At 46.9% G+C, this 57671-nt stretch carries 53 protein-coding genes (1 of these 53 cut by a window edge); 31 read left to right on the top strand and 22 right to left on the bottom strand.

Features of this window, described 5'->3' with window-relative positions; translation table 11 throughout:
- On the bottom strand, window positions 1–672 hold the start of the coding sequence (locus LQ901_RS05650) for a cation-transporting P-type ATPase (RefSeq protein WP_064978476.1). It extends 2013 nt beyond the left edge of the window; the window shows 672 of its 2685 coding nt (coding positions 1–672); it begins with the start codon at window positions 670–672; the stop codon falls past the left edge of the window.
- Window positions 673–1336: 664 nt separating this feature from the next.
- Here LQ901_RS05650 and LQ901_RS05645 point away from each other — a divergent pair.
- From LQ901_RS05645 to arcA, 3 genes are all read left to right on the top strand, one after another.
- Window positions 1337–2302, top strand: coding sequence for a GGDEF domain-containing protein (locus tag LQ901_RS05645; RefSeq protein WP_082935518.1), 966 nt, complete (start codon window positions 1337–1339; stop codon window positions 2300–2302).
- A gap of 292 nt (window positions 2303–2594) precedes the next feature.
- Window positions 2595–4142 carry a Na+/H+ antiporter NhaC gene (gene nhaC, locus LQ901_RS05640; RefSeq protein WP_082935519.1) on the top strand — a complete coding sequence of 516 codons (1548 nt, stop codon included), beginning with the start codon at window positions 2595–2597 and terminating at the stop codon, window positions 4140–4142.
- A 137-nt stretch (window positions 4143–4279) separates the two neighbouring features.
- Window positions 4280–5554 (top strand): arginine deiminase, encoded by a 1275-nt coding sequence (arcA, locus tag LQ901_RS05635; protein WP_064977793.1) that lies wholly within the window; start codon window positions 4280–4282, stop codon window positions 5552–5554.
- A 217-nt stretch (window positions 5555–5771) separates the two neighbouring features.
- Here arcA and traT read toward each other — a convergent pair whose 3' ends face one another.
- From traT to LQ901_RS05620, 3 genes are all read right to left on the bottom strand, one after another.
- Window positions 5772–6509, bottom strand: coding sequence for a complement resistance protein TraT (traT, locus tag LQ901_RS05630; protein ID WP_106910705.1), 738 nt, complete (start codon window positions 6507–6509; stop codon window positions 5772–5774).
- 232 nt (window positions 6510–6741) lie between these two features.
- The gene (locus tag LQ901_RS05625; protein WP_233672033.1) at window positions 6742–7851 is read right to left on the bottom strand and encodes a YeeE/YedE thiosulfate transporter family protein; all 1110 of its coding nucleotides are present in this window, start codon (window positions 7849–7851) and stop codon (window positions 6742–6744) included.
- A 261-nt stretch (window positions 7852–8112) separates the two neighbouring features.
- Window positions 8113–9021 carry a cation diffusion facilitator family transporter gene (locus LQ901_RS05620; RefSeq protein ID WP_178088371.1) on the bottom strand — a complete coding sequence of 303 codons (909 nt, stop codon included), beginning with the start codon at window positions 9019–9021 and terminating at the stop codon, window positions 8113–8115.
- Between the two features lie 205 nt (window positions 9022–9226).
- On the opposite strand from LQ901_RS05620, the gene LQ901_RS05615 reads away from it, so the two are divergent.
- From LQ901_RS05615 to LQ901_RS05590, 6 genes are all read left to right on the top strand, one after another.
- Window positions 9227–9655: a VOC family protein gene (locus LQ901_RS05615; RefSeq protein WP_064977795.1), complete on the top strand. Its 429-nt coding sequence runs from the start codon at window positions 9227–9229 to the stop codon at window positions 9653–9655.
- Window positions 9656–9970: 315 nt separating this feature from the next.
- Entirely contained in the window at window positions 9971–10174 is a 204-nt protein-coding gene (ydfZ, locus tag LQ901_RS05610) for a putative selenium delivery protein YdfZ (RefSeq protein ID WP_010863733.1), read from the top strand.
- Window positions 10175–10505: 331 nt separating this feature from the next.
- Complete coding sequence (locus tag LQ901_RS05605) at window positions 10506–10832, top strand: DUF5684 domain-containing protein (RefSeq protein ID WP_064977796.1); 327 nt, start codon at window positions 10506–10508, stop codon at window positions 10830–10832.
- A gap of 470 nt (window positions 10833–11302) precedes the next feature.
- Complete coding sequence (locus LQ901_RS05600; RefSeq protein WP_233672032.1) at window positions 11303–11944, top strand: ElyC/SanA/YdcF family protein; 642 nt, start codon at window positions 11303–11305, stop codon at window positions 11942–11944.
- Window positions 11945–12137: 193 nt separating this feature from the next.
- Window positions 12138–12743, top strand: a complete 606-nt coding sequence (locus tag LQ901_RS05595; RefSeq protein ID WP_233672031.1) for a hypothetical protein — start codon at window positions 12138–12140, stop codon at window positions 12741–12743.
- 143 nt (window positions 12744–12886) lie between these two features.
- A complete protein-coding gene (locus LQ901_RS05590; protein ID WP_233672030.1) occupies window positions 12887–13516 on the top strand; it encodes a DUF1349 domain-containing protein in 630 nt (209 codons plus the stop codon).
- 163 nt (window positions 13517–13679) lie between these two features.
- Here LQ901_RS05590 and LQ901_RS05585 read toward each other — a convergent pair whose 3' ends face one another.
- On the bottom strand, window positions 13680–14093 hold the full coding sequence (locus LQ901_RS05585) for a DNA breaking-rejoining protein (protein WP_233672029.1): 414 nt from the start codon (window positions 14091–14093) through the stop codon (window positions 13680–13682).
- 283 nt (window positions 14094–14376) lie between these two features.
- Between LQ901_RS05585 and LQ901_RS05580 the strand changes: the two genes are divergently transcribed.
- Both LQ901_RS05580 and yidZ read left to right on the top strand, forming a co-directional pair.
- The gene (locus tag LQ901_RS05580; protein ID WP_233672028.1) at window positions 14377–15558 is read left to right on the top strand and encodes an MdtL family multidrug efflux MFS transporter; all 1182 of its coding nucleotides are present in this window, start codon (window positions 14377–14379) and stop codon (window positions 15556–15558) included.
- A gap of 3 nt (window positions 15559–15561) precedes the next feature.
- Complete coding sequence (gene yidZ, locus LQ901_RS05575) at window positions 15562–16530, top strand: HTH-type transcriptional regulator YidZ (RefSeq protein ID WP_370635617.1); 969 nt, start codon at window positions 15562–15564, stop codon at window positions 16528–16530.
- Window positions 16531–16832: 302 nt separating this feature from the next.
- On the opposite strand, the gene LQ901_RS05570 is transcribed toward yidZ, so the two are convergent.
- The 5 genes from LQ901_RS05570 to LQ901_RS05555 all read right to left on the bottom strand — a co-directional run bounded on the left by LQ901_RS05570 (window position 16833) and on the right by LQ901_RS05555 (window position 20464).
- The gene (locus tag LQ901_RS05570; RefSeq protein ID WP_152114555.1) at window positions 16833–17105 is read right to left on the bottom strand and encodes a hypothetical protein; all 273 of its coding nucleotides are present in this window, start codon (window positions 17103–17105) and stop codon (window positions 16833–16835) included.
- Window positions 17106–17855, bottom strand: a complete 750-nt coding sequence (locus LQ901_RS05565) for a methyl-accepting chemotaxis protein (RefSeq protein WP_233672026.1) — start codon at window positions 17853–17855, stop codon at window positions 17106–17108.
- Between the two features lie 14 nt (window positions 17856–17869).
- A complete protein-coding gene (locus tag LQ901_RS16885; RefSeq protein ID WP_370635679.1) occupies window positions 17870–18217 on the bottom strand; it encodes an MCP four helix bundle domain-containing protein in 348 nt (115 codons plus the stop codon).
- Window positions 18218–18525: 308 nt separating this feature from the next.
- Window positions 18526–20136: a methyl-accepting chemotaxis protein gene (locus LQ901_RS05560; RefSeq protein ID WP_064977804.1), complete on the bottom strand. Its 1611-nt coding sequence runs from the start codon at window positions 20134–20136 to the stop codon at window positions 18526–18528.
- A 1-nt stretch (window position 20137) separates the two neighbouring features.
- Window positions 20138–20464 (bottom strand): hypothetical protein, encoded by a 327-nt coding sequence (locus tag LQ901_RS05555; RefSeq protein ID WP_064977805.1) that lies wholly within the window; start codon window positions 20462–20464, stop codon window positions 20138–20140.
- A gap of 484 nt (window positions 20465–20948) precedes the next feature.
- Between LQ901_RS05555 and LQ901_RS05550 the strand changes: the two genes are divergently transcribed.
- From LQ901_RS05550 to LQ901_RS05540, 3 genes are all read left to right on the top strand, one after another.
- Entirely contained in the window at window positions 20949–21752 is an 804-nt protein-coding gene (locus LQ901_RS05550) for a helix-turn-helix transcriptional regulator (protein ID WP_167550134.1), read from the top strand.
- Between the two features lie 611 nt (window positions 21753–22363).
- Window positions 22364–23014 (top strand): class I SAM-dependent methyltransferase, encoded by a 651-nt coding sequence (locus tag LQ901_RS05545; protein ID WP_064977807.1) that lies wholly within the window; start codon window positions 22364–22366, stop codon window positions 23012–23014.
- A 404-nt stretch (window positions 23015–23418) separates the two neighbouring features.
- Window positions 23419–24558: a phage integrase Arm DNA-binding domain-containing protein gene (locus LQ901_RS05540; RefSeq protein WP_064977809.1), complete on the top strand. Its 1140-nt coding sequence runs from the start codon at window positions 23419–23421 to the stop codon at window positions 24556–24558.
- Window positions 24559–24707: 149 nt separating this feature from the next.
- On the opposite strand, the gene icd is transcribed toward LQ901_RS05540, so the two are convergent.
- On the bottom strand, window positions 24708–25961 hold the full coding sequence (gene icd, locus LQ901_RS05535) for an NADP-dependent isocitrate dehydrogenase (RefSeq protein ID WP_010863767.1): 1254 nt from the start codon (window positions 25959–25961) through the stop codon (window positions 24708–24710).
- Window positions 25962–26098: 137 nt separating this feature from the next.
- Here icd and rluE point away from each other — a divergent pair, with 137 nt between their 5' ends.
- The 9 genes from rluE to LQ901_RS05490 all read left to right on the top strand — a co-directional run bounded on the left by rluE (window position 26099) and on the right by LQ901_RS05490 (window position 35012).
- Window positions 26099–26770 carry a 23S rRNA pseudouridine(2457) synthase RluE gene (rluE, locus tag LQ901_RS05530; protein WP_010863768.1) on the top strand — a complete coding sequence of 224 codons (672 nt, stop codon included), beginning with the start codon at window positions 26099–26101 and terminating at the stop codon, window positions 26768–26770.
- Complete coding sequence (locus tag LQ901_RS05525; RefSeq protein ID WP_233672025.1) at window positions 26760–27206, top strand: NUDIX hydrolase; 447 nt, start codon at window positions 26760–26762, stop codon at window positions 27204–27206. The genes rluE and LQ901_RS05525 overlap by 11 nt, the downstream gene beginning before the upstream one ends.
- Window positions 27207–27398: 192 nt before the next feature.
- Window positions 27399–28502, top strand: a complete 1104-nt coding sequence (mnmA, locus tag LQ901_RS05520; protein WP_064977811.1) for a tRNA 2-thiouridine(34) synthase MnmA — start codon at window positions 27399–27401, stop codon at window positions 28500–28502.
- Between the two features lie 4 nt (window positions 28503–28506).
- The gene (gene hflD, locus LQ901_RS05515; protein ID WP_010863771.1) at window positions 28507–29133 is read left to right on the top strand and encodes a high frequency lysogenization protein HflD; all 627 of its coding nucleotides are present in this window, start codon (window positions 28507–28509) and stop codon (window positions 29131–29133) included.
- A 27-nt stretch (window positions 29134–29160) separates the two neighbouring features.
- Window positions 29161–30528 (top strand): adenylosuccinate lyase, encoded by a 1368-nt coding sequence (gene purB, locus LQ901_RS05510; protein WP_064977812.1) that lies wholly within the window; start codon window positions 29161–29163, stop codon window positions 30526–30528.
- 290 nt (window positions 30529–30818) lie between these two features.
- The gene (gene phoP, locus LQ901_RS05505) at window positions 30819–31496 is read left to right on the top strand and encodes a two-component system response regulator PhoP (RefSeq protein WP_039044791.1); all 678 of its coding nucleotides are present in this window, start codon (window positions 30819–30821) and stop codon (window positions 31494–31496) included.
- Window positions 31493–32974: a two-component system sensor histidine kinase PhoQ gene (phoQ, locus tag LQ901_RS05500; RefSeq protein ID WP_039044792.1), complete on the top strand. Its 1482-nt coding sequence runs from the start codon at window positions 31493–31495 to the stop codon at window positions 32972–32974. Before phoP ends, phoQ begins: the two co-directional genes overlap by 4 nt.
- A 23-nt stretch (window positions 32975–32997) precedes the next feature.
- The gene (locus tag LQ901_RS05495) at window positions 32998–34134 is read left to right on the top strand and encodes a cupin domain-containing protein (RefSeq protein ID WP_064977813.1); all 1137 of its coding nucleotides are present in this window, start codon (window positions 32998–33000) and stop codon (window positions 34132–34134) included.
- Between the two features lie 299 nt (window positions 34135–34433).
- A complete protein-coding gene (locus LQ901_RS05490) occupies window positions 34434–35012 on the top strand; it encodes a phosphatase PAP2 family protein (RefSeq protein WP_064977814.1) in 579 nt (192 codons plus the stop codon).
- Between the two features lie 128 nt (window positions 35013–35140).
- On the opposite strand, the gene LQ901_RS05485 is transcribed toward LQ901_RS05490, so the two are convergent.
- From LQ901_RS05485 to LQ901_RS05475, 3 genes are all read right to left on the bottom strand, one after another.
- Window positions 35141–36661: a cyclic di-GMP phosphodiesterase gene (locus LQ901_RS05485; protein WP_071849692.1), complete on the bottom strand. Its 1521-nt coding sequence runs from the start codon at window positions 36659–36661 to the stop codon at window positions 35141–35143.
- Between the two features lie 127 nt (window positions 36662–36788).
- Window positions 36789–37154, bottom strand: coding sequence for a YcgJ family protein (locus LQ901_RS05480; protein WP_010863778.1), 366 nt, complete (start codon window positions 37152–37154; stop codon window positions 36789–36791).
- 256 nt (window positions 37155–37410) lie between these two features.
- On the bottom strand, window positions 37411–37635 hold the full coding sequence (locus LQ901_RS05475) for a hypothetical protein (RefSeq protein ID WP_010863779.1): 225 nt from the start codon (window positions 37633–37635) through the stop codon (window positions 37411–37413).
- Between the two features lie 428 nt (window positions 37636–38063).
- Here LQ901_RS05475 and gloA point away from each other — a divergent pair, with 428 nt between their 5' ends.
- Window positions 38064–38468: a lactoylglutathione lyase gene (gene gloA, locus LQ901_RS05470; RefSeq protein ID WP_010863780.1), complete on the top strand. Its 405-nt coding sequence runs from the start codon at window positions 38064–38066 to the stop codon at window positions 38466–38468.
- 117 nt (window positions 38469–38585) lie between these two features.
- On the opposite strand, the gene LQ901_RS05465 is transcribed toward gloA, so the two are convergent.
- Window positions 38586–39458 carry an OmpA family protein gene (locus LQ901_RS05465; RefSeq protein ID WP_064977816.1) on the bottom strand — a complete coding sequence of 291 codons (873 nt, stop codon included), beginning with the start codon at window positions 39456–39458 and terminating at the stop codon, window positions 38586–38588.
- A 132-nt stretch (window positions 39459–39590) separates the two neighbouring features.
- On the opposite strand from LQ901_RS05465, the gene rnt reads away from it, so the two are divergent.
- Both rnt and LQ901_RS05455 read left to right on the top strand, forming a co-directional pair.
- Complete coding sequence (rnt, locus tag LQ901_RS05460; RefSeq protein WP_064977817.1) at window positions 39591–40271, top strand: ribonuclease T; 681 nt, start codon at window positions 39591–39593, stop codon at window positions 40269–40271.
- 226 nt (window positions 40272–40497) lie between these two features.
- Window positions 40498–41076, top strand: a complete 579-nt coding sequence (locus tag LQ901_RS05455; protein ID WP_064977818.1) for an alkylphosphonate utilization protein — start codon at window positions 40498–40500, stop codon at window positions 41074–41076.
- Window positions 41077–41629: 553 nt separating this feature from the next.
- On the opposite strand, the gene zntB is transcribed toward LQ901_RS05455, so the two are convergent.
- A complete protein-coding gene (gene zntB / locus LQ901_RS05450; RefSeq protein WP_082935522.1) occupies window positions 41630–42637 on the bottom strand; it encodes a zinc transporter ZntB in 1008 nt (335 codons plus the stop codon).
- Window positions 42638–42799: 162 nt separating this feature from the next.
- Between zntB and LQ901_RS05445 the strand changes: the two genes are divergently transcribed.
- On the top strand, window positions 42800–42976 hold the full coding sequence (locus LQ901_RS05445) for a hypothetical protein (RefSeq protein WP_156121062.1): 177 nt from the start codon (window positions 42800–42802) through the stop codon (window positions 42974–42976).
- A gap of 112 nt (window positions 42977–43088) precedes the next feature.
- Here the strand turns inward: LQ901_RS05445 and LQ901_RS05440 are convergent, their stop codons facing one another.
- Entirely contained in the window at window positions 43089–43526 is a 438-nt protein-coding gene (locus tag LQ901_RS05440) for a hotdog fold thioesterase (RefSeq protein WP_064977820.1), read from the bottom strand.
- 37 nt (window positions 43527–43563) lie between these two features.
- Window positions 43564–46629: an FAD-binding and (Fe-S)-binding domain-containing protein gene (locus tag LQ901_RS05435; RefSeq protein WP_064978480.1), complete on the bottom strand. Its 3066-nt coding sequence runs from the start codon at window positions 46627–46629 to the stop codon at window positions 43564–43566.
- Window positions 46630–47140: 511 nt separating this feature from the next.
- Between LQ901_RS05435 and gdhA the strand changes: the two genes are divergently transcribed.
- Complete coding sequence (gene gdhA, locus LQ901_RS05430; RefSeq protein ID WP_233672024.1) at window positions 47141–48490, top strand: NADP-specific glutamate dehydrogenase; 1350 nt, start codon at window positions 47141–47143, stop codon at window positions 48488–48490.
- Between the two features lie 17 nt (window positions 48491–48507).
- Here gdhA and LQ901_RS16880 read toward each other — a convergent pair whose 3' ends face one another.
- Together LQ901_RS16880 and ppsA are read right to left on the bottom strand one after the other, a co-directional pair.
- Complete coding sequence (locus LQ901_RS16880) at window positions 48508–48588, bottom strand: hypothetical protein (RefSeq protein ID WP_152115670.1); 81 nt, start codon at window positions 48586–48588, stop codon at window positions 48508–48510.
- 15 nt (window positions 48589–48603) lie between these two features.
- Window positions 48604–50985: a phosphoenolpyruvate synthase gene (gene ppsA / locus LQ901_RS05425; protein WP_152136220.1), complete on the bottom strand. Its 2382-nt coding sequence runs from the start codon at window positions 50983–50985 to the stop codon at window positions 48604–48606.
- Between the two features lie 293 nt (window positions 50986–51278).
- On the opposite strand from ppsA, the gene LQ901_RS05420 reads away from it, so the two are divergent.
- The 3 genes from LQ901_RS05420 (at window position 51279) to LQ901_RS05410 (ending at window position 53922) form a co-directional block, all read left to right on the top strand.
- Entirely contained in the window at window positions 51279–52112 is an 834-nt protein-coding gene (locus LQ901_RS05420; protein ID WP_152137052.1) for a pyruvate, water dikinase regulatory protein, read from the top strand.
- A 149-nt stretch (window positions 52113–52261) separates the two neighbouring features.
- Window positions 52262–53311: a 3-deoxy-7-phosphoheptulonate synthase gene (locus LQ901_RS05415; protein WP_047706930.1), complete on the top strand. Its 1050-nt coding sequence runs from the start codon at window positions 52262–52264 to the stop codon at window positions 53309–53311.
- A 176-nt stretch (window positions 53312–53487) separates the two neighbouring features.
- Entirely contained in the window at window positions 53488–53922 is a 435-nt protein-coding gene (locus tag LQ901_RS05410; protein ID WP_047706932.1) for a lecithin retinol acyltransferase family protein, read from the top strand.
- 102 nt (window positions 53923–54024) lie between these two features.
- On the opposite strand, the gene LQ901_RS05405 is transcribed toward LQ901_RS05410, so the two are convergent.
- The gene (locus tag LQ901_RS05405) at window positions 54025–55884 is read right to left on the bottom strand and encodes a U32 family peptidase (RefSeq protein ID WP_218572308.1); all 1860 of its coding nucleotides are present in this window, start codon (window positions 55882–55884) and stop codon (window positions 54025–54027) included.
- Between the two features lie 101 nt (window positions 55885–55985).
- Window positions 55986–56162: a hypothetical protein gene (locus LQ901_RS05400; RefSeq protein WP_156121064.1), complete on the bottom strand. Its 177-nt coding sequence runs from the start codon at window positions 56160–56162 to the stop codon at window positions 55986–55988.
- Between the last annotated feature and the right edge of the window lie 1509 nt (window positions 56163–57671).

The raw sequence follows: 57671 nt of genomic DNA, 5'->3' as shown, positions 1-57671 counted from the left end.
GATTTGTCCGATCTCAGTGTGAGCACCAGTGGCGGTGACCACCCCAATACCGCGCCCGGCTGACACAATCGAACCGGAATAGGCCATGCAATTACGATCCCCCAGTGGGGCGTCCGCCGCTAAAGCCTCAATATCTTTATCTGCTGGGACAGACTCACCGGTCAGTGCTGATTCTTCAATTCGCAGCCCGGTCGCTTCAAACAGACGCAGATCGGCTGGCACGCGGTCACCCGAGCGCAATCGGACAATATCGCCCACCACCAGCTCATCGGCATTGATTTCATCCCAGGCATTGTCGCGTAAAACTTGCGCTCGTGAAGAGAGCATTTTGCGAATACCAGCCAGCGCCGTTTCCGCTTTGCCCTCTTGCACAAAGCCGACAATCGCGTTCAGTACCACCACCCCGACAATGACCCAAGTATCAACCCAGTGGCCGAGAAATGCGGTAGCCGCTGCTGCGGCGAGCAGGATGTACACCAGCATATTCTTGAAGTGATTGATAAAACGAATGAAAACCGATTCTCGCTCCGGCTCAGGCAACCGGTTCGGCCCGTATTTACTGAGCCGCTGCTGAGCCTCAGTGCTGCTCAACCCCTGTTCCGTGGTTTCAAATGTTGTGAGAGCTTGAGAGACATCAAGGGAATGGGGGTGAGATAACTCTTTGTTATTCATCATTAGTTAACCTCAGACAGCCTATTTTTATCAGGATACGTGAACGGATTGCCCCTACAGGGGGGATATTTCAAACGCTTAATCCTCATGCAACAAAATGTAGCATAAGCCTGTGATTTTGCTGGTTCCTCAGGTTAACCTTGTGAATATCGTCACCTATGCAAATGCCAGCATAAAAGCTGGGTCACGAAATTCCTCTCTAGCATGCAATGCGCCCTTTCATCCATTTTTATCTGCGAATATTCTAATTAATTAAATGCTGAACAATATTGACTCAGCTATATCTACTTAGCTATATCCACTTAGTTATGCCGTCACCTCATCACAAATAACCGCTCGCGTTCGCCCTTGACTGCTGTAATTGGTTTCCTCGAGGTCACGATCACAATAAAACAATTTGTTACTTTATCGTATCGAAAAGAGGCGCTTTACTTTCAGAGAGATATACGTGGAATATTCGTTCAGCCACCCAATATCGAATAGTGGTTCAATGTCTCAAAATAGCCAGACTCGTATTTTATAACTGCAAAAAAAGTATAGTTCGCAACGGTTTGCTGCGTTATTCCCTCTTGCAATCTTGCTTATTTTATATACACTCCGCGCCTCATGATGCATAAGACATCAAGTAATAAAATTAACATTTACAGACAGAGTCTCGCTTGCCATGAATAACAATCCACTTTCCGCAGCCGAATACAGCCGCTTGCTTGATCACCGAATGCACAACAAAAAGCTGAAAACCATCGCCTTTCTAGAAAAACAAGAGAAGACCGTCAATACGGTGGCAGGATTTACGCTGATAGGCATCATCGGGATCTGTGATTTCCTGATGGGCTACGAAATTGCCTTTTCATTATTCTATGTTCTGCCTATCGCGTTTTTACTGTGGTTTACGGGGAAAAAAGCCGGTCTTATCGCTTCATTTGTCAGTGCGATTGTTTGGTTGCTGGCTGATAAAGCCTCTGGGCATGTCTATTCCTCTATGATTATTCCGCTGTGGAATACGGTGATTCGGTTATCTTTTTTTATTATTATTGTTTTACTGCTCTCTGCGCTGCGTAGTTCTATTCAACGTGAAAAGACATTGGCACGAATGGATAACTTAACTGGCGCGATTAATTCCCGCTATTTCTACCTTCTAGTCGAGCGCGAATTAGACCGATTCCATCGTTATGGTAATCCATTCAGTCTGGTTTATATTGATTTGGATAATTTCAAAGCGATTAATGATTGCTCCGGTCATGCCGGAGGAGATGAAACACTAAAAAGCGTGGTGGCATTTATCCAAACACATTTACGACGTACTGATATTGTGGCACGCCTAGGCGGCGATGAATTTGCCTTAATGCTACCGGAAACCAATCTCGACATGGCGCAAAGCGTTTGTACCAAACTCCAGAGCGGCTTATTGGCCGAAATGCAGCAGCACGGCTGGCCCGTTACTTTCAGCATGGGAGTCTTAACCTGTCAAGATTCTGCCAAACCACAAAGTGTCGATGAATTAGTGCAACGTGCCGATGAGTTGATGTACACGGTTAAGCATACAGGCAAAAACGGTATTTTATATGAGCGATATATGTGCGCGCCAAAATCCCCCACTTCGCACACCACCGATTCGGATACTGCGTAACCCGCTGCCATTTATGGCTGACTAAAAGCGAATAGCGATTGATGTATTGCGCTACCGCCAATGAACCACGCCCCATTAAGCGACTATTGGTCATCATTGCGTTATGGACAAGCACGCTATACTTAACGCGAATGTGGTAGCGCTCACTTATTTTGCAACGATACGAAATCGCATAATTTGCGTCGCGTCATCTGCACATAACACCGCCCGCTACTACACCCGCTACTACAGACAGATAGTTAGTGGTTAGTTCATCTATAAAGACAACTTGTCTTATAAATGTGGGGTGAATATGTCTGATTCAAATCAAAAACGTACAGTGAAAGCCCCCAGCTATGCGGATGCACTCATTCCTGTATTCACCCTGATCATCTTGGTTGGCACGTCAGTATCCCTGTTTGGCTTAAATGCCGTACAAGGCCCGTTACAAGTCGCGATTATTGTCAGTACCATGATCACGGCCCTCATCATCCTGAAAAATGGCTATACGTGGGATGATGTCGCCGAATCAAGCCGCAAAGGAATATCCTCGGTTTCTGGTGCCATCTTTATTTTATTCTCCGTAGGCGCACTGATCGGCACGTGGAATATGTCGGGCACCATTCCTACCATGGTGTACTACGGGATTATCATGATCTCACCGAATTGGTTCTATCCGATCGCCTTTTTAGTCTGTATTTGCGTCTCACTCAGTATTGGCAGTTCGTGGACCACCGCAGGCACCATTGGTGTCGGGTTGATTGGTTTAGCCACTATGCTTGGCTTATCACCGGAAATAACCGCTGGCGCCGTCATCTCCGGTGCCTACGTGGGCGACAAAGCCTCTCCGTTATCCGAAAGTACCGTGCTAGCCGCCCAGCTTAATGGCGTTGATCTGTACAAACATATTCGCAATCAACTCTGGTCTACCGTGCCTTCCGCGCTGATTGCGTTGATCGTTTTTATTGTTTTGGGGATCAGCCAACACAGCGGCTACGACAGCACCATTACCAACAATGAACTGACTCGTTTTGATGAGTTATTCAATATTACGCCGTGGAATTTGTTGCCGTTGGTCTTTTTGCTTGGCTTGTCGCTGTTTAAGGTGCCAGCTCCACTTGCCATTATTTGCTCAGCTATCTTAGCTGGTGTCATGACAGCGTTTATGCAGCCACAAGCCATTGCCCGTTTTATTACCGAATCTGATGCATCCTCCTTCCTATTAGCGATTAAAGCGACTTGGACTGCAATGGCATCGGGCTTCCAAGAAAACTCAGGGATGGGGCAAATAGATGCCTTGCTCTCGCGTGGCGGAATGGACAGCATGCTGCTCACCATTTGGCTGATTATTGGCGCATCAAGTTTTGGTACGATGGTTGACGATTTTGGCCTGCTAAATAAATTGGTCGAGCCATTATTATTGCGAGCAAAAAGCATTGGCAGTCTTTTTGCCTCGGTAGTTGCCACCGCGATAGGCCTGAACATTACCGCCGGCGATCAATATATCGCGCTATTACTGCCGACACGGATTTATCGCAATGAGTTTGCCAAACGCAATTTAGCGCCAGAAAACTTATCCCGTATCGTCTCCGATGCCGGTATTGTCACCTCGCCCCTGATCCCATGGAATTCATGTGGTGCCTATATGGCGGCAGTATTGGGGGTGTATACCATGTCGTATATGCCATTTGCGGTATTTAATATCGCCGCCCCCATCATCACGCTCTTATTGGGGATCACGGGCTTCAAAATTAGACGTCTGGTTGTAAATGCAGCCAATACCGAATCGTTAACTACAGAGTCGTTAAGCTCTGATAACTCAGATACCACGAAAAGTAAATCGGACAATCAATCGACCTAAACGCTAATCGGTCGGAAAAATACGCATGCATTCATATCGGCAATATAGCGATGTTAAATCGGTGATGAGAGCGATATGGGTGATGGCACGAGAATTAACACAGGCATTATGACCCTCTGACAAAGGCAGGTTCTATTATGTCAGCAAAGAAAAACACTCCGCGTAAATTTGGTGTGCATTCAGAAGTCGGCAAGCTGCACAAAGTCATGGTGTGCGCCCCGGGAAAGGCGCATAACCGCCTAACCCCCAGTAATTGTGACCAACTGCTGTTTGATGATGTCCTGTGGGTTGAAAGAGCCAAACGCGACCATTTCGATTTCATGACCAAAATGCGTGAGCAAGGGGTCGATGTTGTTGAAATGCATAATCTACTGGCAGAAACACTGGCATTACCCGAAGCAAAAAAATGGATTTTGGATCAACAAATCATTCCCAATGAAGTCTCTCTCGGGATTATTAATGAAACGCGCAGTTTTCTGGATGGTTTAGCCCCCAGAGCCTTAGCCGAAGTGTTGATTGGCGGCTTATCGACCAGTGAATTAGCGAACGAAGGCTATGCGGATCTGGAGGAGTTGAAATTAATCCGTGAAGCAGTCGGCATTACCGAGTACCTATTGCCGCCACTGCCCAACACCCTTTATACCCGTGACACCACCTGCTGGATTTATGGCGGGGTAACACTCAACCCGCTCTATTGGCCAGCGCGCCACGAAGAAACCGTATTGACCACAGCGATTTATAAATTCCATCCCGACTTTCCTAACGAAGAGATCAATTTCTGGTGGGGCGATCCGACCGTACATCACGGCACCGCGACGCTGGAAGGCGGTGATGTGATGCCGATTGGAAATAAAACCGTGCTGATAGGCATGAGTGAGCGCACCTCACATCAAGCCATCACGCAATTAGCCGCGGCGCTGTTTGCCAACAAAAACTCCGGCGTTGAACGCGTGATGATTGCCGCCATGCCCAAACTGCGTGCTGCCATGCATCTGGATACGGTATTTACCTTCTGCGATCGTGATGTCGTCACGCTGTACCCTGCTATCGTCAACCAAATTAAAACCTTCTCATTGCGTCCTTCTGATGGCCCCACCGGCATGAAGCTTAAGCGTGATAAAGGCACCTTTGTCGAGGCCGTCGCCGCGGCCTTGAATCTGAAAAAATTGCGTGTCGTTGAAACCGAAGGAAATGATTACGATACCGAACGCCAGCAATGGGACAGTGGTAACAATGTGGTCGCCCTCGCCCCTGGGGTCGTAATGGCTTACGATCGTAATACCAAAACCAATACTCAATTACGCAAACAAGGCGTTGAAGTGATTGAAATTGTCGGCAGTGAACTTGGTCGCGGTCGCGGCGGTGGTCACTGTATGACCTGCCCAATCATTCGTGATGCCGTTGATTATTAGCTTTGCGTTTAACTGTGTTGATCGCCTTGAGTGGCATAGTGATAGATAGTGATTGATAGTGATAACCACGACAGTGAATAGCCAACAGCACGCAAATAAAAGCAGCAAGCCCAGCAGGTGAATACCCACTGGGCTTGTTAATTTTAAACACTCACTTCAGAACTCGATTATTCAGACATTAACCGAGCGTTTTTCATCAGCATGAAAAGCAATGCCATTACAGGATATTGCTGATTGCATTCGCCAATTCTTTTTCTAAAACTGGCTTAGCTTCTTCAAACTTCAAATTCACCTTATTGGCATTGGAGATCACGCGTGTTTGGTATTTTTGCTTATGTTCTTCCTTTGCACTGGTTTGGACTTTGTAGCCAGAAGTCCCTTGTGTCAGCGCCGCGACATCATTGGTCATAACTTTACCATTAGTTCGCTCAGTGATCTGAACATCAGTGACCATGGTATAGTTAATATCTTCCACCAAGGTATCGGCCGCTAAACCAATAACACCGGCAGCCAAACCTACCCCTAACGTGGTACCCGCTGAATTAGAATTATAAGCGGCGATACTCGAGCCTAATGCTGCGCCAGTAATTGCGCCTTGATAACCTTGGCCTAACAGACCATTGGCTTCACGCAAGTCCATTTTATCAGCTTTCAATACGTTTGCTTGAATCCAATAATTCGCTTTTTCAGGATCCGCAACAACGGTATACCCTTTGGCACGAATATCTGTACTGATCAATTCTTGCAGGGAGCTCATATCTTTATTTGAGGTATTTTTTACCTGCAAATACACTGTCCGTTGCGAAGAAGGCTCCAGCCATATTGTCTCACTCATTTGAGTGTTTACTTCGAGATTACGTTTCTTTATTGCGGTATGCATTGCACCACAACCGGTCAAAGAAAATACGCACACTAACGCAGCAGCAAAAACTACTTTTTTATTAAAAATACTCATTTTAGTCACACCTGTACAACAAGATGGTTTTTAGATAATACTTATAATGAGCATTCATGATACAATAGAAAAATGATGTTTTCACGCAGAAACTTTCACATCACGTGATGTGCGCACCGCCTTATCTGTATATTTATTATTCAATCAAATTCAATTCAAGCTTCAACTTGACGCTGTCTATCCAAACAACAGCGCCATTATCCATCAATTTATGTATTCCTTAAGACATGAATTAAGCGTAAAAGAATTTACGTAGCTGGATCCCCAATACACTGCCAAACAGAGCCACCAGCATCCAGATCCAACCATGTAGACTGCCCGATGCGGTACCATCAAAGAAGCCGCCTAGGTTACATGCCGCATACATGGCGCCAATCCCCATTAATAAGCCACCGAGCACAGATGCAATCATCACCTTCAACGTCATTTGATTATCGTTTGGCTTATTCAAGATAGACTTCGATAGCGCTGCGCCCAGCACACCCGCCCAGAACATGCCTACCATCGGGTTACTGAATAAAGGGATCGCAAGCTTAGGGTTATCACTAAAAAAGCCGAACCAAGCGGCAAATCTTAGCGACATATCATAAATTGCACCGGTGATTGTCCATGCCGAACCATGTAAAGCCACAATGCTGGAGTTCAATAGCGCAATAATGATGCCACCGGTCAGTACGGTAAAACGGCCATCACGCCAAAACAAATTCTCACCGCGTAATAGCGGCTTAACTTGACCTGAACGTTTAAACTCAATGCCCGTAAATACAAGGAATAACAGCAGCACTAAGCCAAGATTCAGTAATGCCCCACTCCATAAACTGCCTGTAAAGTCTTTCATCAAGATCACTTGGCTATGAAACATCCCATTGACAGTGTGTTGATATGACTTACCTATTAATGTTCCGATACCATAAAATACTAACACCAGCCAAAAGCGCGGTCGCGCCTCACCACAGCAATACAGGGTTCCCGACGCACATACGCCAGCCAGCTGCATACCACAGCCAAACAGGAATGCTCCCACAATAAACGGGATCCCGACCGGCATAATATTACCGGTCATCTTGCCACCAAACAGTGCATGGCTAAAAGATAGACACAATGTAAAAAGGACTATCTCAATAAAGATGGTGATCAGGTGAGTTCTAACATAATAGCTGTTGCTTTTGCTGATCATCTCTCGCCAACCAAAGACAATCCCAAAGCCACTGAATGACAGAGTAAAACCGAGCAAAAGACCAATCAGCGCCATCAGTGACCATTTCAGACCAAACGCTTGTTCCAACCAAACAAGCAAGCCTGCGGCTAAGCAAGCAATAAGAGTTACGTATTTTTTATTCACGACTGCATCAGAGGTAGAAAAACAGGCGATAGATAATACAAAAAAGCAGGCAACCCGCCAATCAGACTATTTATTACAGTGAAGATTATTATGACGTCAGTTATTGCAAGCTAAAAAACACATACATCCATCACTAGCCTATCAACACGAAACAAACATTTCAGTAGCATTATGCATCACAATCAAAGCAATAAATTTACATTGCCAATGTACTCAATGCCGAAAATAGTATGCAATTAAAAGTGCTACCAGCACGCCATCTCACAGCCATTTTTCATTGCGATAAAACGAAATACTCATCCATAAATCCAAACCAGGTTCATTAATTTCTTTCGCAATATTATCGCGAATATTATCTAATTCACTGATCCCTACATACTCCATACTTTCTGGTAGCACTATGTAGATCTCGACAAATAACCCCCGCCCAATACGGGTTTCATAATGCGAATATTTAACAAAGCCATAGCGTAGTAACGCTTTTTGCATAATTTGATCGATTTTCTTTTCCAAGCTTTCGGAGGTAATCACCAGCACTTCTTTTATCGCATTAAACACAATTTTTGCCGGTACCGGTGTCACACAGAGTATCAACACAGCCAATATGCTGGAGTCTACATAAGGGACTAAAAATGCATATTGCGTTTCCTGTAAAAACCACGCCAGCACGAAGGCAAGAAATATCGCTGCACTAATGGCCGTTGAAATCATCCAACCACGCACATCAAGATCAATGATCGGTGACGCCATCCCCTTATTGGCCTGCTTTTGTTTTATGGTGATAATCACACAGGCCACGGTCACCACAAAAGCATAAGCCATAGCCCAGCCCAACTCGAAGTGACTGCCACCATCCAATAAGTTTTGGACAGCATTAGCAAAGGCATATAAGCATAGAAGAAGCAGCATGCTGCCATTTAGCACCAACACCAAAGGCTCCACATGCCAAAACCCGTATTGGAAACGGCGACTACTGGGATTTTTCCCCACTAATCGCAACACGAATAGCGCTAAGCCCGACAAGAAGGCATCAAGTACGGCGTACATTCCATCGAACAAAATAGACTGTGAACTGGTGATAAAACCAAAGGCGACACTAAGGCAAGCGATGCCTGTAGCCCCATAGATGGAGCGCTGCAATAGCGCCTGCTCACGTTGAGTATCTGGCACGAGCAATACCTCCGGAAAACAGCGTTCAATGCATATAGCGTGGCCTATACGTGTGTTGCCTATGAGTATAGTTGAGGCATATTGATTTACTCGCCAAGTGAGAGCCAAAGAATAGAACAGAAATCCAGCCAGAAATGCACTATGCTTAGACAAGCTTAGACAAGCTTAAACAAGCGTAATCACACGTTATTTCAAGGAATTAAGCATGATCGACCATACAGGGATTCAGGTGTCTAATATTGCGCTGAGCAAGGTTTTTTACGAAGCGGTTTTACATTGCTTAGGTTATAAAATCTGTCTGGACTTTGGACATGCGGTTGGCTTCGGTACGCCGATCAGTTGTGATACCGAAAACGCTGATGGCCGTGATCCGGGCGGTGATTTTTGGATTTCTGTAGGCACGCTCCATACTCCGCGTACACACATTGCGTTCCGAGCAGCAACACATGATGAAGTAAATGCTTTTTATCAAGCAGCGCTTCAGCATGGCGCTACGTGCAATGGCTCCCCAGGTTACCGAGCACAGTACCACCCCAATTATTACGCAGCTTTTGTGCTTGATCCCGATGGATACAATATCGAAGCGGTATGCCACAAAGCGCCAGAACTTACCGAGAAGAAGAAAGTGCCGTAAAATTAGAAAATATCACCGCCAAGATAATCATTCTAAATAATAATAACGGGTCTATGACTGGATCTAGTAAAGCACTCGAATCCAGCGTCGATTTCCTAAAGTGACGATTTATTGCCGATATTACGCAATAACAATAATCCAACATATTATAAAAATAAATTAAAAACAATAAAACCAACATTTAATGCATGACTATTTACACACCAACCACCCTCCTCAACAAACATCTATATTGATATAGCTCAATGAACTGGCTTTATTTTAGCGTTATCAAATGCCCACTATCTCATTGAACCAATGTGAACGGAGGAGACGATGAAAACTTATGATCGAAACCGTAACGCCATCACGATTGGCAGTTATGTTATGGTGGCTGAAAGTGGCGCTACAGGCGTGATAAAAAATATAGATGACCAAGGAAAATCAGAAGAACAGGTCAGACGCGCTAACTGCGTATCTATAGATGGCATTGATGGTGTGTTTTGCCCACTCGAACTTATTAGACTTAAGTTTAACTAATTATCGCGATTGGCATAATCCGATTCCACTGCCACTCACGTAATACACGAACATAACACAAGACGATAGAAATTCATCTGTACCTTATTAATCATGAAGCGCTCTATAGATGAGCGCTTCATCCATGCCCATACTAGCCCCCTTCCCACGTCAAATGCCCTATTGTGTAGTAATCGTCATTTTCGATTTTTTGTCATGCAAAACCTACATTTACAGCAATCATGATCTATCTTTAACACTAATGCGGGATGAGGATGCGTAGTAGTACTGCTTAGCTCTGGCTCTACCTCGCAGATTAATACTCAGCTAATACTCAACCAGGGAATAATATATGATCCTATTTTTCTTGGTTTTTATTATCATCATGACAGCCAGTACATGGTGCATTTTTGTCAAAGCAGGCTACCCCGGTTGGGCGGCTATCATCCCCTTTTATAGCACCATCATAATATTAAAAATTACTCACCGACCACTTTGGTGGATTTTCTTGCTAATCATGCCAATAATAGGATTTATTATCTCATTCATTGTTTTTATTGATCTAGCTAAAGCTTTTGGTAAAAGCGTTTACTTCGGTATCGGTTTAGCCCTATTTGGCTATATCTTTTTCCCGACATTAGGCTTTGGCAAGGCAAAATATACAGGAAAAAATATTTAACCATGTTACATTCAACATTTAAAACACAAACGAATTGGAGATAGTAAAGCCATTATCCGCTTGAATAGCTATCCTTTCGTCATCATAGGGAAGTATAATCATCTCCGCGGCATTTAAACTCAAAACGCTCTTATAGTTACAAACTATCACGCTTAACTTAAGTCAATAAAACATGCTCCGTTCATACACCAAACCTGATTAAATTTCGCGTGACAATGTCAACGCGCTAACCTATTCTAAAATGATTATTAGAACCCTAGATTAGATCACACAAATATAGCAAGCACCTTACAGACATATGCGCATTGATTCTGTAATATATCGTTTAACACTACTAACCAAGACATGACTAGCCAATTATTATACTTCCACAATCTGGATATTAGTGGATTATAGATAATCACTCTTAAAACTGGCAATGCGCTAATCACGCACAAAGGTCATAACTAACCATATATGGAATTATTGCTGTGCAGTTAACATCGAGATGGACTATTTATACAATAATTACACTAAGCGCCTTACTCATTACCGTTATAGCTTATGCAAATTTTAAAGTGATGCGTTTTGAGTCACTGACAACTAACAACACCAATGAGCTAAAAAATGGCAATGTCTGTCTAGTTCTAGGCACAGCAAAACTCCTTCGCAGTGGAAATGAAAATCAATTTTATAGCAATCGAATGCGCGCTGCATACTTGGCCTACGCCTCAGAGAAATGCGCTAAATTCATTGTGTCGGGCGACAATAGACACCATGACTATAACGAACCCGACATGATGAAAGACAGCCTATCAAAACTGGGCATTTCCACGGAGAATATTTACTGTGATTATGCCGGAGGAAGAACATTAGATTCGGTTATTCGATTTAAGATGGTTTTCGGCCAATCATCAGGCATTGTCATCTCGCAGCAATTTCATAACGCGAGAGCCATCTACATTGGGAAAAGTCACAATATTAGTTTAATCGGATTGAATGCAGAAGACCCAACAGCTTTCAGTAGTTTTAAAACTAAATTTCGCGAAGTATTTTCTAGAACCAGAGCATTTTTTGATGTTGAAGTCTTCAATTCCGAGCCTAGGCATTATGGTGATAAAGTGAACATTTAGAGTCTTTAACTCAGTGAGATATAAAATACCAGTAAAATTTTAATTCCAAAAAACACGAAAATATAGACATAACCAAAGAGATATCAAAGTGAACCACTCAAATAAATTAATTGTCATGCTATTACTTACTCTATCACCATCAATAGCCAGCGCAACAGATACATTTAACAATTGGGTCCCTAACGGATGGCGGATGTTTTCACAGACTACCGGCGATCTGAATAACGATGGCAAAGATGACGCTGTACTGATCATTGAAGAGAATAATCCGGATAAGATAATTAAAGATCCCACAGAGAAAGATAAAACGTACAACACTAATCCAAGAACATTAATAGTCTTATTTAGTCGTAATGAGCGATATGAAAAAGTCATTTCCCGTAGTGACCTACTACCTACGGAAGGAAATATTAACTATCCATGTCAAAAAGATCTTCTAGCTGGAGGTGGTGTTTCAATTAATAAAGGAAAGATCTTATTCACCCTGGCTAACGTATCAAATTGCGGGACAGGCCTAACCTCAACGGATACATTTACGTTCAGGCATGACCACAAGGATGACTTTGAGCTGATTGGTCGTGATAGTTTGTCATTTTCAAAAAAGACAGGAGCTGAGTTAAAAGTTAGCATAAATTACCTTACCCAAAAGGTAAAAGTAACCGCAGGCGGAAATATTTATACGCACAAACAAGGTAACGATAAATGGAGTAAGATAAGCCCTGTCGGCTTAAGTAAAATTTCAACATTCAAAATTCAATGTTTTGGCTCATCAACATTAGGTTGTGAATGGTCTATATGAGACTTTCCACATGAAAAATGTAATCAACAATAATTATATTATTAACACATGCAAGCACCTAAATAAAGTATCTTCAGCTTCGAATTGTTTTTTATTTAGGTGGGTTTGTGTGACATAACATCTATATAGCGATAAGGGTTTTAATGATGGATTTTACTGTCGGAAAATGGATTTATAAGCCAAAAACCAGCGAAGTTACATCTGAGTTCGTATCGATAACTACGGAGCCAAAAACAGATTTTTGGCAACGCTCATACTATGGTTTTCGTAATGATAATGCCCCAGCATTATTAATTGAAGTTGAGCAAAATTTCACATTTACCGTGAAGGTAAGCTTTGATTACCAAGCACTGTTCGACCAATGTGGCATCATCATATACCTCGATAATGAAAATTGGGTTAAAGCCTCTATAGAGTATGAAAACCCAACATTTTCTAGACTCGGAAGCGTGGTGACCAACTTAGGCTATTCAGACTGGGCAACATCGGATATACCTCTTCCCAAAGAAATTTGGTACCGCTTAAATCGTCGAGGGCCTGATTTTCTCATCGAATCATCACTTGATGGCCAAGCGTTCAAGCAAATGCGGATATTTCACTTGCATAAGCTGGGAGAGACTACGCCAGAAATGGGCAAATGTAATCCGCCGCTAGCAGCGCAAAATTCGGTGCAATTTGGCGTTTATGCATGCAGCCCTTCAGAGTCATCGTTTATTGCCAAGTTTACCGAAATGAATCTAGAGCCTTGTAAGTGGTTAGCTCACGTGGCTTAAAGACTCGCCGATTGCGCATAATTCGGCGGATTAAAAGCATACAAGCCTGAGTTGCGCGTGTAGGCGCAACTCGGCATGATGGGCATAAATGAGCCGATAATTATTGCCCTCACCAGTCATTCAAAGCTAAGACGCCGACCATGACATGAGGTTGCCGAAGCACTTAATAGATCCGAACTTTCAAAACAAATGGTGTGGTTTTATTGTCATCTTTTACCCCACCCATCTGGTAGACCCGAATAGTATACTTACCAGACTCAGGCAGAATACTGTCGTAGTTACCCTCTGACATGGAGCCATTAAATAACGCCTCCCCACTGCTATTTGGCCCCATGACGTTATAGTAAGTCGTCAACCTCTTATTCTTTAGATACACCTGCATGCGCTGGCCTTTCTTTGCCACCAAGGTGAAATCACTGACATCGCCGCCAGTAATTTTCCCTTTAATCTCCGCACCAGATGTACCTTTTTGAAACTGAACGGCTTGTGAGGTGTCAGCCGCCAACACGAATGGGCTCGCCATCAATAACATTGCACCTAAAAGGCCAGCACTCGCCGACCGCAAACAACGCTTCATCAGTTACTCCATTCAAAATGATTTTAAGAGCCATTATGCAATTTATCACTCACTCCGAGCGTCGGTAAAACGCAGCATTGTGTGAATCCATTTCAGCCAATGCTGTTTTCTCATTAGTACCGCACATGCTCTTGATGTTTCCTGATTGGAAAGTTTCGATGGCCAGATGTTCACTAGGTATAACCCGAGCATCATCATATAGTTACCACCAAAATGGGTTCGACTAAAAACGCTAATGCCGCCTCTTCTAAGAGGTAGCAAGGCCTGTCTGTGTGGGGATCTGATGCGAATTTTTTTATTATGTTGTTTCTGGATGATTATCCTTTACCCGGTAGGCATAGATCTCTACCTCGTAGCCGTACCGCATATTGCGGATAGCTTGCATGCCGATGATGCACAGATCCATACCGCCTTCTCAATCTATCTGTTTGGTATGGCCGCTACAGTATTAATCGGAGGCGTGATTGCTGACCGTTATGGTCGGAGAAGAGTGGTTCTCACCGGCGCATTGCTCTTCGTTATCGCCTCGTTGGTGGCCGCAACTGCCACTCACATCTACGGTTTCTATGTCGGCCGTTTCTGGCAAGGTGCAGGGGCCGGCGCGCTCTACATTATGTCATTCACGATTCTTCGTGATGTTTTAAGCCCAGAACGGCTTGCCTCCGCACTTGCCATGATCAATGGCGTTATTTGCGTAATACCGGTTTTAGCCCCTGTACTCGGCTACATTATTTTGTCTCATTCCAGCTGGCGTGGCATTTTCATCACGATGGCTAGCATTGCCATATGCTGTGGCCTCATCAATCTCGTCTTACTCAAAGAAACGCGACCAGTAACCCCACACCAGAGAGGTTTATCTACGTCATTTGCTGTATTACGTGCACCTCGCTTTATGTTGCTTTCGTTGCTCACTAGCGCCAGTGTTACCAACATTTTGGTTTATGTCAGTGTCTCTCCGTTATTACTCATGAAGCAGCTGGGATTTACCGCCGAACAATACTCCATCGTAATGATGGTAATGGCTGGCGTTAGCATGGCCACCTCATTTCTCACTCCATTACTATTACGCTGTTTTGGCAGTCATAACGTCTTGGCGTTCTCACATTTAGCCTACTTACTGGCGCTGTTGAGCCTCATCGGCAGCTGGCACCTAAATGGTAATATTGAGTTATTGCTCTTGGCTTTTTCTCTCATCTGTATTGGTTTTTCTTGTGGATTTGGTATCGCGATGGGAGATGCCTTGAATGAATGCCAACAAGACAATGTGGCTTTTGCCAGTGCCATTCTTTGCATCATGCAAATCAGTCTTTCAGGTTTGTACATCTGGCTAATGGGCTACCTCGAATTTACGCCATCTGAAATGCTGATGTATTCTCTACTGGTTAGTTTGCTCAGTTATCTCGCCGTTAAAGTACTGGTACCATGGTTTATGGTTAATCATCCAAATCAATTACGCGGGTCGTAAGTTATGAGAGGGAAAATGCGCTCTTTGAATGAGCTCGACTTGAATCTGCTCGTTGTATTCAAGCATTTAATGCAAGAGCGCAGTGTTGCAGGTGCAGCACAAAAACTCTGTGTGACCTCCTCCGCGGTGAGTAAATCGCTCGCTAAACTTCGTGATTGGTTTGATGATCCACTGTTTGTGAGGGTTCGGCAGCGCTTACAGCCAACAAACTTATCTCTGAGTTTGGAGCAAGAACTCAAGGTCTGGTTTCAGCTAACCGATAGCATTGCATCGCTCAACAGCGATGCAATTCCTGAGGGGGCGAGTTTCAATCTAGTGATGGAGTCGCCCTTTTACATCAGTTTCTTAAATGATTTACCTATGACTATTTATGAGAAATATCCAAACTCTGTAGTCAAGGTTTTAGGATGGGATCACCAATCGCTCAATACCATTATCAGCGGTGAAGCAGATCTTGGCTTTTGCGCCCGAGAAACGTACGGACGCTCTCATGCCAAGCTCACTCGACTTCCTTATTACATTGATCACGAGATACTATTTACTGACCGTCCCGTGGTCTTTCTGCGCCAAGACCATCCTTTGTTAAAACAGGAGTGGTCACTCGAAAACTTCCTGACATGCCCGCAAATCAGCATGATATGGGAAGCTAACGATACTTGGGCACTTGATAATGTGCTAAATGATGAAGGGCTAAAACGCCATGTGCCGATCATGGTTTCCAGCTTTGAACAAGCGCTACATATTGCGTCGCAATCCAGTCATGAACTCATTGCTATCGCACCGTCATATTGCACCAGTTATGCCCAAAGGCATCATGGCAATCTGATCGCAAAGCCATTGCCACTTGCCGAACATCTATACACACAGCTAGAGATTCATTTCATATTGCTGTGGCATAAACGACATAACCAAGATGCAAAAGTAATGTGGTTACGCAATGAAATAAAAAGGCTCTATCGGCAAGTTCCATAATTTAACTATACGGGGCGTATATAATTTCATTTTTATTACCCCCCCTTTCCAGTAGTTATTCAAACAACGCACTTTCAATACTTGCTTAGCGAGTTGCCGCCACCGAATATATTCTCTGTAATCGCGTTCATCTATAATCTGTCGCATAGAAATGTAATTTTGGCGACTAGAAGAAAACCAGATAAACACAGCTACCACATATACAACCTGAATAGATACCAATAAACTAGACAAATCTAACAGCAGCTCAGGTATACAGCAACTGCCAGATCACAAATCAAACGGGCGACTTAAAATCCACATCAAAGCTTAAACTTGAGTGACAGACTTTGTAAATGCTCAGCTAAATGAGCAAGATCTTCACATGACTTTGATGTCTGAGTTACGCCATCTGATATCCCAGTAAGAGTTTCATTTATCGCGATGATATTCTTATTTAACTCAACTGTGACACTATTCTGTTCTTCCGCAGCAGCAGCAACTTGAATGTTCATTTCAGATATATTGCTTATTGATACATTCACAGACTCCATTAACATCCCAGAACGTCTAGCTTGATTTACACTATCACTCATTCAAATACAGCTCTGCTGCATAATTTTACCTGAGCTTAGTGCACGATCTTGTAATAATACAATAATGCTATTTATCTCTGTTGTAGAATCTTGTGTTTTTTGAGCAAGTGTTCTTACCTCATCCGCAACAACAGCAAATCCTCTGCCTTGCTCTCCTGCCCGAGCAGCCTCAATCGCAGCATTTAATGCTAAAAGATTAGTTTGGTCTGCAATACTCCTAATAACATCTAAAACCATAGATATGTTTGCGCTATCTATTTCAAGTTGTTGGATCGTCTTGGCTGCATCTTCGATTTCGCGAGCAGCAGATTCAATGAGTTGAACCGTTGCATGTACTTGATGCTGACCATTATCAGAGGATTTATGAGCCTCAATTGCAACATCCGCAGCATCAGTAGTATTTCTAGCCACTTCGTTAACAGTCGCTTGCATTTCATTCATTGCTGTTGCAAGTTGTGTCATCTCTGTCTGTTGAGACTGCATACTATGAGCAGTGTTCTCTGATATAACTTTTACTTCTTCAGTCGCAGATCTTAATTGTTCAGCAGACAATACTATTTCATTAATAATGTGGTGAACATTTGCCTTCATCTGTCGCAAAGATAAAGCTATTTCTCCCAGTTCATCATTACGCATCTCATGTGACTCAACAAAATCACACAATAAGCTTCTTCTTAGATCACCATTAGCAATTTTGTTCGTCTGATCCACGATCAAACGAAGTGACTTTCTAATTTTAACGACTAACATATAGGATGATATAATCAATAAAGACGATAATATGGCAATAGATAACGATACCTTAAGAAAAAAACATCCACCTCACGATATATAGAATCGGCATCTTTAGAAACCCATTCATAATTGTAGTTAGCCAGCTTTATGGTGAGCATCTCAATTTCAGAAAAAAGTAATGAAGATGAGCCGAAGTAAATATAACTAGCTTCGGCATAGTTTCCTTTCTTTATCAATGATAGGAATGAGTCATTTACTATCAGGTATCTACTCAAAAGCTCATCTAAATTATCAATTAAATTCTCATCCTCGCCCAGGTCCGTCGTTTTTTTGTAATCTGAGACTAACTGAGCAATTTCGGCCTTAGTCTTTGATATCTCGCCATGGTAGCCTGAGTTTTTTCAACCTCATTGAAAGTTGACAACAATCTAAGTTCATAATGACGAAGCTTGTTTATATTTAAACGTATCATCTCAGAATTTTTAATTGCAGGAATACTGAGTGTGCTGATGTCAAATGTGTTATTTTTAAGAAATAGCAAGGGTGACATCGAAACCCCACCCACAATAAGTATCGCTATAATAGATGCAACACTTAACAGTACAATACTTTTTATTATCGATAAATTTTTCATTAAACCACCTAGCCGCCATAAGCTAATACTATTAGCCTTTAATAAGGCATGTCAGATAAGAAAGGTATTTTCCACAGATCCTTTAATTCTTTTTGATATCGATTTCAAATTATCACTAGAATCTTGCAAGGCAAGAGATGTCTCTGTAACCACGTCTGAGGTTTGCTTTATTTTTACAATATTTCTATTAAGCTCCTCACTAACCAAACGCTGCTCTTCCGTAGCTGCAGCAATCTGTATGTTCATGTTAGAAACATTCTCAATTTGAGAATCGACAGAAGAAAACATACTTAAAACATTAGCTGCAACACTTACTGTGCTATTAGCGATTTCTTGACTCTGACGCATAATGCCAGAAACATCATTAGCATTTTTTTGAAGAGATGATATTATTTCATTGATTTTTATTATTGACTCTTGAGTGCGCTTTGCCAGAGATCTAACCTCATCAGCGACAACCGCAAAACCTCTGCCCTGCTCACCAGCTCGTGCAGCCTCAATAGCAGCATTCAGTGCTAATAAATTCGTTTGCTCAGCAATGTTTTTTATCACATCAAGAACAATACCTATGTTGTTACTTGAAACACACAACTCATCAAGTGAATAGACTGCCGAATCAATATATCCAGACACTGATTTGGATTTCTTCTCCATTTCTTGGACTGCTTGACTATTATCCATCGTTTGAAGTTTAGACTGTTCTGCGGCACTAGCCGCCTGATCTGTATTATACGCGACCTCTCGAATTGACGCCTGCATTTCATTCATGGCTGTAGCATATTGATCTATTTCATCTGATTGGTACTTAATGTTTACCAATGCTTTTTTTGCATCATCAAACAATGATGCAGATGCACCATCTAATTCTGATACGATATTCAATATATCGGAAATCAACCGCGTCAAATTCTCTTGCGTTGACTCTAACTTCTCAGCCAGAGCACCAAATTCATCCCGCCCTAAAAGAGCATCATCAATCTTAAATGTTAGATCACCAGATGCAATATTACTTAGGTAGCCAGAAAACTTATCAATACTATGAACAATTCTTCTCCTAATAAAAAAACAAATAATTGAAGAAAAAACAATCACAAACAATGATGATATTAATAACACAAACTCATCATGTACCTTATCATCATTAATCGACTTCATTGTTGATGCCAAAGCTATTTTATTCTCATCAATCATTACATCTAGGACTTTGGCAATATTTTCAGATAATACCTTTGCTCTTTCACTTAATACTTCTCGCTGAATACTTTCCGCATCAAATCCAATCAAGCTTATGTAGGATTTGATATCATTTCTTAGCATTGTGTAAGCCTTATACTCAGCATTACTATTAAATGGAATTTCTGAGTATCGCTCAATTTCTGATTTAAGCTTATCTTTTTTGTCTTTCAAAAAACCCAGTCTAATGCTAACATCATCATTCAATGCAACCGATAATTCAGCTCGTCGTATCTCATTAAAATCTGAGCTAATTTCACTAACTAAAAGCAGCGATTCAAACTGCACTGACTTTGCTCTTTCAAACATTCGCAAGTTATTATTGATGTATTTAGTAGCACTCCATGACAAAAACACGACACCGATAAACCACACAGCAGACATTAGGATAAGCTTTTCTGAAATCTTAAACTTGAACATATTAATCATCTCACATTTGCTGCAAATCAGCGATAGCAACTCTTACTGCCACAGCTCTATTAATAAGTTTAATTCGCTCTCTATCTGATATAAAACTCAAAGAGTAAAATGAATCTATCAGACCCTCATTTAATTTCTTTATCTTTTCCATCACTAAGTAGCACTCGGAACTTTTCAAAATCCCCTTGAGCGGCCCCAGCTTATTTAAACTTGAAACAATATCATCCTCTATCTTAACAAGAAGAAATTCCAGCCTAGATAAAAATTCCTTATCTGATAATCCTTCGAATAATATTATTGCTTTCTCTTTATCAAATTTCATAATTGATTTAGACATAAAATCTATTCTCCAGCATAAACTAAGGCCAAGGTCATCATGGATAGCTTTAGTCTGATTGATACATGCCACTGAGGCACTGACAACAAATCTAGCTAACTCATAACCGAAATAAGTGTGATGATTAATTGTGTGATAATTTTTACCACGCGTACTTAATGTTATTTTTCACATACTTTGAATGAATAATTTTATTAAACAACTCCGACCTGATTAATTTGTTTATTATTCACACCCACAAAAACATTTCGCACAACCGATGCATTAGCAATCGATTGCTAGCACATATTTAAAATATAGAGTATTAACACCAGTTATTTTACCGATGGACATCACTCGCAAGGAAACATTTGGATACAAATGAAGAATATAAAATGATACAGTCTCAATGATATCAATTAAAAACGCACGATAACTATGACGTAAAAATTCGCGTCTATGCCACACCTATCACACAAAGCTAACAATGAAAGGCGAATATCAGATGTTAAAAATTGACACTAATAAATCTGAAAAATCAAAGCACATGTCAATCCAACGAAGCAATTTAGATAACGATATTGAAATCTGCGCTATCAGTTTATGTAAAATAACTAATGGCAGAATATACATTTTTATGAATGAATCCGTTCATTGTTTTAGCAAGGAAAGCATAATCATGCTCCCTATTGGATACAAAATATCAAAAATGGATTTAAGCTTTGACTTTTCAGCTGAGCTGATTTTGTTTAGTGATTCACTATTGCGACAAGTATTATCTAAAATAAAAATCAATTTCACAAAAGAAAATACTGTAATTACAGGTAGAATCGGTAATTTCGAACTAGAGAATATAGATCACATACACAGCTATTTTAGTTTATTCAAGGAGATGGCTCTGCATTGTGACTATAACGCTACAATGGATGGCCTAGCTTTCGGGATGCTATACTTAATAATAAGTAACAAAAACAATCACATGTTCAATTTTGGCGGAGGTAACACAAAGCTTCATTGGCGAGTTTATGAAATAATACAAGCAAACCCTACTTTCCGATGGAAAATCTCTGATATTGCAAAAGCACTACATACTTCAGAGTCAACGCTGAGAAATAGCCTGGCGAAAGAAGGTCTTACTTTTCGTGAGATATTAAATGACACAAAGCTTGAGTACGCATATGAATTAATTAGCAGTTCGCAAATTTCAATAAAAGAAATTGTGAATCTATTTGGATATACTTGTGCATCACAATTTTCAGCTAAGTTCAAAAGAAAATATGGTTTCCCTCCTAAAGAGTTAAGAAAATAGACCAGATCTTTTAAAGAAGATGCTTTCAAAAGCACATTTTGTAAAGGTGATTTTGAGAACATGATGACGATTTTCGCATCACCTTTTTATAGTAAATACTGCTTATGAGTTGTAGTTGTATACAAGCAAACAACATACAGGCTCTTCTATAACTCGCCAAAATCATAAATACCAACAGCTCCAAGCACACTATACTGCATATACATACAGGTTATAGTGTGCAACCATGTTTTCTCCCCCCCCTCCAACCAAAATCGCTTGAGCTTCCGTTGTTTTGTCCCCTGCCGTTTGTGGCTTTACAAAGCCCTGTGGAGGACTACATTAAACAAACTATCGACCTCAGCTAATCCAGCTTATCCGATTCCCTACCTAAGCCAATGCCAATAGTTAGAAACTTTTTTTGTTCTGCACATAACCAAGTCAGGACAAGCCATGAGTGATGTCATTGCACTTATTGACCAGAACAACTCCTATGCACCTCACGAGCGATTGTTTCGGCCAAACCTAGAAGAATAATAAGTCTGTATTAACTTTTCAAACTGGTCTGCGTTGATATGTCATAGAATTCATATAGAATTCGCCTCCTACTATTGACTGACAAGAATAAATAAATGAATAAAGATGCAATTGCAGGTCAGGCCGTTTACTCAAAACCGGTACTTTCAATCTATGACATATGGGTTTTAGGCTTTTCAAATCATTTCCTATGGAAATGCCCTACCAAGTTAATCAGCAAACAATTTGCTGACTTAGCCACCAAAAATCATCTGGATGTTGGCGTAGGCACTGGATATTACCTAAAAAAAAATCTGCATAACAAAGAGCAACGTATCGCGCTCATGGACTTAAACGAGAACAGTCTTCTTGCTGCATCCAGCGTGATACCGCACCTAACGCCTGAGGTGTACAGCAAGAACGTATTAGAGCCGCTTGAGATGAACTGTGAGAAGTTTGACTCTGTGAGCTTAAACTACTTACTGCACTGTCTGCCAGGGTCAATCTCCGAAAAAAGCATCGTATTCTCTTATCTGAAAGAGCTTATGAACCCTAACGCGACGATTTTCGGCAGCACCATATTGGGCAAAGGGACAAACAAAAACCTCTTAGCTGAAAAAATCCAATCAATTTACAACAGCAAGGGGATTTTCAGTAACGAGGAAGATGATGTACTTTCACTGAGAGAAGCCCTAGAACATCACTTTGCTAATGTAAACATCAAGGTAATTGGTTCTGTTGCCCTATTCTATGCCAATCACCACTAAAAGAACGCTGCATCATTAACGAAACTTTAGCCGTAGCAAATGCTGCGGCTTTTGGTCCCCCCTTCCAAACAGCAAACCTCAATAGCTGAAAGCCCCATTTGATTTCATAGTAACTCTCTTCATGAGTCTTTTATCATGCCGAATTTCATCATCTCTGTGGTTCTTTTTATTGGAGGACCGTAATGGAGCACAGCGCGAGAAATCCATGCATTCTGCATGCAGCATGAACGCGCCTTGTAAAGCGACTCTCAATCGCTGGGCTGCACAGGCATACATACAACCCGCCCCCAAGAAAATTGCCCGTCGCTGGTTTGTCGAACCTTATGCTGAATACATCGGTGAACAAGTAAAACCCGCGATTTTCAAGACAGACAACCCCAAACTAAAACGAATCCTCTCAAGCAATGGCTAGACCAAGAAAAAACAAAATTGCCATACCTAATCTGTACTGCCGGTTAAACCGCAAAACCAATACGATTTACTGGCAATACAAGAACCCAAGGGATGGTAAGTTTTATGGACTCGGAACTGATTACGAAGAAGCTGCCGCTATCGCAACGGAAGCGAATAACCGCTTGTCATCGCTTCGAGCTAAACAGCTTGAGGCGGAACTACTCAAGCGCAACAAGACAGTAACGCTCTACGGAATATCCGTAGAGTTGTTCCTAGATAAATTTGAAAAATACCAGCAAGAAAGATTTGAAAACGGGCAAATAAGAGAAAACACCTTTAAGCAGAAGGCTTACCCAATTTCATTTATCCGACAGCACATCGGAAGTCAGCCGCTTAACTCGGTCAATGTTGGCCATTGCAATGAAATGCAAAATGAACTTGTTCAAGAGGACAAGCGGCGCATGGCGCAAATCATTCGGGGCGTGTTGATCGAGATGTTTAAAGTGGCCCAACATTTTGGTGATGTCCCTCCTGGGTATAACCCTGCGGAGGCCACTCTATTACCTTTCAATAGGGTGACTCGCTCTCGCCTTACATTCGATGAGTTCATGGCTATCTTGGACATCGCTAAAACGAAAAAACGACAACCATGGCTACGGCATGCCATGCTACTTGGCTTAGTCACCGGACAGCGGCTAGGTGATTTACTCAACATGAAATATAGCGATATTAAGGATGGCTATCTGCATGTAGTACAGCAAAAGACCGGTATGAAGATAGCAATATCAACCAACCTCTATAACGAAGCTCTCAAGCTGTCACTGCAAGATGTTATCGATATGACGCGAGATAACCGAGGCAGTGAGTACATCATCCATACCTATTACTCAACTTCGCAGACTAAAGCGGGTTCTGAGATTAAAAACGCCACAACTTTATCTACAGCCTTCGGAAAGCTGAGAGACCAGTGTGGTATCGATTGGGGAGAACAGGCACCTGCCAGTTTCCACGAAATTCGTTCACTGTCGGAACGTTTATACCGAGAGCAAGGTATTAACACACAGAAACTGCTAGGTCACGCATCGCAAAAAATGACCGGCAAGTACAACAACAACCGCGGGAAAGAGTTCCTAAAACTGGATTACGACTAAATCGACATTTGCATATTAATTCATTTCAGTGAATAGAAATGGAGGGGTTTTGGCAAAGAGTTTTGGAAATCATTTTGGAAATTACGTGACACTTTTAAAAAAATGGGAAGCCGAAGCTCCCCAAAAAAGGTAAAAGGAAAGATTCTGGGTTACATGTGTTCGCACATTGCTTTCGCAAATTCGCTGCATTTCAACAACTTAGCGCCGTCCATCAGACGTTCGAAATCGTAAGTTACGGTTTTAGCCGCAATCGCGCCTTCCATGCCTTTCACGACAAGATCGGCTGCTTCAAACCAGCCCATATGACGAAGCATCATTTCAGCAGATAGGATCAGCGAGCCTGGGTTTACTTTATCTTGGCCGGCATATTTAGGCGCAGTGCCGTGAGTGGCTTCAAACACAGCGCAATCAGCGCCGATATTCGCCCCTGGTGCGATACCGATACCGCCCACTTGTGCTGCCAGCGCATCAGAGATGTAGTCGCCATTGAGGTTCATGGTAGCAATCACATCGTACTCGGCTGGACGCAGCAGGATCTGCTGTAAGAAAGCATCGGCGATGCAATCTTTAATAATGATTTCACGGCCAGTATTTGGGTTCTTCAGGGTCATCCACGGGCCGCCGTCCAGCAGCTCGGCACCGAACTCTTCACGTGCCAGCTCGTAGCCCCAATCTTTGAACGCACCTTCGGTGAACTTCATGATGTTGCCTTTGTGCACTAATGTCACAGAAGCGCGATCATTGAAAATAGCGTATTCGATAGCCGCGCGGATCAGGCGCTTAGAGCCCTCTTCAGACGCCGGCTTGATACCGATACCGCAATTTTCTGGGAAACGGATCTTCTTCACGCCCATTTCTTCACGCAGGAACTTAATCACCTTATCGGCATCTGCAGAGCCTGCTTTCCACTCAACACCGGCATAAATGTCTTCCGCGTTCTCACGGAAAATCACCATGTCGGTCAGTTCTGGGTTTTTAACTGGGCTTGGCGTACCTTCGTAGTAACGTACTGGGCGCAAGCAAATGTACAGGTCCAACTCTTGACGCAAGGCCACGTTCAAAGAACGGATCCCACCGCCGACAGGCGTTGTCAAAGGACCTTTGATCGCAACACGGTATTCACGAATTAAATCCAGTGTCTCTTTCGGCAACCAGACATCTTCACCATAAACCTGAGTAGACTTCTCGCCGGTATAAATTTCCATCCACTGAATCTGGCGCTGGCCGCCGTAAGCTTTTTCGACTGCCGTATCGACCACCAGCTTCATTGCAGGAGTCACATCCACCCCGATACCATCACCTTCGATATACGGGATCACAGGGTTATGCGGAACTTGCAGTTTGCCCTGCGCATCGACAGTGATTTTTTGGCCTTCGGTTGGTACAACTACTTTGCTTTCCATTGACATCTCCTTCGAGCGTCCATTTGTTATGGTTTTGTAAGAGGCGCGTCAATAATACTTGAACATTCCTGTTACGCCAATCTCTTGCCGAATCAGCTATACTATGCGGCTCACAGAATTTATTGAACATCCTGAAAATGATTGCACGTCCAACCAAGAAAAGCGGGTCCCGGCATTTTAAACGCAGTGTGGATCGCAAACCGTCACAACCCTCTGCGCCACAACGGATCATTTTGTTCAACAAGCCGTTTGATGTTCTACCGCAGTTTACTGATGAATCTGGTCGTACCACATTGAAGGACTTTATCCCGGTACAGGGCGTGTACGCCGCCGGTCGTCTGGATCGTGACAGCGAAGGGCTGATGGTGCTCACCAATGATGGTAAGCTGCAAGCGCAACTGACCCAACCGGGCAAGCGGACCGGCAAAATTTACTGGGTACAGGTCGAAGGTATTCCCAGCGAAGAAGACCTGCAAAAGCTGCGCGATGGAGTGACATTAAAAGATGGCCCTACGCTACCGGCGAAAATCGCGCTGCGCGAAGAGCCAAGCTGGTTATGGCCACGCAACCCGCCAATCCGGGAGCGTAAAAATATCCCCACCAGCTGGCTTGAGATCACGCTGTTTGAAGGTCGCAATCGGCAGGTGCGCCGGATGACCGCCCATATCGGTTTCCCGACGCTACGCCTGATCCGTTACCAAATGGGGCCATGGACGCTGGATAATCTGCCGAATGGCGAATGGAAAGATGTCGCCGCCCCCTCCAGCGCAGCAGATACCAAACCAACACGAGGTGCTTATGTCCGATAAGCTGCGTTTTACTCCGCATGTGACTGTCGCCAATGTGGTGCACTGTCAGGGCAAGTTTCTGCTGGTCGAAGAGCACATTAATGGCAAGGTTTTGTACAACCAACCAGCGGGGCATCAGGAAGCCAATGAAAGCGTGCTGGACGCTGCGCGCCGTGAATTATGGGAAGAAAGTGGCCTGCGCATGCAGCCACAGTCATTGCTGAAAATCTTCCAGTGGACTGCGCCAGACGGTACGCCATTTATTCGCTTTACGTTTGCTATCGATTTAGATCAGTGTCCGCCTTGTGAACCGCAAGATCCGGATATCGTCGCCTGCCATTGGGTCAGCGCCGATGAGATGCGTCATATGGCCCTGCGTAGCCCCTTGGTGATGGAAAGTATCTCGTTGTTTTTACAGCCGGAGCGTATCCCTCTTTCCGTGCTTGCGGTTGTCTAAACCCCCACAGAGATAGGCAACCCAAATAGGCACTAAATCGTGAAGATTTCTCTGCGCAGAGCGTGCCCGCAATGGCAAGCGCCGCACTGTGCGCGGCCCTGTGGATGTGCTAAAATCTGCCACCGGAATTCTCAGCGAGAATTTACCTCATTCTTCAAACTGGCCTATTGGCCGCAAAGGTGTAGTACATAAATGTCTGATAACAGCCATATCAAAGTGATCGTCGGTATGTCCGGCGGGGTTGACTCTTCCGTTTCTGCTTACCTGCTGCAGCAGCAGGGCTATCAGGTCGAAGGCCTGTTTATGAAGAACTGGGAAGAAGACGACACCGACGAATATTGCTCCGCGGCACAGGATCTGGCCGATGCCAAAGCTGTTTGTGACAAGCTGGGCATCAAGCTGCACACCGTGAATTTCGCGGCAGAATACTGGGATAATGTATTCGAGCATTTCCTTGAGGAATACAAGGCCGGCCGGACTCCAAACCCGGATATCCTGTGTAATAAAGAAATCAAATTCAAAGCCTTCTTAGAGTTTGCCGCCGAAGATCTGGGCGCGGACTACATCGCGACCGGTCACTATGTGCGTCGCGGTGAAAAAGAGGGTAAAGCACAACTGCTGCGCGGTCTGGACAACAACAAAGACCAGAGCTACTTCCTGTACACGCTGGGTCATCAGCAGGTTGCACAGAGCCTGTTCCCTGTCGGCGAGCTGGAAAAACCGGAAGTGCGCCGCATTGCCGAAGAGATCGGTCTGGCAACAGCTAAGAAAAAAGACTCCACCGGCATCTGCTTTATCGGTGAGCGTAAGTTCCGTGATTTTCTGGCGCGCTACCTGCCTGCGCAGCCGGGTCAGATTGTCACCGTGGATGGCGTGGTGATGGGTGAGCATCAAGGTCTGATGTACCATACACTGGGCCAACGTAAAGGTCTGCTGATTGGCGGCACCAAAGAAGGTACCGACGAAGCCTGGTACGTGGTCGATAAAGACACGGAAAATAACCGTTTGATCATCGCACAAGGTCATGATCACCCGCGTCTGAAATCACATGGTCTGATTGCCCGCCAACTGCATTGGGTTGACCGCGAAACTGTGCAAGAAACTTTCCGCTGCAGCGTGAAAACCCGCTACCGTCAGCAAGATATCGCCTGTACGGTGATCCCGCGCGGCGAAGATGAAATCGAAGTCCGCTTTGACGAACCGCAAATTGCCGTAACACCGGGTCAATCTGCGGTCTTCTATCAAGGTGAAGTATGTCTGGGCGGCGGTATTATCGAAGCCCAAATCAGGGAGTGATTCAGTGGCAAAAAATACGACAGATATTGTTTACGCCCTTGCCGGCATGTGCCAAGCCGTTCGGCTAGTACAAGATATCTCCCGTAATGGTAATGCCAACAGTGAGGCGCTACGCGCCTCACTCACCAGTATTATGCAGACGGCCCCCTCCTCCACATTGGATGTATTCGGCCAGTCACCTCACAGTCTACAGCTGGGTCTAGAAACGCTGATTACCCAACTCTCCGGCCTCAGTGGCCAGCAAGACAGTGAACTGACCCGCTACCTGATTGGCCTCATCATTCTGGAAAAGAAACTCTCCGCACGTAAAGACAGCCTGTCTATTCTGGCCGATCGGATCCAAGGTCTGGATCGTCAGCAGCAACACTTTGATCTGCTCGATGAGCAAATGATCAGCGCTATCGCCGCCATTTACGTGGATGTAATCAGCCCACTCGGCCCACGCATCCAAGTCACCGGCTCACCAATACAATTGCAAAGTCCGCTGGTGCAAAACCGCGTTCGCGCTGCACTGTTGGCCGGTATTCGCGCGGCTGTGCTGTGGCGTCAGGTTGGCGGTAGCCGTCTGCAATTGATTTTCTCGCGGGGCCGGTTAGTTGACCAAGCCAAGCGAATTTTAGGATCCCTTTAATCTCTGAACTCAGGAGTTTTTATACCCATGGAACTGTCCGCACTGACCGCTGTATCCCCGATTGATGGCCGCTACGGCGATAAAGTTACGGCTTTACGTAGTATCTTCAGTGAATTTGGCCTGCTGAAATTCCGGGTGACAGTTGAGGTACGTTGGCTGCAAAAACTGGCAGCCTGCCAGGGGATCTCCGAAGTGCCTGCCTTCAGCGCGCAGGCCAATGCGTTTTTAGACGACATCGTCAGCAACTTCAACGAAGAAGACGCGCTGCGTATCAAGACCATTGAGCGGACAACCAACCACGACGTGAAAGCCGTGGAGTACTTCCTGAAAGAAAAAGTGGCTGCGATCCCTGAGCTGCACGCCGTGAATGAGTTCATCCACTTTGCATGCACCTCCGAAGACATCAATAACCTGTCTCACGGTCTGATGCTGAGCACCGCGCGTGAAACTGTGATCCTGCCTCTGTGGCGCAAGCTGATTGATGAGATCAAAGATCTGGCGCACACCTATCGCGATATGCCGCTGCTGTCGCGTACTCACGGCCAGCCAGCAACGCCATCAACCGTTGGTAAAGAGATGGCGAACGTTGCTTACCGTATGGAGCGCCAGTTTAAGCAGCTGCAACAAGTTGAGATTCTGGGCAAAATCAATGGCGCGGTCGGTAACTACAACGCGCACATAGTGGTCTACCCGGAGGTTGACTGGCACCGTTTCAGCGAAGAGTTCGTGACATCACTGGGCCTGACATGGAACCCGTACACTACGCAAATCGAACCGCACGACTACATCGCCGAGCTGTTTGATGTAATGGCGCGTTTCAACACCATCCTGTTGGACTTCGATCGTGACATGTGGGGCTACATTGCACTGAACCACTTCAAGCAGAAGACCATCGCCGGTGAAATCGGCTCTTCTACCATGCCGCACAAAGTTAACCCAATTGACTTCGAAAACTCCGAAGGCAACTTAGGCTTGGCCAATGCGCTGTTTGACCATCTGGCCGCTAAACTGCCGGTTTCTCGCTGGCAGCGTGACCTGACTGACTCCACCGTTCTGCGTAACTTGGGAGTGGGCATGGGTTACTCTCTGATTGCGTATGCCTCTACCCTGAAAGGCATTAGTAAGCTGGAAGTGAACGCAGACCATCTGGCCGACGAGCTGGATCACAACTGGGAAGTGTTGGCAGAGCCTATCCAAACCGTAATGCGCCGTTACGGCATCGAAAAGCCATATGAGAAGCTCAAAGAGCTGACCCGTGGCAAGCGTGTTGACGCGCAAGGCATGCAAAGCTTTATCGATGGTCTGGAGCTGCCAGAACACGAAAAAGCACGTCTGAAAGCCATGACGCCGGGCAGCTATATTGGCCGCGCGGCACAAATGGTGGATGAGCTTTAAGTCTTACATCACCAAGCGCTATCGCGTATAGCCTCTGCTAGCATGCTGAATCAGCCGGTAACTCTGTTACCGGCTTTTTTGTTATTTATCGTTGGTTTAACCAAGATGCGGCATACTCTATGCTTACACTCGTCCCTTTATTTTTTCGTGGCATGTATTTGGGTGGCAAAGCAGTGTTTGCGTAGCGCGCCTCTTGGTCACTAAATAACTCTATTATTGCCACATTTCCTTGGGCGCATTGCGGTATACAATACAGGCTGTCTTTGTCGCGCCCCTGTTGTGAGGTTCTCATGCGGATTCTGATTGTTGAAGACAATGCCCTGCTTCGTCACCATCTTAAGGTACAGCTCGAAGAGCAAGGACATCAGGTGGATGCCGCCAAAGATGCGGTAGAAGCGGATTATTTCCAGCAAGAGCATGAACTGGATATTGCGGTGGTCGACTTAGGTTTACCGGATGAAGATGGCTTATCGCTGATCCGCCGCTGGCGCGCCTGTGGGAAAAAATTACCCATCCTGATCCTCACCGCCCGAGATAGCTGGCAAGAAAAGGTCCAAGGTTTGGAAGCGGGAGCCGATGACTATGTCACCAAACCGTTCCAACTCGAAGAGGTGGTCGCTCGGCTGCAAGCGCTGGTCCGCCGCAGTAGCGGGATCACGTCAACCTATATGACTGCAGGGCCATATCAGCTTAATTTGTCGCGCCGTGAGCTGACCATCAATCAAGAAGCCGTGAAGTTAACGGCGTTCGAATACAAGATCTTGGAATACCTGATGCGTCACCATCAGCAGGTGATCAGTAAAGATACCCTGATGTTTCAGCTGTATGCCGATGCCGAACTGCGCGAAACCCACACTATTGATGTATTAATGGGACGCCTACGGCGCAAACTGGCAGTAGATGGCTTGAATGAGGTTATCACCACCATCCGCGGTCAAGGTTACCGTTTTGAGTTGCAGTGCCAATGAAACGGACCTCGCCGCTCTTTAAAATCCAGTCGCTGCGGCTGCGTTTTCTGCTGGCAACCGCTCTGCTGGTGGGTTTTTTATCTCTGCTGTATGGCGTGGTCGCCATCGGCGGCTACGTGTACGTATTTGAACGTAACACCTACCGCTTGATGAGCAGCGAAGGCAACATGTTCATCAACTTTGCCCATTGGCAAGATGGCAAACTGAACGTTAACGTGCCAAAAACGCTGATCCGCAACAAAATGCTGCTGGCATGGATTTATGATGCAGACGGCAAGCTGCTGTGGCGGCTGGCTGACCTGCCGGAATTTGAAGAACAAATCAGATCCGAATGGCTGAAAAAACCCGGTTTCTATGAAATTGATAGCCCACACCCCATCGCCACGTATCCGCTGCTGGGTAACGAGCGGCTGAAAAACCGCCTACCGGATTATATTGATGATGATGTGACCTATTCGGTAGCGGTTAACACCTATCCGGCGATGAACGAGCTTCCTTCGATGACCATCGTCACCCTCGATGCCGTACCACAAGAGTTACAAGACTCCGATTATGTCTGGACCTTATTCGAATGGGTGCTGGTCGCACATTTGCTGCTGGTGATGCCACTATTATGGCTAGCAGCCAACTGGAGCTTGCGCCCCATCGCTGAGCTTTCGTTACAGGTGGAAGAGCTAGAGACCCACGACCGCGAACATCTGGATTTACGCCCCAAGCCACCACAAGAATTGCGCCGGTTGATCTTAAACCTCAACCGTTTGATCAGCTCGCAAAAGCAGATGCAAGAGCGCTACCACGCCACGCTCGGCGATCTGACGCACAGCCTTAAAACCCCGCTGGCGGTGCTACAAAGCACCCTACGCTCATTGCGTTTATCGCCCGAAAAAACGTCACTGGAGGAAGCCGAACCGGTCTTGCAAGAGCAAATCGATCGCATTTCGCAGCAAATCGGCTATTACCTGCGCCGTGCTGATCGCCCCCACGATGATCCATTACACCGGCAATTGACCTCCGTACCCGGCATGCTTGACCCGCTTTGTGGCGCGCTGAATAAAGTCTATGCCAGTAAAGGCGTAAGCCTGACACTAGATATCCCGCCAGAGCTGATTTTCTGCGGCGATCGGGAGGATTTTATGGAGGTGATGGGCAACATCATCGATAACGCCTGCAAGTACTGTCTCGAATTCGTCACCATCTCTGCCCGCCAGCAAGGCGATGCGCTGCAATTCATCATTGAAGATGATGGCCCCGGCATTCCCCCAGCCAAGCGCGAAACGGTGATCCAACGAGGGCAACGCGCCGATACGCTCAAACCAGGACAAGGCTTGGGATTAGCCATCGCTACCAGTATCTTGGAGCGCTACCGCGGTAAAATTGAGATAGCGCAAAGTTTGCTGGGTGGCGCGAAATTTACGGTTACCTTTGCCGATCAAGAAGACAAGGCGCTTTACCCTAAAACACGTATAATGCGCGGATAAAAGTACGACAGGAACACAACCGCATGCAGTATCAACTTAATCTTGATTGGCCAGCGTTCATGGCTGAATTCTGGCAGAAAAAACCGGTGATCCTACGCCAAGCATTCCCTGGCTTTGTCGATCCGCTGACCGCGGATGAATTGGCCGGTTTAGCGATGGAGCCCGATGCCGACAGCCGTTTGGTGAGCTTTAAAAATCAAACTTGGCAAGCTGAACATGGCCCTTTTGAAGCCTACGACCACTTGGGTGAAACCCACTGGTCACTGCTGGTACAGTCAGTTAACCATTGGCATCCAGTGGCTGCGCAGCTGGTCACGCCATTTCGCGTTCTGCCTAACTGGCGTTTTGACGATCTGATGGTTTCGTTTTCAACACCGCAAGGTGGCGTTGGCCCGCATATCGATCAGTATGGTGTATTCATCATTCAAGGTTCGGGTCGTCGCCGCTGGCGCGTTGGGGACAAACTGCCGCTTAAAGAGCACTGCCCGCACCCAAGTCTGCTGCATGTTGAGCAATTTGAGCCAATTATCGATGAAGAGCTCAATACCGGCGATATCCTGTATATTCCGCCAGGCTTCCCGCACGATGGTTACTCACTGGAAACCTCAATGAGTTTCTCTGTGGGTTACCGTGCGCCGAATCAGCGTGACCTGATCAGCAGCTTTGCGGACTACCTGCTGGCCAATGATCTTGGCAATCAACGCTATGACGATCCTGAACTGGCGCTGACTCGCACTCCTGGCGCGATCACTGAGGCTGAATTGAACAAGCTGCAAACCATGATGTTGGCGACCTTGAAAGATCCCGCCATCTTTACTGACTGGTTCGGCAGTTTCATCAGCCAATCGAGCCATGAGTTAGATCTGGCTCCGGCCGATCCAGAGTTTACTGCCGAAGAAATTTACGACATGCTGCAGCAAGATGCGCTGCCGTTGTATCGCCTTGGTGGTTTGCGTGCGTTTTATATCGGTGAGCGCTGCTTTATCAATGGTGAGGAGCTGCATCTGCCAGAAGGCTGCGCCGAAGTTCGTCATCTGCTGTGCGATCAAGAATCATTCACTGCTGACGATCTGGGTGACAATCTGGGTAACCCAGCACTGCTGTCGACGCTCACAGAGCTGGTGAATTGCGGCTATTGGTATTTTACTGACGAAGAGTAAATCCCTCTCCGCGCAGATTCGCTAACCCGCATTGGCTGAATCCGCGAAAGCGCTTAATCCACGAAAACTGAGCTCAGCATGGTCACTTTGTTGATCATGCTGAGCTTTCTTGATCATGCACAGCGTTCTTCACCTAATGAATGTTCCCCCCAATGAAGCTACCTTATCCTGTGCAACAACCGAGTGTGACAGCAAAAATTAAATCAATCTGATACAGGAAATTCGTTCTTCGTCGCCACAATGGCTCACCTCTCTGACAGTGTTTATAGTCATGTGAAACCTTGCTTTTGGACATGATGATGGAAGCGCTGAATCAGCATCTTTTCTTATTGATTAACGCCACAGCCGATACGCCCTTGTGGTTAATCAGCACGGCTCATTTTATTGCTCGTTGGCTTATTTATATTGTTTTAGCCACATTTATTTTCCAATTTATCCGCGGCGATAAAGAAACCCAGCAGCATATCATTGCGCTGTTTATCTGTGCCCTACTAGCCTATTTGGCCTGCTTTATTATTGGCAAGATTTATCCGCATCCGCGCCCGTTTATGGTGCCTATCGGGAAAACCTACCTGCTCCACAATGCCAATGCCTCATTCCCAAGCGGACATGCAACGTTGATGTTCAGCCTCGGCTTTTATCTGCTGTTTAGTGAAAGAGCCGTCAAAGAGGGAAAACTTAGCCGGAAAACACAAAGTGCTTGGCTAATCCTGTTACTCGGCGTAGCTATCAGTTGGGCGCGGGTATTTTTAGGCGTTCATTTCCCGTTCGATATTCTGGGTGCTATTCCGGTCAGCCTGTTGGCGGCTTATCTGACATGGCGTTTAGCCTCTTATCTCTGTCCGCCGCGCCGCACACCACCACAACGGCGCACATAAGCTCTACCACGTGAGTTCCACTATCACTATGTGAATATGTGAAAAACGTCGTCTGCGCTGTTGGCCACAGGTTATTCACTCACACACTTAACTCTCGCAATTAACTACAGCCATACTGGCAGCTCGTGCTAGTCGGTATGGCTCACATCATGCAGCAATTGTTCACACGTCAGCGGCCGACTGAAATAATAACCTTGCGCGAACAAAACACCGCTCCGGCGTAGATAGGTCAGTTGTTTTTCTGTCTCTACCCCTTCGGCAACCACCTTCATCGAAAGATCGGTTGCCATCTGCAAAATCGAATTCAGCACTGGGGTGTGTACCGTTTCCTGCCCGATGGATTGGATAAAACCTTTATCAATCTTTAGAAAATCCATCTTGTGCTTTTGCAGATAAATCAGCGCACTATGGCCAGTACCAAAATCATCAATCGCCAGTTCAAAACCGAGGTCATGCAGTTCTTTGAACAACCGTTCAGCCTCGGCATCATCTTTAATTAACACCCGTTCGGTAATTTCCAGCACACAGACAAAATGCTGCGCTGGCAGACAAGCACGAAACGCGGTTAAATCCGCAATAATATGCTCTGATTGCAAGTGCACTGCCGAGATATTAACGGCCAGCTTCATCCCCGGTGAGAAATGTTGCACCATCAATTTGGCATCTTTAGCCACCAGCTCGAACATATGCTTCGTGAGCTCAATAATTACCCCATTATGCTCGGCATACGCAATGAACTGATCCGGCGGAATGAGCCCTTTCACCGGATGCTTCCAGCGTAGCAACACTTCAAAACCGGCCATCACTTGGGTATGTAAATTAAACACCGGTTGGTACACCACGAAAAACTGACCCTCACGGATCCCTCGCAGTATTTCCGAGCGCATATCTTGTGCTTTGCCATGGTAGATATAGATCAGCATCATGACTAACATACTGATCGTTAATGAGAAAAAGATCATCTCATACCATGAAGTCACCGTTAGCAATTTGCCAAAAAAATACAATCGATAACCATATTTTTCTGACTCAATACTGGCGAGTGGTTTAGGCAGTGTAGACGGGCTTTGAAACTCATGCTGTCCTGTCACCAAGGCTTTGTTATCAATCACGATAGCAATCGCAGTTAATTTGGCAGAGGCTGACACCAAAAGTTGTGCGCTGTTAACTGGCAGCGGGATTGTCGCCAACCCACCAGAAACTCGCCCACTGTGATCTTTTACCCACAAATAAACGATGGGCTTATTAGGCAAGGCGGCGGTTCCCAAGCTCACATGCAGGCCATAAGGCTTATCTACGCGCGTATCTGGGAAATAGTTTTTAAGCAAAAAAGTGCGACTGCCTAATGCCGATGAACAGTAAATCTCATCCCCTTTCACAATAAGATAAGAGCGAACCATATCATCGAATGCTGCCAGTTTAACGAGATCTTCTTTTATCGCAGAACAGGTCAACTGAGGAAGTGAAAATAGTTTATCAATTTCGCCAACGACTCGGTCAAGGCGCTGATCAATACTGATACGAGTCTGCGTTAATGCTGCATTGGTTTCATTAGCCGAATAAGATTGGATAAAAAGAAGAGAAAGAATAAAGACAAGAATGAACGTAGATACGCCAGAGAATATTATTATTGATATTTTACTTCTCATATTTCATTCCATAGATTACAGGCTCATCCACTGCCTTTCTATGAATGACTATAGCACCGTTATGCAACAATACACACGCTATCCTCGCGGGGCTCATTCTTTTTGCATAAAAAACACGCAAAAATGATTACGGCAAGTTATTGGTTCGGTTAAATAAGCTATTTTGGATATACCATGCGCTAAAAGATACCGGCTGGCATGTTTTTTCCTTTAAATAACAATACGTTCCGTCAGAAAACTCAATAACACCACGTTGATTGGCATGTAACAGACTATCCCATGCGGTTTGGCTGTTTACATTTTTACGCTCCACATGAAAATGACTTAACGTCTTATTTTTTGATATTCCCTGCTGCGTGGCACAAAATGCTTTCGGTTTATCACAGACAACACCCTCTTCCGGAATAAAGATATCCGGCGCGGTAAAAACCAGAGAGTCCAGTATTGCGGCTCCACTGATGACGACTGAAAGTAAAATGATGAAGGGATTCATTGCACTATCCGCTTTTACACTGCTTACAGTATAGTGCAGAAATAGAGCAGAAAATTATATTGAAGGTTTTTAAATAACTAAGTAAGTCTAAAGAATTACGCCTCTGAACTTAGCTGAGTGCAACGCTAAGCCAAATCAACACGACAAACCAAACGCTCGGCTAACAGAACAAAACAACTGACATAATGCACTCGCATTTAACACAGCAATAGCCCGCCAACAGTGAGGCGGGCTTTTATCGCTGACTTATCAATTCTTATCCCCTTTGCGGTTTCATTGCCCGTGACCAGAAGCGGTTGTCAGTTGAGCTTTTCATCGGGTTACCGTACTTAGCCGCCAAAATCGCATTCAACCGCGCTAAACCCACTTCAATGCCGCAATGGGCTTTCAATGCTGAAGACAATTGCTTGGTTGTAAACTGATCCGAAAGCAAAGTCCGACTCAGGTTCATGATAGTAGTGTCGTTAACTGATATCCGCATTTTCATTCTCTTTTATTGAATAACCATGCATTAAATCTATCAGGTCAAATCCACTATCGTCTGTGATTTTGGTCACATTTACAGAAAGTTAATTGCATGAGTGATGCAAAATATTTCCATTAAGCACCGGCTCCTCTCAGCAAAAACATAACTTTAAAATCATATAATTATGAGATTTCATCGCAGGTATCGACATGAAAACAGCTGTCAGCCGCAGATCTGACACATACCGCAACACAAAGTGTTCTGCTACACACACAGAAAGGCCGCGATAAATCCACACAACAAGAAAGGAATAAAAATTCATTTGGCACGCTATTTTATCCCTCGCCACAGCGCCACTATTGTCCAATGTGGGGGTTTATTCTGGCGGCAGTTCCTGCGATCATGAGAGTTGAAGGATGACATTTCAGAAGAGGATATAAGCCATGCGCATTCTGCATACCATGTTACGTGTTGGCGACATGCAGCGCTCTATTGAGTTCTACACCAAGGTTCTCGGCATGAAACTGCTGCGTACTAGCGATAACGAAGAATATAAGTACTCACTGGCCTTCGTCGGCTTTGGTGATGAGAGCTCAGGTGCTGTGATTGAGCTGACTTATAACTGGGGTGTTAGCGAATACGAGATGGGTACGGCGTTTGGCCATATCGCACTGGGCGTTGATGATGTCGCAGCCACTTGTGAGGCTATCAAGCAAGCTGGCGGTAAAGTCGTGCGTGAAGCAGGCCCTGTCAAAGGCGGCAGCACCATCATTGCGTTTGTTGAAGATCCGGATGGCTATAAGATCGAACTGATCCAAAACAAGCAGGCCAGCCAAGGTTTAGGCTGACAACTCATCTAGCTCTCGCTCGACGAGTCAGTCTTGTGGGTGAAAACAAAAAGCGCTGTCAGTGACAGCGCTTTTTTTATCGCGAGACGTAATCGATAGCTCTCGATTGGCTAACAGTCACATATCCGACGACCGCGACAGCGAAATAATCAAGCGGCGGTTCAGACCGCGATTGAGCGCTGAGCGATTATCCGCTACTGGGCGCTGATCACCATGCACCTGCAGCTGAATTTGCTCTGGCTTTAATCCCTGCGTCACAAAATAGTGCTGCATGTTTTCGGCTCGCTTACGCGCCAGCTCTTCTGAATTGGAGGCCACTTCCCGATCGTCACTGTGCGCAGCCACCAATACCAGCTCTACATCCTTGATATGACGGATATACTGCGCAATTTGATCGAGCTTTTTCTGCGAATCAAAGGTCAGCTTTTCGCTATTGGCCTGATAATGCAACACAGTGTAGGCAATATCATCAAAGCTGTACGGCAGCAAACGTTGCACGCAGGCTAAATATTTCTTGTATGGCCCTTTAAAGTGCGCCGGTGACAGACTCACTTGCACCCGCTCGTTGTTGTAGTACCAATCACGGTAGCTCAAGGTTGGTAAACGGCCACGCTCGAGCTCGGTCAACATCCGCCATGCATCTTGTCCATTCACATAACCATCAAACTGCTTGAACAGCTTTAAGGTATTGATGGTGCCGGCATTAGTGCCTGGCATCCAGCGAGGAGGTAACGATAGCAGCGTTGCCTGACGGGTTTCCGCCATCGGCCGGAACATTTGCAGTTCAAAATCGAGGTTAATTTTCTTGCTGGCATGGGAGCTGAACACACCGGTGCCATAGCCCGGAACCGGATGCTCTAAACGGCATTCCAGCGGCGTATCCTGCGTCATCACCCAGGTAGAATCATCAATTCCGGCGAAAAACTGCCTTTCAGCCCGTAAAAAGGGGCTAACTAGCATCAAACCGGCAACTACAACTTTTTTAATCATTCGGTGGCAACTCCTGCGTATCATAGTGATTAGCGACCGCGGGAAGGAATACTTTAGTTAAGCGCCATAAATTGCAATAATAAGCTCTCTTTATTTCACGCACGCTGATCTGTACAGCACCAAAGAGAAATCATGGCTAAAACTCTTAACCCGAATTGTCTGAGCGCCCGTTTCCGAGGCTATTTCCCGGTGGTTATTGATGTGGAAACCGCAGGATTTAATGCGCAGACGGATGCGCTGCTGGAAATCGCGGCCGTCACGCTGAAGATGGATGAAGATGGTTGGTTGATGCCGGATCAGAAACTGAGCTTCAATGTTGAGCCGTTTGAAGGCGCCAACCTCAATCCGGAAGCGCTGGCGTTTACCGGTATCGATCCCCACAATCCACTGCGCGGTGCCGTGAGCGAATATGAGGCATTGCACGAGATTTTCAAAGTGGTGCGCAAAGAGCAAAAGGCCAATGAGTGCAACCGCGCCATTGTTGTCGCGCATAACGCAGCCTTTGACCACGGCTTTCTGATGGCGGCCGCTGAGCGTGCTGGCCTCAAACGCAACCCGTTCCACCCGTTTGCCACCTTTGATACTGCCGCGCTCAGTGGCCTGGTGCTAGGACAAACTGTGCTCGCGAAGGCTTGCCAAACCGCCAAGATCCCGTTCGATAATAATCAGGCGCACTCTGCCCTGTATGACACCGAACGCACCGCAGAGCTGTTCTGTGAGCTGGTTAATCGATGGAAGCGTCTGGGTGGCTGGCCACTGGCATTCGCAGCAGATGATGAAGAGTCAACCGCAGAAATCGCTGACTCAAATTGAGCCTCTGAGCTACCTCACTGTCATCATCAACAGAAAAGTGAAACCCGCATTTCAGCCGCATACATTGCAGCTTGTTGCGTGGTAAACATGACAATCTACCGGATGATTTTTACAATAAAATCATCCGGTTTAGTTCGATAATTAGCCGCTATCAGGCTTAACTCCCCTTTTCTCTGCGTTTATGCTATACTTTGCTTGTATTATTCCGTATTACGAGCGAATTACGATGTCAATTGAGCAAATCTTACAAGAACGCAGTGGCTCACACTGTGAACTCTGTGGAAGTGAGAATAATCTTTCTGTTTATTCTGTCCCTCACTCAGCGTCTGATGATGCGGATCATTCCGTACTTCTGTGCGATACATGCCGTAATCAGATCGAAAACCCTGAAACTGCCGATCAGGCTCACTGGCGTTGTCTGAACGACAGTATGTGGAGCCAAGTGCCTGCAGTACAGGTAATGGCATGGCGTCAGCTGAAGAATCTGTCTCACGAAGTTTGGGCTCAGGATCTGCTGGATATGCTGTATCTGGACGAAGAAACTCTGGCATGGGCAGAAGCTGGTGTGTCTGCAACCAGCAGCAACGATGACACCGCCCCGACTCTGGACAGCAACGGCAACGTGCTGCAAGACGGCGACTCTGTCACCCTGATTAAAGATCTGGTCGTTAAAGGTGCTAACTTCACTGCCAAGCGCGGCACCATGGTGAAGAATATCTCTCTGACCAGCAACCCAGAGCACATTGAAGGCCGCGTAAACGGCGTGCAAATCGTTCTGGTTGCCAACTTCCTGAAGAAGGCTTAATTCAGCGGTTCACGAAACATTTGGTTTCGGATTCATACCTCTGATAATACGACTGCCCGTTACAATATATACGCTTTGTGTATATTGTCGAGCGGTCGTTTTTTTATCTATTTTCTCATTTATCTAGTCATTTTCAGCAACTCTGATTTATCACAAAGGTTGCGTCTATCGTACTTGTATCACCTAAAGAGCATAGCAAATCGCAGTAGAATAAAACTGAGATAAAAAGCGAAATACTGATGATGCGAGTAAGCTAAAAATGCATACTTGGATATGAAAGACAGATAAAAAAGCAGAAAAAAGAGAAGAGAAAGAGCCAAAAAAAGAAAAACGCCGGTCTTCAATGCCGGCGTAGCAAGAATAAGTTTGCTGTAATGCAAGGAAAATAGAAGGAAGTTAAGACAACGTGGAGTACAGTGTCCATCGCTTAAACACTGTATTCACCTGCCAGTGCAGTTTGCTACTGAATGCGGTTGCAAGTATTGATTTCGCGCAATTTTTTGCGTCATTGCAGTCAATTATCTGTAATGACACACATTTTCTCGCAAAACGCTTATAACCAGCGTTTTCTTTTCAGCCAAAATCCAATACCGCCCGCAAGCCCCACCAGCGCCAAGCAAAACAGTGGAAAACTGCCGCTAAAGCCTTTACCCGGAATGCCCTCCAGATTGACTCCAAACAACCCCGTCAAAAACGAAATCGGTAAAAACATCATAGCCAGCAAAGACATGGCATAAGTGCGCCGGTTCATGGCATCTGCCAGCAAGTTCGCAATTTCATCAGCCAAGACCGAGGTACGGGAAATCGCAGCATCCAAATCGTCCAAGGTTCTGCCTAATCGCTCCGAGACTTCTTGCATGCGCCGTTTATCGTCATCATCGAACCAGCTGATTTTCTCTGCGGCAATGCGCGAATAGACATCGCGCTGCGGAGACAGATACCGACGCAATACAATCAACTGCTTGCGGATCAACGCCAGACGTCCGCGATCGGGGATCTTGTGCTCCAGCAAGCCATCTTCCAGCTCGATAATCACTTCATGCAGATCGTCGATAAACTCAGAGGCGTAATCGGTCATGCAATCGCAAATCTCGACCACCCATTCGCTGCTGTTGGTCGGCCCGTTACCATTCCACAGTTCGGTTTCCAGATCTTCGACCGAAAACAGTCGCCGCCGCCGCGAAGAGACTATCAGATCACGACTGACGTAAGCGCGCAACGCCACCATCTGATCAGGGCGCTCATCGTTGTTGTAATTGATGCTACGGAGGGTGATTAAGACCCCTTCCCCTAATCGGGTAAAGCGCGGACGCGAGCTTTCCCCCAGCAATGCCTCTTTTACGTTTTCCGGCAGCAAGCCGGTATCGCGGATCCAGTTAGCCGAATCAGGCTGGCTGTAATCCAAATGCAGCCACACAGGCCCTTGCTCTGCTCTCAGTTTTGCATCTTTAGCCTGCGTTGTGTTGGCCTTTGCCAGCTTGTCAATGGGCAGAGCACCACCCTGCCCATCTAACCACAGGGCACTGATTGCTCCCTTTACCTGCACATCGTTAACTTGCATGAGCCTTTCCTGACACATTGAAAGAAACCTGTTTACCGGATCACAAATTCGCGTTAACCCATTTACGCCAGCCAAAAATATGGTAGATTCCCCGCGGGCTGACGCAATCTCGTCATACCAGCCCGCACGACCAACAGATATTCTTTTTGAGGACTATCAGCCATGAAACCAGTAGTCGATAATTGGCTGGAACAGGAGTTAATGCTGCAGGAAGTGATCCGGGCAGAAAAACTTCGCCATATACGTGAAGAACATGAAGATGCGTTTACCGATATGAGCAACCGGCGCAGAACCTGCCGCCGCCGCCAAATCAAACGCTGCAAGCGCGGAACTTTGTAATTCAACCCGATTTTGGGTGCAGTATGGCTCCACACTGCGCCCTGTATTGCTCACCATGCATCTTCACTGGGTATTCTTCCCTACAGCGTATTGCTGCTTTAGGTTTGACGTTTTACTGCTCACCGTGTGTGTTTTCGGCGATCACGGCAGTCGTCAGACGCGCACTGCAACATAAACGCTGCTGCTCATCAAAAATCTCTATCTGCCAGACCTGATGCCGCCGACCGACATGTAACGCTTTGCACACTCCACGCGCCATACCGCTTCGGATCGCGCGCAAATGGTTGGCATTCACCTCCAACCCCACTACCTGTTCACGCCCTTCGGTACACAGATAGCCGGCCACAGAGCCGAGCGTTTCGGCCAATACTACTGACGCGCCGCCGTGTAACAGGCCAAATGGCTGGGTAGTACGCTGATCAACCGGCATCACCGCTTCCAGCGCATCAGGGGTAATGGCAGTAAACTCGATGCCGACATGTCCTACCATACAGTGTTTGCCCATCTCATTCAGCTGGGCCAATGTTGCAGTTCGTTTCCAAATTTTCATGGTGATATTCTGTTTATTTTCCGTCAGTAAGTGATGATTACGCTTGGCTGCGCAGGATAGAAAGCAGCGCCTGTGCAGGATGCAAGATACGCTCTTTTTCCATGCGCTTAACTTGGCTACGGCACGAATAACCGGTAGTCAGGCAGCGATTCAATGGCCGAATTTTCAGCTGCGCTTGCCAAGACAGGCGATAAATTCCGAGGGAATTGTCTCGGTTTTTCGCCTCATGCCCGTACGTGCCGGCCATCCCACAGCAACCGACGCTGACCGTCTGCAACTCGGCGCCAAAATGGGCAAAGATCGCTTTCCAGTCCGCCGAGCTTTGTGGCAACGCGGTGCTTTCCGTGCAGTGCCCCAGCAAATACCAGACATCTGATGATTTACTCAGTGCCGGAACCGAGCCAAGACGCGGACGCAGCCACTCCTGCACCAATTGCACCTCAAATGTACCGCGCGCGTCACCCAGCACTTCACGGTATTCATCGCGATAGCACAACACCAGTGCTGGATCGACGCCCACCATCGGAATCTCGAGCGCAGAGAGCTGATTTAAAAATTCAGCCGTGCTGGCCGCGGTGCGGGCAAACTCACGTAAAAAGCCTTTCACATGCTGCGGCTTGCCATTGGGTTTAAACGGCAACAATACCGGCTTGAAGCCCAAATGCTCGGCCAAGCGGACAAAATCCGCGACCACTTGTGCGTCATAGAAGCTAGTAAACGGATCTTGCACGACCAGCACATGGCGAGCTTTTTCTTCTGCCGATAACGCTTGTAGCTGCTCCAGCGAGAAAGTCAGTGCCGCATGGCCCGTCAACTCTTCGCGCAGCGTCGGCACTGACAGCGAAGGCACATCAATCATGCCGATGGTTTTCTCGGTTAACGTCTGCATCCACGCTGGTTGCATGATGGCATTGAACAGTTTCGGCGCTTTGGCCATCAGCGGGGCATACTGCTCGACCGTCGCCACCATGTAATCTCGGGCTGGCCGCAAATAGCGGGTGTGGTAGAGCTGCAAAAAGCGCGCACGAAACGCCGGCACGTCAATCTTGATAGGACACTGGGTCGAGCAGGCTTTGCAGGCCAAACAACCCGCCATTGCCTCTTTCACCTCATGGGAAAAGTCATATTCACCACGGCGTGCCGCCAAGGTATAGCGGGTTTTATCCATCAGCTCGCGAAAGCTAAATGACGAACCGGCCAGTTGCTGCTCTATGCTCAGCACATCAGCGCCTTCATCGGCCAACATGGACAGCCATTCGCGCACCAACGCGGCACGCCCTTTTGGAGAATGGCGGCGATCGCGGGTTATTTTCACTGACGGGCACATCGGGCTGTGCGTATCAAAGTTAAAGCACAAGCCGTTGCCGTTACACTCCAGTGCACCGCGATAAGACTCGCGCACACTGAGCGGAATTTTACGATCATGCCAACTGCGCTTTTCTCCCGCCACTTGCACCAGTTCAGCGCCCGCTTTCAATGGCGTGCAGATCTTGCCCGGATTTAAGCGGTTATCTGGGTCAAACACGGTTTTGATCAGTTGCAACTCAGCCCACAGCGCTTCGCCGAAAAATAGTGGGCTGTATTCCGAGCGAAAACCTTTACCGTGCTCTCCCCACATCAAGCCGCCGTATTTGGCCGTTAGCGCCACCACTTGGTCAGAGATGGTTTTCATCAAGCGCTCTTGCTCTGGGTCACACAGGTCCAGCGCAGGACGCACGTGTAATACCCCCGCATCAACGTGACCAAACATCCCGTAATGCAGCCCTTGGCTGTCGAGCAGCGCACGAAACTCGGCGATATAATCCGCCAGATGCTCCGGCGGAACGCAGGTATCCTCGGCAAAAGCTATCGGCTTGGCCGCACCTTTGGTATTCCCCAGCAGCCCGACGGCCTTTTTGCGCATGGTGTAAATGCGCTCGATATCCACTAAATCATGACATACCTGATAACCGATCACGCCACCTTCGCGGTTTGGCAGGAGTGTATCGAGGCGCTGACAGAGATCGCTCACCTGCGCATCAATCAGCTCGGCATCATCACCGGCATACTCGACAATATTCAGCCCTTGCATATCGCAACCTGGTACATCAGTGATCAGTTCGCGCACCGAATGCCAAACGATGTCCTCGCGGGCCAGATTCAGCACCTTGGAGTCCACAGTCTCCACAGAGAGCGCTTGCGCGGCCACCATAAAAGGGGCATGACGCAGCGCCGAGTCAAAGCTGTCATATTTAATGTTAATCAGACGGCGCTGCTTAGGGATAGGCGTGATATTCAGCTTGGCCTCGGCAATAAACGCCAATGAGCCTTCTGAACCGGTAAGGAGGCGAGTTAAATCAAACTGACGCAGATCATCGCTAAATACATGGCGCAAGTCATAGCCGGTTAAAAAACGATTGAGCTTAGGGAAACGCGCCAAAATCAGCTCACGCTGGTCACGGCAACGTTGCAGCACGGTCTGATAAACCCGTCCAATCGGGTCTTTTTGCTGTGCCAGTTGCTCCGCCACTTCCACCGGCATCGGTGCGGTATCCAGTAGCGAACCATCGAGCATCACTGCACGCAAACCGAGCACATGATCAGAGGTTTTGCCGTACAGCAGTGAGCCTTGCCCGGAGGCATCGGTATTGATCATGCCGCCAATCGTGGCACGGTTACTGGTGGAAAGATCAGGAGAGAAAAAATAGCCGTGCGGTTTTAAATAGGCATTGAGCTGATCTTTGACCACGCCCGCTTCCACTCGCACCCATTTTTCTTCCAGATTTAACTCCAAAATCCGGTTCATGTAGCGCGAAGTATCCACCACCACACCGGTCGTCAATGATTGACCATTGGTGCCGGTTCCTCCGCCACGTGGGGCGAACGTGAGTTCTTTGAATTCCGCCTGCTGCGCCGTGCGGGTCAATAATAAGATGTCCGCCACCGAGCGTGGAAACAGTACCGCCTGTGGCAATTGCTGGTAGACACTGTTGTCGGTCGCCATGCTCAAGCGCCCGCCATAGGTCACATCCGTATCACCACTAAAACCGGCTGAGCTCAGCGCCGATAAAAAAGAGTGGGTCAACGGCGCTACGCCGGGCACGCCGGAAAGTTGCGGAATCATCATTGGTTATCCCTTACAGCCTTGCATCCTGAAACCACGGTGAGCGCACGTGCTTATTGGCGTCACCCTAGCCTGCATAAATGTATATTTAACCTGCAGTATCAACAATCTGTCTGCATAAAACCAGCGTTTCAACGGGAGCCATGCATAACGCGCTTATCCTTGATACGCGGTTTTATCGCGCATCCATACCGTATCAATCGCTTATCGGAATAAAAATTACACGGGATAAAACGCCCCTGCAACTGACTTACTGCGCTTTATGTTGTCTGTTTACCACTGCGTATTTATTCAGCAATACCGATTCAGCTAAAACAGCAAAGCCCACAATGAAAACAGTGATAACACCGTACGTTTTGTGCGCTATACCTCACGAGTTCATCCCCTACTCAGTGCGCGCCATTTGACCTTAAATAGCAAACAAAGGTAGAGATATGACAGACAAATATAATAATTTGCTCTTGCTATACACAACAAAGTGCACACAATTTTAATTCAGACAGGATAAGTTATGAGCCATATACCTTCTTTGGACGATTTTATCGCCGGTGTTAGCCAGCGTAACCCCCACCAGCCGGAGTATCTGCAAGCGGTACATGAAGTGATGGCAACCCTGTGGCCTTTTATTCAGGAAAACCCTCGCTACGCCGCCCAAGGTCTGCTGGAGCGTTTGGTGGAGCCTGAGCGCTTAATTCAATTTCGCGTTTGCTGGACCGACGATCACGGCAAGGTGCAGGTTAACCGCTCGTTTCGCGTTCAACACAACTCAGCAATTGGCCCATACAAAGGCGGGATGCGTTTTCACCCTTCGGTGAATCCTTCCATTTTGAAGTTTTTGGCTTTTGAGCAAACCTTTAAAAATGCCCTGACCACCTTACCGATGGGCGGCGGCAAAGGCGGCTCCGATTTTGACCCCAAAGGGAAAAGTGATGCTGAGATCATGCGCTTTTGTCAGGCATTGATGACCGAGCTATACCGCCATTTGGGGCCAGACACTGACGTGCCAGCTGGCGATATCGGCGTTGGAGCGCGTGAAGTCGGCTTCATGACGGGGATGATGAAAAAGCTGACCAACAATGCCGCCTGCGTATTTACCGGTAAAGGCATGAGTTTTGGTGGCAGCGCGATGCGCCCAGAGGCCACCGGTTACGGGCTCATCTATTTTGTGCAAGCGATGCTGGCCGAACGCGGTGAAAGCTTGGCCGGCCGTACCGTCACCGTATCTGGCTCTGGTAACGTGGCACAATTTACCATCCAAAAAGCCCTTGAGTTGGGCGCCAAGGTTATCAGTGCCTCAGACTCCTCCGGCACGGTATACGATCCTGCTGGATTTACGCCGGAGAAACTGGCCGACCTGTGCCGGATTAAAAACGAGCAAGCCGGACGCGTTGCCGATTATGCTCGTTTGCACGGCTTGACCTATCTGGCCGGACAGCGCCCGTGGGGCATTGCCACCGAAATTGCGCTGCCATGCGCCACGCAAAACGAGCTGGATACCGATGATGCCGCGGCGCTGATCCGAAACGGTGTACGCCTCGTCGCCGAAGGCGCCAATATGCCGACCACTGAGCCGGCGGTTTATGCGCTGCAAGAGTGCGGCGTGCTATTCGCACCCGGTAAAGCGGCCAACGCTGGCGGCGTGGCGACCTCGGGTCTGGAAATGTCGCAAAATGCGCTGCGCTTAGGCTGGTCAGATCGCGAAGTGGATCAGCGTCTGCAAGACATCATGCTGAGTATTCACGCTGCATGCGTGCGTTATGGCCGCGATCCGCAGAGCAACCATGTCGACTATGTGCGTGGAGCGAATATCGCCGGTTTTGTGAAAGTAGCCGATGCCATGTTGGCGCAAGGTGTGCTGTAACACTCACAATTTTCAATTCAATATGTGCCAAACAAAAGGGAATACCGGATGGTATTCCCTTGAATTACGGCTAACTTAGCCGCTCGATACGCTGCCAATTATCCCTGCAACCCTTAGCAAGCCCCTTGTCGCTCAGCCTGTTCGGCCAGATACAACCAGGTTTCCACCACCGTATCTGGGTTTAACGAGACACTGTCGATCCCCTGCTCCAGCAGCCAGGCCGCAAAATCAGGGTGATCCGATGGGCCTTGTCCGCAAATCCCGACATATTTACCTTGCCGTTTCGCGGCCTGAATCGCCATCGCCAGCAGCGCTTTGACCGCCGCATTACGCTCATCAAACAGGTGCGAGATGATACCGGAGTCTCTATCTAGCCCCAGCGCCAGCTGCGTCATATCATTCGAGCCGATAGAAAAGCCGTCAAACAGCTGCAAGAACTCATCGGCCAACAGGGCATTCGATGGGATTTCGCACATCATGATCACTTTCAGCCCTTGCTCACCGCGTTGCAGGCCTTGCTCGGCTAACAACGCCAGTACGGATCGCGCTTCATCCGGTGTACGGACGAACGGGATCATCACCTCGACATTCGTCAGCCCCATCACCTCGCGCACTCGGCGAATGGCCGCGCACTCCAGCGCAAAGCAATCACGGAAGGATGCCGAAACGTAGCGCGACGCACCGCGAAAGCCCAGCATCGGGTTTTCTTCATGCGGCTCATAGCGCTCACCGCCCACTAAATTGGCATATTCGTTGGACTTAAAGTCCGACATCCGCACAATCACCCGCTTCGGCCAAAATGCCGCAGCTAAGGTGGCGATCCCTTCCGTGAGTTTACTGATATAAAACTCAACCGGATCGGCATAGCCCGCCATCATGCCGCGAATAATGTGCTGCAATTCAGCTGGCTGCTGCTCGAAATTGAGCAAGGCTTTCGGATGCACGCCAATCATGCGGTTAATGATGAACTCCAGTCGCGCCAAGCCCACCCCTTCGTTAGGTAAGCGCGCGAAATCAAAGGCGCGATCGGGGTTACCTACGTTCATCATCACTTTCAGCGGCAGTGGCGGCATCGCATCAATCTGTGAGCTTTGCACGCTGTACGGCAATATGCCTTGGTAGATAAAACCGGTGTCACCTTCGGCGCAAGATACCGTAACCGGCATACCATTATGCAGCATCTGAGTTGCATCACCGCAGCCGACTACCGCCGGAATACCCAGTTCACGGGCAATAATCGCCGCATGGCAAGTTCGTCCACCGCGATTGGTCACGATCGCCGCCGCCCGTTTCATGACCGGCTCCCAATCCGGATCGGTCATGTCAGTCACCAGCACATCCCCCGGTTGGACTTTGTCCATCTCATCGATACGCGCCACAATGCACACTGTACCGGCACCGATTTTATGGCCGATGGCACGCCCTTCGGCCAACACCTCACCGGCGTGCTCCAAACGGAAACGCTCAGTGACTTGCTGATTTGCCTGCACCGTCTCCGGACGCGCCTGCACAATATACAGTCGGCCATCGAGCCCATCTTTGGCCCACTCGATATCCATCGGGCGACCATAATGACGCTCGATCACCAGCGCTTGACGTGCCAATTGCTCCACCTCGGCATCGCTGAGGGAGTAGGTTTGCGCGCGCGCCGCGTCCACATCACACACTTCGACTTGCTTACCGTGCTCAGCGCTGCCCGAGTAGACCATCTGTACCCGCTTCGAGCCTAGCGTCCGGCGCACGACCGCCGGACGCCCCGCCTCCAGCGTCGGCTTATGGACATAAAACTCATCCGGATTCACCGCGCCCTGCACCACCATCTCCCCCAATCCATAGGACGAGGTAATAAACACCACCTGATCAAAGCCAGATTCCGTATCCAACGTAAACATCACGCCCGATGCCGCTTTATCTGAGCGCACCATGCGCTGGATCCCCGCCGACAACGCCACGCCTTTGTGGTCATAGCCTTGATGCACGCGATAAGAGATCGCGCGATCATTAAACAGCGAAGCAAACACATGTTTCACCGCCAGCATCACGGCATCTAACCCGCGCACGTTCAAAAACGTCTCTTGCTGACCGGCAAATGACGCATCCGGCATATCCTCCGCCGTGGCCGACGAGCGCACCGCAAACGAGCCTTCCGCATGCATATCAGCACTTAGCTGTGCATACGCCTCAGCAATAGCCTGCGTTAACGCGGGCTGGAATGGCGTATCCACCACCCATTGCCGAATTTGCGCCCCCGCTTTTGCCAGTGCGCGTACATCGTCCACATCCAGCGTATCCAATAATTGATGGATACGTTGATTCAACCCGCTTTGCTCCAGAAACTCATTAAATGCACGCGCCGTGGTGGCAAAACCATCCGGCACACTGACGCCCAACCCTGACAGATTGGCGATCATCTCGCCAAGCGACGCATTTTTACCCCCAACACGGTTTACATCATTCATGCCTAACTGGTGATACCAGAGTACATACGGTTCCACGGCTCGCCTCTCCTGTGTCAATGCGATGTTTTCAGTCCGATGGTGTTAGTGCGATGTTTCTAGTGCAATGCTGCTAGTACAAGGGATTCGTTCACTCGGCGCGCCTTCACTGACGCCATACCGAGCATCAATTTTCGTGCGTTGGTTTACGTTTCTGGTGTTTCAGATTGGTGTTTTTCCGCGCCTGATTCAGTATGGACTCAGATTCAATCAGTGAAATGAAACTCTAGCCATCACCGCCTCTGCGCCACCGGATAGCACTGTGGTGCAACCCCTGTTACGGAGCCACCTGCATGTCATCTCATCTGGAACGGACGGTATTTTATATCTCAGACGGAACGGCGATCACTGCCGAAGTGTTGGGGCACGCGGTTCTTTCACAGTTTCCGTTAACCCTGCAACAAATCACCGTGCCGTTTGTTGAAACGCCACAGAAGGCCGAAGCGATCCGGCAGCAAATAAATTCCTGCTATCAAAATAGCGGCTCACGCCCATTGGTGTTTTATTCCATCGTGATGCCGGAAATTAAAGCGATCATCGAGCGCAGCGAAGGTTGTTGTCAGGATATTCTGAATACCTTAGTCACCCCGATACAAAATGAGCTGCAAATTGCCCCGACTCCAACCCTGCATCGAACCCACGGGCTGGCGCGCGGTAACATGGAAAAATATGACTCTCGCATCGCCGCGGTCGAATTTGCCCTCGCGCACGATGACGGCATTTCGCTGCGGAACATGGAGCAGGCTGACGTGATTTTGTTGGGGGTATCGCGCTGCGGTAAAACCCCCACCAGCTTGTATATGGCGATGCAATTTGGTTTGAAAGTCGCTAACTACCCGTTTATTGCCGATGACATGGATAACCTCACCCTGCCCGCAGCACTGAAACCGTTTCACGGTAAACTGTTCGGTTTAACCATTCATCCAGAGCGTTTGATGGCAATTCGCAGTGAACGGCGCGATAACAGTCGTTATGCGTCGCTACGCCAATGCCGACTGGAGCTGACCGAGGTTGAGCTGCTATATCAACGCGAGCGAATTCCCTTTATCGATACAACCAACTTCTCGGTAGAGGAGATCTCAACCAAAATTATGGACATCATGCAGCTTAACCGTCAGATGTTTTAAATTTAGACAATCTGCTAACGATTCCTGCCATTGTGTAGGGAATCGATACCTATCTTGGCCGGACTGCTTGCAGCGCGGATAAATTCCGTTATTGTGTGTTTGTGAGTCTCTTCACAGCGCGTCTGTATGAAGTTACCAAGAGAATTTAGATGTCTATTAAAACTGATGAGTTACGCACTGAGCGCGTTGACAGCTTAGTCACGCCTGCTCAGCTGGCTGACGATTATCCACTCGATGATCAGGTCGCCGCGATGGTATTGCAGGCCAGAACCTGCATTGAAAATATATTAAGCGGACAGGATCCGCGCCTGCTGGTGATTGTCGGCCCTTGCTCCATTCACGACCCGAAGGCCGCGCTGGACTACGCCAACCGCCTGCATGCTTTGCATGAACGTTATCAGGATCGCCTGTTTATCGTCATGCGCACCTATTTTGAAAAGCCGCGCACCGTGGTGGGCTGGAAAGGGCTGATTTCCGATCCGTTTTTGGATGGCAGCTATCAGGTCAACGAAGGGATCCGCATGGCGCGCAAGCTGCTGGTGGATATCAACGCAATTGGCCTGCCTACCGCAACCGAATTTTTGGATATGGTGACCGGTCAGTACATTGCTGATTTGATCAGCTGGGGCGCAATTGGTGCCCGTACCACCGAAAGCCAGATCCACCGCGAGATGGCATCAGCGCTTTCGTGTCCGGTCGGCTTTAAAAACGGTACTGACGGCAACGTGCGTATTGCGATTGATGCAATTCGCGCTTCTCGTGCGCCGCACATGTTCTTATCGCCAGACAAAACCGGCCATATGACCATTTACCGCACCTCAGGAAATCCCTTCGGGCATATTATTCTGCGCGGCGGTAAAGATCCGAACTATCAAGCGAAGCATGTGGCCCAGGCGTGCGATCGTCTGCGGGAGTTTGATTTAGCCGAACATCTGGTGGTCGATTTCAGTCATGGCAATTGCCAGAAACTGCATCGCCGTCAGCTGGATGTGTGTGATGACGTGTGCGGCCAAATTCGCGCTGGCTCACGAGCCATTGCCGGCATCATGGCCGAAAGCTTCCTCACCGAAGGCGCGCAAAAAGTCGTTAACGGTCAGCCGTTGGTGTACGGGCAGTCGATTACCGATCCTTGCCTGAGCTGGGCAGATACCGAAAAACTGCTGGAAAAACTGGCCGACGCGGTCACCGCACGTTTCTGAAATCGGTGATTAACGGCTATACTCATCCCGTTATCTGGCTGATGGCCATGGCGGGATGAGTTTCTCTCCTTCCCTATCGTGTTATTTCTTTCCATCACGACTATCATGCACTGCGCATGAGCGCATCATGATTAGCCATCACCGCAAACCGGCTTTCGTTATCAAGAGGTTCGATAATGCAGCACGCGCAGTATCCTGACGCCTTGTGTCCCGGCGATCACTTGGTTTCCCCACGCCCCGGTTACTCTCATCACGGCATTTATATCGGTAATAATACTGTGATCCACTACTCCGGCCTGCACCGCAATGCGGTCAGCGGCAGTGTGTGTGAAATCAGTGTGGATGAGTTTCATGCCGGTTTTGGTTTTCGCGTACAAAACAATAAGGGTCGATACCAAGGGCAAGAAGCCGTGAAACGCGCGCGTAGTCGCCTTGGGGAAGATAAGTATCACTTGCTGTTTAACAACTGTGAGCACTTCGTGCATTGGGTTTTGCACGGCAAAGCCCGCAGCCAGCAGGTTAACAATGCGTTGATTGGCTTGACCACCGTGGTTCTCACCGGCGTAGGTCGTTGGGCGTTAAAAAAATACCGTGGCAGCGAACGGGTGTAATCCCCCTTCGCCTATCCACGGCATGTTGAATGTTGATTGCGCCTGTTATTTTATTGAGCTGATTGAGCGTGTTAGGCGTTATCGAGATGAAATTTTGCTAAATTAGCTCGCGCTACGCTGTACTTTGCTTTTCAGTTTGCCCAGCACATGCATCTCGCAGCGCTTACAGTCAAACTTCAGACGGAAAATGTCGTTACCCATCTCCAGCACCAGCGGATCCGGCTTTAATCCCTTCACCTCTTTCGGACACATATTCTGGGTATAGCGCAAACAGTGCTTGGTGATCATCAGCGACACTTCATCCGCTTCCTGATTCAGCTCATAAGCCGGCGCAATATCATCGACCCCATGCATGCGATAGAAATTTTCCGCCGCCTGGTTATACACATTACCCAGATAGCTGAGATTTTCCTGTGGGAAAGCCGGATTACCAACGGCCTGATGGCGCAGCGGACGCGGATAGCCATTGATGCGCGCCGCTTCTAACGCTTCGACCGCCTGACGACGTAACGCATTTAGCGCAGAAACAGGAATAAACCATGCCTGCTCTAATGTCACATCGATGTGCTGCGAGTAGAACAACGTGTTGCCCAGTTTAGCCAACTGCTCACGGATACTCTGGAACGCACGCTCAGGGTTGTTCGCCGGACTCTTCTCTGCCACTAACGGGATGCTAACACTAAAACCTTGCTCATCGGTCATCTGCAACAGGAAACCGTCAGTGGTTTCGCTAAAGTGCTGCGTGACACCAATCTGGCGAGTCGCGGATTCTTTTTCCAGCGTGCCGTCAAACACCTGATCTCGGTTACGGTACAAAACCGTATTTACCGTCAAACCCCGTACCGGCTCTGCCGTAAACAAGCGACGACCATCCGCACGGTTTACCCGCAACCCATTAACCACCTGACGCGCATTGAAATAGCACAGGCCATCACCGTTGTTAAACTCCGTCTCACCGCTCACTTCAAACCAGTTCGGGCCAACGCGAGTCACCTTACCCACTTCCTCACCGATATATTTCGGCGTGCGGAATGAAGTGATTGTTGGCTGACGCCCCAACAAGAAGTAATCGGTGCTACCTCGGTTGAAGGTTTTATCAGGATTCGGCACAAAGCTGTACTGACTGCGTCCTGCAGAAGAACGCGACAGTTCAGGACGCTCTTCCAAAATCTCATCCAAGTGCTGGCGATACCACGCCGTCACATTCTTGATGTAGGAGAGATCTTTCAAACGGCCTTCGATTTTGAACGAACGAATACCGGCATCGATCATCGCACGTAAGTTGGCCGTTTGGTTCATGTCTTTAAGGGATAGCAGATGTTGATCTTGTACCAGCGTCTCCCCTTCTCGGGTTTTCAATGAGCATGGCACGCGGCAAATCTGCGCACATTCACCACGGTTAGCACTGCGGCCGGTTAACGCATGACTGATATAGCACTGACCACTGTAGGCCACACACAGCGCACCGTGGATGAAAAACTCCAGCTGTACTGACGTCTGCTCAGATACCGCGCGGATCTGCTCCAAACTCAGCTCACGAGCCAGCACGACTTGTGAGAAACCGACATCCTGCAAGAAACGGACTTTCTCCGGTGTGCGGTTATCCAACTGCGTACTGGCATGCAGCGCAATCGGCGGCAGATCACATTGCAGCAACCCCAGATCCTGCACGATCAACGCATCCGCGCCCGCATTCCAGATTTGATGCGCCAGCACTTCCGCTTGCGCCAATTCGCTATCTTTCAAAATGGTATTCAGTGCCACAAACACCTGCGCACCATAGCGATGCGCAAAGGCCGCCAGTTGCTCAATGTCTGCCACACTGTTGCCGGCTGCTGCACGGGCACCAAAGGCCGGACCGCCGATATACACTGCATCCGCACCATGTTTGATTGCTTCAATACCAAACGCCAGATTTTTGGCCGGCGCCAGCAGCTCTAACCGGTTATCTCTTACCATCATCAGTCAGCAAAACCCTGTAAAACCCGAGGAATTAAGGGGCGAGAGTGTATACCAATCAGCATTCTGTTACCAATCTTGCCCCGATGTAGGTGGTAAATGGGTTACTCGCCTTTAAGCGCGATATTGAACACTTCACGCCCCTGCGCTTCCACTTTCAACCGCATATGATTTGGGGTGTTTTCCATCACCAAAATGTTGATATCCGCCTCATCACCAAGGTGTTTACGGATCACTGTCAGCAATTCATCTGCTACTGAATCGAGATTAAGTTCAGTCATAACCATCCGCCTCAAGTATGATCGTCACCCGCTAGCCATGCGAAATATTACGCATGCCCAATAGTGCGGTATGAACAGGTTTCTTCTCATTGATTCGTTAATGTCGCCGCTACCAGCCTTTACTTCAGCTAGTCACACCCTTACGGTTTCATCCTGAATGACTGCATTCCTGTTCACTCATCCTTAAGCGCGATCCGTACCGTTACTCCTGCGTACTGCTTACCTGTAAGATAACGTCGATTTAACACTGTTTTTTTATACAGTGCATTATGGCAATTCTCGTCATGATGTCCAGTCTGTTTTTACATCCTCGAGCACATCAAGTTCAGCCAGTGTAATTACCTCCGCCTCAAACACGTTTAGCCAATCCAATCAAATTTCAAGCATAGACCAATTTTATGCGCTTGTGATGCGAGTCAATTTATCGACAGCAAAAATCAGCAACAACATAGACCGCCAATCAATTAACGCCTTTATCCATCAATTGTGATTTAAATGATATATATGATAGTAGTCCGCAAAATCATCATGACTTGTAATCATTTGTTAGGAATGTTTTTACATTCTCACCTAACTACCTCGGGTAAGAATCCCACTTTTCAGTCCCAGATAAAAACCGGTTATGTGGCCGCTAAGAATCATCAGCAAAGAAAGCAAAAAGATTAGAAGAAAGACAAAAGAAGAGGAATGAAAAAAGGAAAAACAACACACTACAGGTACGCGACAAGGTAAATAACAGACAGGTAATCAGGATCAATTTAGATCTGCAGCCAATAATCTCCCCTTTCGGTAGTCTATTATCCTATCCACATAACTCGCATAATCCACCTAACATCGTGGCCTATAAACGTCATATGACAGAAACTAAACGTCCTGTACGCATAGCAGAAAAGTCACTCATCTTGGTAACGTTGATTTAAAATTTTGTAGCAACATTGAGTAGAGCAATTACTCAGCATCAACCTAGATACTGTAGGAATGAAAACACCAGCATCACTCGCGATTCAAAAATACACAGCTCCAAAAGTACATTCATAAAATGATTGCTATGATGATACGCCGGATAATAGTACTAACCATAAACCGATACTCCCCTATAAAAACTGAGTAAACACCTCGAAAATACCTCGGAGTAGTCATAGCCAAACGGCGTATTACTGTTTTTACTCTCGCCAAGCATTACCGGCAGTTACTATCCAAACGTCCACAGCCTGATTGTAAAATATCAGGCAAAATAAGGGCATCAATCAACTGAGCCTATCTTCGCTCGTGGCAGTATTTTTTATATTAAAAACAATAACGTTACTGATAATTCATAAACGAAAAAAGGAGCCTTTCGGCTCCTTTTGAAATCATGACATTACACAATGTCGCACTAACTCTATAGTTATATTCTTTGTACTGTGCTTGCACGTTGTAAAACAGCACCCTGACGTTAGACAAACTCACGATATAACAGCATATACCGGTTAAGATCAGAGATACTGCGGGTCACTCCGAAAACCCATA

It is taken from the genome of Plesiomonas sp. PI-19 (assembly GCF_021368255.1).
Classification (GTDB): Bacteria; Pseudomonadota; Gammaproteobacteria; order Enterobacterales; family CAMTGL01; genus Plesiomonas; species Plesiomonas shigelloides.
Note: the sequence above shows the minus strand (reverse complement) of the source record. Positions and strands in the feature narration are given on the sequence as shown.

Bases quoted from the DNA above. Each gene is read 5' to 3' on its own strand.
- purB (WP_064977812.1), top strand. From the start codon at position 29,161: ATGGAACTGTCCGCACTGACCGCTGTATCCCCGATTGATGGCCGCTAC.
- LQ901_RS05405 (WP_218572308.1), bottom strand. From the start codon at position 55,884: ATGATGGTAAGAGATAACCGGTTAGAGCTGCTGGCGCCGGCCAAAAAT.
- LQ901_RS05570 (WP_152114555.1), bottom strand. From the start codon at position 17,105: ATGAGTGATAGTGTAAATCAAGCTAGACGTTCTGGGATGTTAATGGAG.
- LQ901_RS05445 (WP_156121062.1), top strand. From the start codon at position 42,800: ATGAAACCAGTAGTCGATAATTGGCTGGAACAGGAGTTAATGCTGCAG.
- LQ901_RS05585 (WP_233672029.1), bottom strand. From the start codon at position 14,093: ATGAAGCGTTGTTTGCGGTCGGCGAGTGCTGGCCTTTTAGGTGCAATG.
- LQ901_RS05525 (WP_233672025.1), top strand. From the start codon at position 26,760: ATGTCCGATAAGCTGCGTTTTACTCCGCATGTGACTGTCGCCAATGTG.
- LQ901_RS05485 (WP_071849692.1), bottom strand. From the start codon at position 36,661: ATGAGAAGTAAAATATCAATAATAATATTCTCTGGCGTATCTACGTTC.
- phoQ (WP_039044792.1), top strand. From the start codon at position 31,493: ATGAAACGGACCTCGCCGCTCTTTAAAATCCAGTCGCTGCGGCTGCGT.
- LQ901_RS05455 (WP_064977818.1), top strand. From the start codon at position 40,498: ATGTCAATTGAGCAAATCTTACAAGAACGCAGTGGCTCACACTGTGAA.
- LQ901_RS05415 (WP_047706930.1), top strand. From the start codon at position 52,262: ATGTCTATTAAAACTGATGAGTTACGCACTGAGCGCGTTGACAGCTTA.
- LQ901_RS05435 (WP_064978480.1), bottom strand. From the start codon at position 46,629: ATGATTCCGCAACTTTCCGGCGTGCCCGGCGTAGCGCCGTTGACCCAC.
- LQ901_RS05410 (WP_047706932.1), top strand. From the start codon at position 53,488: ATGCAGCACGCGCAGTATCCTGACGCCTTGTGTCCCGGCGATCACTTG.
- ydfZ (WP_010863733.1), top strand. From the start codon at position 9,971: ATGAAAACTTATGATCGAAACCGTAACGCCATCACGATTGGCAGTTAT.
- yidZ (WP_370635617.1), top strand. From the start codon at position 15,562: ATGAGAGGGAAAATGCGCTCTTTGAATGAGCTCGACTTGAATCTGCTC.
- LQ901_RS05490 (WP_064977814.1), top strand. From the start codon at position 34,434: ATGGAAGCGCTGAATCAGCATCTTTTCTTATTGATTAACGCCACAGCC.
- LQ901_RS05595 (WP_233672031.1), top strand. From the start codon at position 12,138: ATGTTTTCACAGACTACCGGCGATCTGAATAACGATGGCAAAGATGAC.
- LQ901_RS05475 (WP_010863779.1), bottom strand. From the start codon at position 37,635: ATGCGGATATCAGTTAACGACACTACTATCATGAACCTGAGTCGGACT.
- rnt (WP_064977817.1), top strand. From the start codon at position 39,591: ATGGCTAAAACTCTTAACCCGAATTGTCTGAGCGCCCGTTTCCGAGGC.
- LQ901_RS05495 (WP_064977813.1), top strand. From the start codon at position 32,998: ATGCAGTATCAACTTAATCTTGATTGGCCAGCGTTCATGGCTGAATTC.
- LQ901_RS05440 (WP_064977820.1), bottom strand. From the start codon at position 43,526: ATGAAAATTTGGAAACGAACTGCAACATTGGCCCAGCTGAATGAGATG.
- traT (WP_106910705.1), bottom strand. From the start codon at position 6,509: ATGAGTATTTTTAATAAAAAAGTAGTTTTTGCTGCTGCGTTAGTGTGC.
- LQ901_RS05590 (WP_233672030.1), top strand. From the start codon at position 12,887: ATGATGGATTTTACTGTCGGAAAATGGATTTATAAGCCAAAAACCAGC.
- LQ901_RS05555 (WP_064977805.1), bottom strand. From the start codon at position 20,464: ATGTCTAAATCAATTATGAAATTTGATAAAGAGAAAGCAATAATATTA.
- phoP (WP_039044791.1), top strand. From the start codon at position 30,819: ATGCGGATTCTGATTGTTGAAGACAATGCCCTGCTTCGTCACCATCTT.
- gloA (WP_010863780.1), top strand. From the start codon at position 38,064: ATGCGCATTCTGCATACCATGTTACGTGTTGGCGACATGCAGCGCTCT.
- LQ901_RS05540 (WP_064977809.1), top strand. From the start codon at position 23,419: ATGGCTAGACCAAGAAAAAACAAAATTGCCATACCTAATCTGTACTGC.
- nhaC (WP_082935519.1), top strand. From the start codon at position 2,595: ATGTCTGATTCAAATCAAAAACGTACAGTGAAAGCCCCCAGCTATGCG.
- arcA (WP_064977793.1), top strand. From the start codon at position 4,280: ATGTCAGCAAAGAAAAACACTCCGCGTAAATTTGGTGTGCATTCAGAA.
- LQ901_RS05400 (WP_156121064.1), bottom strand. From the start codon at position 56,162: ATGACTGAACTTAATCTCGATTCAGTAGCAGATGAATTGCTGACAGTG.
- LQ901_RS05420 (WP_152137052.1), top strand. From the start codon at position 51,279: ATGTCATCTCATCTGGAACGGACGGTATTTTATATCTCAGACGGAACG.
- zntB (WP_082935522.1), bottom strand. From the start codon at position 42,637: ATGCAAGTTAACGATGTGCAGGTAAAGGGAGCAATCAGTGCCCTGTGG.
- LQ901_RS05615 (WP_064977795.1), top strand. From the start codon at position 9,227: ATGATCGACCATACAGGGATTCAGGTGTCTAATATTGCGCTGAGCAAG.
- mnmA (WP_064977811.1), top strand. From the start codon at position 27,399: ATGTCTGATAACAGCCATATCAAAGTGATCGTCGGTATGTCCGGCGGG.
- icd (WP_010863767.1), bottom strand. From the start codon at position 25,961: ATGGAAAGCAAAGTAGTTGTACCAACCGAAGGCCAAAAAATCACTGTC.
- gdhA (WP_233672024.1), top strand. From the start codon at position 47,141: ATGAGCCATATACCTTCTTTGGACGATTTTATCGCCGGTGTTAGCCAG.
- LQ901_RS05645 (WP_082935518.1), top strand. From the start codon at position 1,337: ATGAATAACAATCCACTTTCCGCAGCCGAATACAGCCGCTTGCTTGAT.
- LQ901_RS05465 (WP_064977816.1), bottom strand. From the start codon at position 39,458: ATGATTAAAAAAGTTGTAGTTGCCGGTTTGATGCTAGTTAGCCCCTTT.
- LQ901_RS05580 (WP_233672028.1), top strand. From the start codon at position 14,377: ATGCGAATTTTTTTATTATGTTGTTTCTGGATGATTATCCTTTACCCG.
- rluE (WP_010863768.1), top strand. From the start codon at position 26,099: ATGATTGCACGTCCAACCAAGAAAAGCGGGTCCCGGCATTTTAAACGC.
- LQ901_RS05545 (WP_064977807.1), top strand. From the start codon at position 22,364: ATGAATAAAGATGCAATTGCAGGTCAGGCCGTTTACTCAAAACCGGTA.
- LQ901_RS05480 (WP_010863778.1), bottom strand. From the start codon at position 37,154: ATGAATCCCTTCATCATTTTACTTTCAGTCGTCATCAGTGGAGCCGCA.
- LQ901_RS05565 (WP_233672026.1), bottom strand. From the start codon at position 17,855: ATGTTAGTCGTTAAAATTAGAAAGTCACTTCGTTTGATCGTGGATCAG.
- LQ901_RS05560 (WP_064977804.1), bottom strand. From the start codon at position 20,136: ATGATTAATATGTTCAAGTTTAAGATTTCAGAAAAGCTTATCCTAATG.
- LQ901_RS05605 (WP_064977796.1), top strand. From the start codon at position 10,506: ATGATCCTATTTTTCTTGGTTTTTATTATCATCATGACAGCCAGTACA.
- LQ901_RS05550 (WP_167550134.1), top strand. From the start codon at position 20,949: ATGTTAAAAATTGACACTAATAAATCTGAAAAATCAAAGCACATGTCA.